The organism is Streptomyces sp. NPDC002619, assembly GCF_042889305.1.
Classification (GTDB): domain Bacteria; phylum Actinomycetota; class Actinomycetes; order Streptomycetales; family Streptomycetaceae; genus Streptomyces.
The window spans coordinates 1-57,671 of record NZ_JBIAQV010000034.1; the positions used below are offsets into that span (position 1 = coordinate 1).

General features: G+C 70.8%; 45 protein-coding genes (1 of these 45 running past the window's edge). 10 read left to right on the forward strand and 35 right to left on the reverse strand.

Annotated features, from left to right (window positions below; translation table 11 throughout):
- Positions 1 to 135: 135 nt before the first annotated feature.
- The 3 genes from ACFYXB_RS34660 to thyX all read right to left on the reverse strand — a co-directional run bounded on the left by ACFYXB_RS34660 (position 136) and on the right by thyX (position 3,810).
- A complete protein-coding gene (locus tag ACFYXB_RS34660) occupies positions 136 to 1,821 on the reverse strand; it encodes a ribonuclease J (RefSeq protein WP_351361899.1) in 1,686 nt (561 codons plus the stop codon).
- Between the two features lie 143 nt (positions 1,822 to 1,964).
- Entirely contained in the window at positions 1,965 to 2,864 is a 900-nt protein-coding gene (gene dapA, locus ACFYXB_RS34665; RefSeq protein ID WP_351361896.1) for a 4-hydroxy-tetrahydrodipicolinate synthase, read from the reverse strand.
- 211 nt (positions 2,865 to 3,075) lie between these two features.
- On the reverse strand, positions 3,076 to 3,810 hold the full coding sequence (thyX, locus tag ACFYXB_RS34670) for an FAD-dependent thymidylate synthase (RefSeq protein WP_351361893.1): 735 nt from the start codon (positions 3,808 to 3,810) through the stop codon (positions 3,076 to 3,078).
- 173 nt (positions 3,811 to 3,983) lie between these two features.
- On the opposite strand from thyX, the gene ACFYXB_RS34675 reads away from it, so the two are divergent.
- Positions 3,984 to 4,166: a hypothetical protein gene (locus tag ACFYXB_RS34675; protein ID WP_389589032.1), complete on the forward strand. Its 183-nt coding sequence runs from the start codon at positions 3,984 to 3,986 to the stop codon at positions 4,164 to 4,166.
- A gap of 90 nt (positions 4,167 to 4,256) precedes the next feature.
- On the forward strand, positions 4,257 to 4,811 hold the full coding sequence (locus ACFYXB_RS34680; RefSeq protein ID WP_389589033.1) for a hypothetical protein: 555 nt from the start codon (positions 4,257 to 4,259) through the stop codon (positions 4,809 to 4,811).
- Positions 4,812 to 4,900: 89 nt separating this feature from the next.
- On the opposite strand, the gene ACFYXB_RS34685 is transcribed toward ACFYXB_RS34680, so the two are convergent.
- The 5 genes from ACFYXB_RS34685 to rpsO form a co-directional block, all read right to left on the reverse strand.
- Positions 4,901 to 5,353 carry a hypothetical protein gene (locus ACFYXB_RS34685; protein WP_351361884.1) on the reverse strand — a complete coding sequence of 151 codons (453 nt, stop codon included), beginning with the start codon at positions 5,351 to 5,353 and terminating at the stop codon, positions 4,901 to 4,903.
- A gap of 8 nt (positions 5,354 to 5,361) precedes the next feature.
- On the reverse strand, positions 5,362 to 6,114 hold the full coding sequence (gene dapB, locus ACFYXB_RS34690) for a 4-hydroxy-tetrahydrodipicolinate reductase (RefSeq protein WP_389589034.1): 753 nt from the start codon (positions 6,112 to 6,114) through the stop codon (positions 5,362 to 5,364).
- 26 nt (positions 6,115 to 6,140) lie between these two features.
- Complete coding sequence (locus ACFYXB_RS34695) at positions 6,141 to 7,520, reverse strand: pitrilysin family protein (RefSeq protein ID WP_351361878.1); 1,380 nt, start codon at positions 7,518 to 7,520, stop codon at positions 6,141 to 6,143.
- Positions 7,517 to 9,760, reverse strand: a complete 2,244-nt coding sequence (locus tag ACFYXB_RS34700; RefSeq protein WP_351361876.1) for a polyribonucleotide nucleotidyltransferase — start codon at positions 9,758 to 9,760, stop codon at positions 7,517 to 7,519. Before ACFYXB_RS34700 ends, ACFYXB_RS34695 begins: the two co-directional genes overlap by 4 nt.
- Positions 9,761 to 10,071: 311 nt before the next feature.
- Positions 10,072 to 10,359: a 30S ribosomal protein S15 gene (gene rpsO, locus ACFYXB_RS34705; RefSeq protein WP_351361873.1), complete on the reverse strand. Its 288-nt coding sequence runs from the start codon at positions 10,357 to 10,359 to the stop codon at positions 10,072 to 10,074.
- 271 nt (positions 10,360 to 10,630) lie between these two features.
- On the opposite strand from rpsO, the gene ACFYXB_RS34710 reads away from it, so the two are divergent.
- Together ACFYXB_RS34710 and ACFYXB_RS34715 are read left to right on the forward strand one after the other, a co-directional pair.
- Complete coding sequence (locus ACFYXB_RS34710; protein ID WP_351361870.1) at positions 10,631 to 10,924, forward strand: DUF397 domain-containing protein; 294 nt, start codon at positions 10,631 to 10,633, stop codon at positions 10,922 to 10,924.
- 401 nt (positions 10,925 to 11,325) lie between these two features.
- Entirely contained in the window at positions 11,326 to 14,724 is a 3,399-nt protein-coding gene (locus tag ACFYXB_RS34715) for an SCO5717 family growth-regulating ATPase (protein ID WP_389589035.1), read from the forward strand.
- 61 nt (positions 14,725 to 14,785) lie between these two features.
- Here ACFYXB_RS34715 and ACFYXB_RS34720 read toward each other — a convergent pair whose 3' ends face one another.
- The 9 genes from ACFYXB_RS34720 to rimP all read right to left on the reverse strand — a co-directional run bounded on the left by ACFYXB_RS34720 (position 14,786) and on the right by rimP (position 27,033).
- Positions 14,786 to 15,733, reverse strand: coding sequence for a bifunctional riboflavin kinase/FAD synthetase (locus ACFYXB_RS34720; RefSeq protein WP_389589036.1), 948 nt, complete (start codon positions 15,731 to 15,733; stop codon positions 14,786 to 14,788).
- Positions 15,734 to 15,884: 151 nt separating this feature from the next.
- On the reverse strand, positions 15,885 to 19,382 hold the full coding sequence (locus tag ACFYXB_RS34725; RefSeq protein WP_389589037.1) for a trypsin-like peptidase domain-containing protein: 3,498 nt from the start codon (positions 19,380 to 19,382) through the stop codon (positions 15,885 to 15,887).
- 633 nt (positions 19,383 to 20,015) lie between these two features.
- Positions 20,016 to 20,921, reverse strand: coding sequence for a tRNA pseudouridine(55) synthase TruB (gene truB / locus ACFYXB_RS34730; RefSeq protein ID WP_389589038.1), 906 nt, complete (start codon positions 20,919 to 20,921; stop codon positions 20,016 to 20,018).
- Positions 20,918 to 21,373, reverse strand: coding sequence for a 30S ribosome-binding factor RbfA (rbfA, locus tag ACFYXB_RS34735; RefSeq protein ID WP_389589039.1), 456 nt, complete (start codon positions 21,371 to 21,373; stop codon positions 20,918 to 20,920). The genes truB and rbfA overlap by 4 nt, the downstream gene beginning before the upstream one ends.
- A gap of 37 nt (positions 21,374 to 21,410) precedes the next feature.
- Positions 21,411 to 21,707: a DUF503 domain-containing protein gene (locus tag ACFYXB_RS34740; RefSeq protein WP_351362179.1), complete on the reverse strand. Its 297-nt coding sequence runs from the start codon at positions 21,705 to 21,707 to the stop codon at positions 21,411 to 21,413.
- A 153-nt stretch (positions 21,708 to 21,860) separates the two neighbouring features.
- Positions 21,861 to 24,986 carry a translation initiation factor IF-2 gene (infB, locus tag ACFYXB_RS34745; RefSeq protein ID WP_389589040.1) on the reverse strand — a complete coding sequence of 1,042 codons (3,126 nt, stop codon included), beginning with the start codon at positions 24,984 to 24,986 and terminating at the stop codon, positions 21,861 to 21,863.
- A gap of 146 nt (positions 24,987 to 25,132) precedes the next feature.
- Entirely contained in the window at positions 25,133 to 25,429 is a 297-nt protein-coding gene (locus ACFYXB_RS34750) for a YlxR family protein (protein ID WP_389589041.1), read from the reverse strand.
- A gap of 102 nt (positions 25,430 to 25,531) precedes the next feature.
- Positions 25,532 to 26,518 (reverse strand): transcription termination factor NusA, encoded by a 987-nt coding sequence (gene nusA / locus ACFYXB_RS34755; RefSeq protein WP_389589042.1) that lies wholly within the window; start codon positions 26,516 to 26,518, stop codon positions 25,532 to 25,534.
- Between the two features lie 2 nt (positions 26,519 to 26,520).
- Positions 26,521 to 27,033: a ribosome maturation factor RimP gene (gene rimP, locus ACFYXB_RS34760; protein ID WP_389589043.1), complete on the reverse strand. Its 513-nt coding sequence runs from the start codon at positions 27,031 to 27,033 to the stop codon at positions 26,521 to 26,523.
- A 206-nt stretch (positions 27,034 to 27,239) separates the two neighbouring features.
- Between rimP and ACFYXB_RS34765 the strand changes: the two genes are divergently transcribed.
- Genes ACFYXB_RS34765 through ACFYXB_RS34775 form a run of 3 tightly spaced genes read left to right on the forward strand, consistent with a single transcriptional unit; the run spans position 27,240 to position 29,240 of the window.
- On the forward strand, positions 27,240 to 27,818 hold the full coding sequence (locus tag ACFYXB_RS34765; protein WP_389589044.1) for a hypothetical protein: 579 nt from the start codon (positions 27,240 to 27,242) through the stop codon (positions 27,816 to 27,818).
- Positions 27,815 to 28,300 carry a ferritin-like domain-containing protein gene (locus ACFYXB_RS34770; protein WP_389589045.1) on the forward strand — a complete coding sequence of 162 codons (486 nt, stop codon included), beginning with the start codon at positions 27,815 to 27,817 and terminating at the stop codon, positions 28,298 to 28,300. Before ACFYXB_RS34765 ends, ACFYXB_RS34770 begins: the two co-directional genes overlap by 4 nt.
- A gap of 31 nt (positions 28,301 to 28,331) precedes the next feature.
- Positions 28,332 to 29,240: an aminoglycoside phosphotransferase family protein gene (locus ACFYXB_RS34775; RefSeq protein WP_389589046.1), complete on the forward strand. Its 909-nt coding sequence runs from the start codon at positions 28,332 to 28,334 to the stop codon at positions 29,238 to 29,240.
- 219 nt (positions 29,241 to 29,459) lie between these two features.
- Here the strand turns inward: ACFYXB_RS34775 and ACFYXB_RS34780 are convergent, their stop codons facing one another.
- The 10 genes from ACFYXB_RS34780 to ACFYXB_RS34825 all read right to left on the reverse strand — a co-directional run bounded on the left by ACFYXB_RS34780 (position 29,460) and on the right by ACFYXB_RS34825 (position 44,821).
- Positions 29,460 to 31,166, reverse strand: a complete 1,707-nt coding sequence (locus ACFYXB_RS34780) for a proline--tRNA ligase (RefSeq protein ID WP_389589047.1) — start codon at positions 31,164 to 31,166, stop codon at positions 29,460 to 29,462.
- A gap of 108 nt (positions 31,167 to 31,274) precedes the next feature.
- A complete protein-coding gene (locus ACFYXB_RS34785) occupies positions 31,275 to 31,805 on the reverse strand; it encodes a GNAT family N-acetyltransferase (protein WP_351362152.1) in 531 nt (176 codons plus the stop codon).
- A gap of 25 nt (positions 31,806 to 31,830) precedes the next feature.
- On the reverse strand, positions 31,831 to 32,679 hold the full coding sequence (locus tag ACFYXB_RS34790; protein WP_389589048.1) for a GNAT family N-acetyltransferase: 849 nt from the start codon (positions 32,677 to 32,679) through the stop codon (positions 31,831 to 31,833).
- 243 nt (positions 32,680 to 32,922) lie between these two features.
- Entirely contained in the window at positions 32,923 to 34,080 is a 1,158-nt protein-coding gene (ispG, locus tag ACFYXB_RS34795; RefSeq protein ID WP_351362146.1) for a flavodoxin-dependent (E)-4-hydroxy-3-methylbut-2-enyl-diphosphate synthase, read from the reverse strand.
- A 168-nt stretch (positions 34,081 to 34,248) separates the two neighbouring features.
- The gene (locus ACFYXB_RS34800; protein ID WP_389589084.1) at positions 34,249 to 35,541 is read right to left on the reverse strand and encodes a M50 family metallopeptidase; all 1,293 of its coding nucleotides are present in this window, start codon (positions 35,539 to 35,541) and stop codon (positions 34,249 to 34,251) included.
- 8 nt (positions 35,542 to 35,549) lie between these two features.
- Positions 35,550 to 36,821, reverse strand: a complete 1,272-nt coding sequence (gene dxr / locus ACFYXB_RS34805; RefSeq protein ID WP_389589049.1) for a 1-deoxy-D-xylulose-5-phosphate reductoisomerase — start codon at positions 36,819 to 36,821, stop codon at positions 35,550 to 35,552.
- Between the two features lie 98 nt (positions 36,822 to 36,919).
- Positions 36,920 to 38,851: an acyl-CoA dehydrogenase family protein gene (locus ACFYXB_RS34810; RefSeq protein ID WP_389589050.1), complete on the reverse strand. Its 1,932-nt coding sequence runs from the start codon at positions 38,849 to 38,851 to the stop codon at positions 36,920 to 36,922.
- A 259-nt stretch (positions 38,852 to 39,110) separates the two neighbouring features.
- Entirely contained in the window at positions 39,111 to 40,556 is a 1,446-nt protein-coding gene (locus ACFYXB_RS34815; RefSeq protein WP_389589051.1) for an aldehyde dehydrogenase family protein, read from the reverse strand.
- A 324-nt stretch (positions 40,557 to 40,880) separates the two neighbouring features.
- Complete coding sequence (locus tag ACFYXB_RS34820) at positions 40,881 to 42,542, reverse strand: PucR family transcriptional regulator (RefSeq protein ID WP_389589052.1); 1,662 nt, start codon at positions 42,540 to 42,542, stop codon at positions 40,881 to 40,883.
- A gap of 149 nt (positions 42,543 to 42,691) precedes the next feature.
- Positions 42,692 to 44,821 (reverse strand): ATP-binding protein, encoded by a 2,130-nt coding sequence (locus ACFYXB_RS34825; protein WP_389589053.1) that lies wholly within the window; start codon positions 44,819 to 44,821, stop codon positions 42,692 to 42,694.
- A 316-nt stretch (positions 44,822 to 45,137) separates the two neighbouring features.
- On the opposite strand from ACFYXB_RS34825, the gene gabT reads away from it, so the two are divergent.
- From gabT to ACFYXB_RS34840, 3 genes are all read left to right on the forward strand, one after another.
- Entirely contained in the window at positions 45,138 to 46,472 is a 1,335-nt protein-coding gene (gabT, locus tag ACFYXB_RS34830; RefSeq protein ID WP_351355448.1) for a 4-aminobutyrate--2-oxoglutarate transaminase, read from the forward strand.
- 1,092 nt (positions 46,473 to 47,564) lie between these two features.
- A complete protein-coding gene (locus tag ACFYXB_RS34835) occupies positions 47,565 to 47,708 on the forward strand; it encodes a hypothetical protein (protein WP_389589054.1) in 144 nt (47 codons plus the stop codon).
- Between the two features lie 143 nt (positions 47,709 to 47,851).
- A complete protein-coding gene (locus ACFYXB_RS34840) occupies positions 47,852 to 48,541 on the forward strand; it encodes a phosphatase PAP2 family protein (protein WP_389589055.1) in 690 nt (229 codons plus the stop codon).
- Here the strand turns inward: ACFYXB_RS34840 and ACFYXB_RS34845 are convergent.
- The 8 genes from ACFYXB_RS34845 to ACFYXB_RS34880 all read right to left on the reverse strand — a co-directional run.
- Positions 48,480 to 50,297 (reverse strand): chitinase, encoded by a 1,818-nt coding sequence (locus ACFYXB_RS34845; RefSeq protein ID WP_389589056.1) that lies wholly within the window; start codon positions 50,295 to 50,297, stop codon positions 48,480 to 48,482. The genes ACFYXB_RS34840 and ACFYXB_RS34845 overlap by 62 nt on opposite strands.
- Before the next feature lie 105 nt (positions 50,298 to 50,402).
- Positions 50,403 to 50,855, reverse strand: coding sequence for a hypothetical protein (locus ACFYXB_RS34850; RefSeq protein WP_389589057.1), 453 nt, complete (start codon positions 50,853 to 50,855; stop codon positions 50,403 to 50,405).
- Between the two features lie 145 nt (positions 50,856 to 51,000).
- Entirely contained in the window at positions 51,001 to 52,428 is a 1,428-nt protein-coding gene (locus ACFYXB_RS34855) for an NAD(P)/FAD-dependent oxidoreductase (protein ID WP_389589058.1), read from the reverse strand.
- Positions 52,429 to 52,451: 23 nt separating this feature from the next.
- Entirely contained in the window at positions 52,452 to 53,252 is an 801-nt protein-coding gene (locus tag ACFYXB_RS34860; protein WP_351355433.1) for an ABC transporter permease, read from the reverse strand.
- Entirely contained in the window at positions 53,253 to 54,182 is a 930-nt protein-coding gene (locus tag ACFYXB_RS34865) for an ABC transporter permease (protein WP_389589059.1), read from the reverse strand.
- 2 nt (positions 54,183 to 54,184) lie between these two features.
- Positions 54,185 to 55,354, reverse strand: coding sequence for an ABC transporter ATP-binding protein (locus ACFYXB_RS34870; RefSeq protein WP_389589085.1), 1,170 nt, complete (start codon positions 55,352 to 55,354; stop codon positions 54,185 to 54,187).
- A 5-nt stretch (positions 55,355 to 55,359) separates the two neighbouring features.
- Positions 55,360 to 56,607 (reverse strand): spermidine/putrescine ABC transporter substrate-binding protein, encoded by a 1,248-nt coding sequence (locus ACFYXB_RS34875; RefSeq protein ID WP_389589060.1) that lies wholly within the window; start codon positions 56,605 to 56,607, stop codon positions 55,360 to 55,362.
- 52 nt (positions 56,608 to 56,659) lie between these two features.
- Positions 56,660 to 57,671, reverse strand: partial view of a gamma-aminobutyraldehyde dehydrogenase gene (locus ACFYXB_RS34880; RefSeq protein WP_389589061.1) — the 3' portion only. Its footprint extends 524 nt past the window's final position; 1,012 of the gene's 1,536 nt are visible here — the last part of the coding sequence; its start codon lies beyond the right edge, outside the window — the gene reads right to left on this strand; the stop codon is at positions 56,660 to 56,662.

Consider the following 57,671-nt stretch of genomic DNA (forward strand, 5'->3'; position numbering starts at 1 on the left):
CGGGCGGCCCCGCTCCCTCTGGGGGCGCCCCCACGCCGCGTTGCGGGTGCTGCTTAAAGGTTCGGGGGGGGGGGCCCGCCTTACACCGGGGCCCCCCCCCGCTCCAGGTTCACGCGGACGAGGGGTCGTACGCGGTCAGACCTCCACGACGACCGGGAGGATCATCGGCCTGCGCCGATAGGTGTCCGAGACCCACTTGCCGAGGGTGCGCCGGATGAGTTGCTGCAGCTGGTGGGGTTCCACCACGCCGTCCTGTGCGGAGCGCTCGAGCGCTTCGTTGATCTTCGGGAGGACCTCCGCGAACGCCGAGTCCTCGATGCCGGAGCCGCGGGCCTGGACGTACGGGCCACCCGTGATCTTGCCGGTGGAGGAGTCGATGACCACGAAGACCGAGATGATGCCCTCGTCGCCGAGGATCTTGCGGTCCTTCAGCGCCGGCTCGCCGACGTCGCCGACCGAGAGGCCGTCGACGTACACATAACCAGCCTGGACCTTGCCGGAGATCTTGGCCTTGCCCTCGACCAGGTCGACGACGACGCCGTCCTCGGCGATCACGATCCGGTCGTGCGGGACACCCGTCAGCGCGCCGAGTTCCGCGTTGGCCCGCAGGTGGCGCCATTCGCCGTGCACCGGCATCAGATTCTTCGGCCGGCAGATGTTGTAGAAGTACAGCAGCTCGCCCGCGGACGCGTGGCCCGAGACGTGCACCTTGGCGTTGCCCTTGTGGATGACGTTCGCGCCCCAGCGGGTCAGGCCGTTGATGACGCGGTACACCGCGTTCTCGTTGCCGGGGATCAGCGACGAGGCCAGGATCACCGTGTCGCCGTCGACGATGCGGATCTGGTGGTCGCGGTTGGCCATGCGGGACAGGGCTGCCATCGGTTCGCCCTGGGAGCCCGTGCAGACCAGGACCACCTCGTCGTCCGGGAGGTCGTCGAGGGTCTTGACGTCCACGACCAGTCCCGGCGGGACCTTGAGGTAGCCCAGGTCCCGGGCGATGCCCATGTTGCGGACCATGGAGCGGCCGACGAAGGCGACCCGGCGGCCGTACTCGTGCGCCGCGTCCAGGACCTGCTGGATGCGGTGGACGTGGCTGGCGAAGCTCGCCACGATGATCCGCTTGCGGGCGCCCGCGAAGACCTGACGCAGGACGCCGGAGATGTCACGCTCGTGCGCGGTGAAGCCGGGAACCTCGGCGTTCGTCGAGTCGGTGAGGAGGAGGTCGATCCCCTCCTCGCTCAGGCGGGCGAACGCGTGCAGATCCGTGAGGCGATTGTCCAGCGGGAGCTGATCCATCTTGAAGTCGCCGGTGTGGACCACCATGCCCGCAGGGGTACGGATGGCGACCGCGAGGGCGTCGGGGATGGAGTGGTTGACGGCGATGAACTCGCAGTCGAAGGGGCCGATGCGCTCGCGGTGTCCCTCGGCCACCTCGAGGGTGTACGGGCGGATCCGGTGCTCCTGGAGCTTCGCTTCGATGAGCGCGAGGGTCAGCTTGGAACCGATCAGGGGGATGTCCGCCTTCTCCCGCAGGAGGAAGGGGACGGCGCCGATGTGGTCCTCGTGGCCATGCGTGAGGACGATGCCCTCGATGTCGTCGAGGCGGTCCCGGATGGACGAGAAGTCCGGCAGGATCAGGTCGATTCCGGGCTGCTCCTCCTCGGGGAACAGCACTCCGCAGTCGACGATGAGCAGGCGGCCGCCGTATTCGAAGACCGTCATGTTGCGGCCGATCTCGCCGAGGCCGCCGAGCGGGGTGACCCGCAGGCCGCCTTCGGGGAGCGGCGGGGGCGAGCCGAGTTCAGGATGCGGATGACTCAAAAGACTCTCCTCACCACACGCGCCACGTACCGGTGGGGCACGTGGCGCGCATGACGTTCGTGCAGAAGCAATTGTCGTTGTGTGGTGCGGGCACCGGTGCCCGCCTATTCAGTTGTGAAGCTCGGGTTGTGCCAAGTCTGTTGTCAGAGCTGTACCCCGCCGGCAGCAAGATCGATCTTGAGCTGGGCGATCTCCTCGGCCGAACACTCGACCATGGGTGCGCGCAGCGGCCCGCCGGGCAGTCCCTGGAGGGCGAGCGCGGCCTTCGTGGTCATGACGCCCTGGGTGCGGAACATGCCCGTGTAGACGGGGAGCAGCTTCTGGTGGATCTCGGTCGCCTTCTGGACGTCGCCGGAGGTGAAGGCCTCGACGAGGGCCCGCAGGTCGGGGGTGACCACATGGCCGACCACCGACACGAAGCCGACCGCGCCCACGGAGAGCAAGGGAAGGTTGAGCATGTCGTCGCCGGAGTACCAGGCCAGGCCGGACTGGGCGATGGCCCAGCTCGCGCGGCCGAGGTCGCCCTTGGCGTCCTTGTTGGCGACGATCCTCGGGTGCTCCGCGAGGCGGACCAGGGTCTCCGTGTTGATGGGGACGCCGCTGCGACCAGGGATGTCGTAGAGCATGATCGGCAGCTCGGCGGCGTCGGCGACGGCCGTGAAGTGCCGGTACAGGCCCTCCTGCGGGGGCTTGTTGTAGTACGGGGTGACGACCAGGAGGCCGTGTGCGCCGGCCTTCTCGGCTGCGCGGGCCAGTTCGATGCTGTGGTGCGTGTTGTTGGTGCCGACGCCGGCCACGATGTGGGCCCGGTCGCCGACCGCCTCCAGAACCGCTCGTACGAGGTCCGATTTCTCCGCGTCGCTGGTGGTGGGCGACTCACCGGTGGTGCCGTTGACGATCAGGCCGTCGTTGCCTGCGTCCACCAGGTGGGTGGCGAGCCGCTGCGCGCCGTCGAGGTCGAGCGCGCCGTCCGCCGTGAAGGGCGTGACCATGGCGGTGAGGACCCGCCCGAAGGGGATCTGCGGAGTGGTGGTCGGTGCCATGGGTAACACGCTACTCGCTGCTCAATGCGGGGGCTGCCCTCGGGGTGCGGGGAAAATCCTGACAAATGCGGAGCCCGGCACTGCCTGCTCGGGGGTTCAAGCAGTGCCGGGTCCGTTTGTTCAGGCTAGACGAACTTCTCCAAATGCCGCAATACGGACACTTCACCAGGCTGTTGCGCACATCTGTGCCGGGCCGGAGAGCAAGCCTTCGTCACGGTGCGACACGGCCGTTGGCGTTGAAGGCGGCGTGGGTGAGCGGCATGAGCCTGGCCCACTCGGCCTCCATCTTCTCGCCGACCATCTCGATCTCCCGCTGCGGGAAGGACGGCACCTTGGCGAGCTCGTGCTGGGTGCGCAGCCCGAGGAAGTGCATCAGGGAGCGGGCGTTGCAGGTGGCGTACATCGAGGAGTACAGGCCGACGGGGAGGGCGGCGCGGGCCACCTCGCGGGCGACACCCTCGGCGAGCAGCTTCTGGTACGCCGCGTAGGCCTGTTGGTAGGACTCGTCCAGGACGTCGCGCACCGTGGCGTGCTGCGTCGGCGTTCCCTCCACGAAGACGTACTTGCCGGGGCGGCCCTCCTGCACGAGCTTGCGGGACTCGTCGGGGACGTAGAAGACCGGCTGCAGTTCCCTGTACCGGCCCGACTCCTCGTTGTACGACCAGCCCACGCGGTGCCGCATGAACTCGCGGAAGACGAAGATCGGGGCGCTGATGAAGAACGTCATGGAGTTGTGCTCGAAGGGGCTGCCGTGACGGTCCCGCATCAGGTAGTTGATGAGGCCCTTGGAGCGTTCGGGGTCCTTCTGAAGCTCCTCCAGGGACTGCTCCCCGACGGTCGAGACACGGGCAGCGAACAGGACGTCTGAGTCCGAGGCGCTGGATTTCACCAGCTCAACGGTGACATCGCTACGCAGGAGCGGCTTGGAGTCGTCGCCGGAGGTCACGAAGGGTCCTTCCCATCACATCTGTGTTTCGCGCCCACTCTACGGGGCTCCGGGCAGGGCCGACCCAGCAGCTGCACGGCGTCGTTTTCCGGATATGGGCACCTTTTGCGACACTCGTACGTCTGTGTGGGTGAACCTCACCCATTCGATCCCCGAAGGGAGACTCGCCCCCGATGTACGGCAATATCACTCCCCCGCCCCATGAGCGGGCGTCCGCCGGTCAGATAGCCGGGCGCTGGCTGCTGGGGCTGACCATCGTGGCCGGGCTCGTCGGCTCGCTGGTCCTCGGTATGCCGGCGCTGAAGACTCCCGCCACCGCGCCGGCCCCGCAGTCGCAGGCCTCCCAGGGGCACTGACCCTTCCGGACCCCCGAGGGTGGTGAGCGGGGACACAGGCGGATAGCCTCACCAGGCACAGCCCATGCATGGAATGAGTGAGGACCAGCCGTGCCCCTGCCCTTCCTGATGGCCGACCGCTCCCTCGAGGCAGCCGACGACATCGCTCTGCCGTACGACGACCGCGCCCGCTGGCGGCGCCCCTACCGCCCCGGACCGTGTCGGGTGGGCATGGCCGCCCTTTGGTTGCTGCTCGCGTCGTTCGTGCTGTTCGCCGGCATCATCATCGGTCTGGCCGGCTCGTCGACCTCCGCCGGCGTGATCTTCGCCCTCGCGCTCGCCGTCATCGCCTGTGCGCTGCGTCTGCTGCGCATGGGGGTGTGGGTGAGCGAGCGCGGTGTGCGACACGTTCGCTTCTTCATCACGCAGACGGTGACCTGGCAGCGGGTCGTCGCGGTGCGCACGGTGCAGCAGCCGGTGCGCTGGCTGGGCCTGCCGCGCACGGTGCAGGGGCAGGCGCTGACGCTCGTACAGAAGAACCGTGGCGGCAGCGACGCCCCTCCGCTGCTGACGACGCACAACGCCGACTTCCTGGCGCGCGTCTCGGCGTTCGACCGGGCGGCGGACACCGTGGAGGCGTGGGCGGCGGAGTACCGGCGCGGCTGAGCACCCGGAGCAACGCGAAGGGGGCCGGTCCGCGCAGTGCGGGCCGGCCCCTTCGGCGTATCGGTACGGCTCCGTCGTACGCGTACGGCTCAGGCCTGGACGGGCTTGCCGTCGTGCAGGGCGATCGCGCGCTGCATGGCCTTACGGGCGCGTGGGGTGTCACGGGCGTCGTGGTAGGCGACGGCGAGGCGGAACCAGCTGCGCCAGTCGTCCGGGGTCGCCTCGGTCTCGGCCTTGCGCTTGGCGAACACCTCGTCGGCCGAATCGCGGTCGATGCGGCCACCGGGGGTGCGCTTCAGCTCATCGACGGGCAGGCCGCCCTCGGCGTCGAGTTCGGCGGCGAGCCGGTTGGCCCTGTGGACGAACTGGGTGTTCTTCCACAGGAACCACAGGCCGATCACCGGCAGGATCAGCACCGCCACGCCGAACGTGACGGTCAGGAGCGTGCCGGACTGGATGAGCATGACGCCGCGGCTGCCGACCAGGACGAAGTAGAAGACCAGGACGGCGGCCGTGACGGCGTAGGAGAGCTTGGCTCGCATGTCGTGTGTCAGCCCAGGTCCAGGAAGTGTTCCAGGCCGAAGGTCAGGCCCGGGGTCGACACCACGCGGCGCGCGCCGAGCAGGATGCCCGGCATGAAGCTGCTGTGGTGCAGGGAGTCGTGGCGGATGGTGAGGGTCTCGCCCTCGGCGCCAAGCAGCACCTCCTGGTGGGCGAGCAGGCCGCGCAGCCGGACGGCGTGGACGGGGACGCCGTCGACGCTGGCGCCGCGCGCGCCGTCCAGGGCCGTGACCGTGGCATCCGGTGCCGGGGCGGTGCCGGCGGCGCGGCGGGCCTCGGCAATGAGCTGGGCGGTGCGCGTGGCGGTGCCGGAGGGGGCGTCGACCTTGTTCGGGTGGTGCAGCTCGACGACCTCGACGGACTCGAAGTAGGGCGCGGCGATCTGCGCGAACTTCATCGTGAGGACGGCCCCGATGGAGAAGTTCGGCGCGATGAGCACGCCGGTCTCCGGGGACTGGGCGAGCCAGCCCGTCAGCTGCGCGAGGCGCTCGTCGGTCCAGCCCGTCGTACCGACGACCGCGTGGATGCCGTGGCGCACGCAGAAGTCGAGGTTGCCCATCACCGAGGCGGGCGTGGTCAGTTCGACGGCGACCTGGGCGCCGGCCTCCGCGAGCGTCTCGAGCTTGTCGCCCCGGCCCAGGGCGGCCACCAGCTCCATGTCCTCGGCGGCCTCGACCGCCCGTACCGCCTCGGACCCGATCCGGCCCTTGGCACCGAGGACCGCCACGCGCAGCTTGCTCATCTTCTTGCTTCCTAACCGGTGGGGGTTCAGGCGACGGCGTCGTGCAGCCGCGAGGCCTGCTTGTCCTTGAGCGGGCCGATGACCGACAGCGACGGGCGCTGCCCCAGGATGTCGTGGGCGACGGAGCGGACCTCTTCCGGGGTCACCACCGCTATCCGAGCCAGCATGTCGTCGACGGACATCTGGTCGCCCCAGCACAGCTCGCTCTTGCCGATACGGTTCATCAGCGCACCCGTGTCCTCGAGGCCGAGGACGGTGGAGCCCTGGAGCTGGCCTATCGCGCGGCCGATCTCGTCGTCGGACAGGCCGTGTTCGGCCACGTGGTCGAGTTCGTCGCGGCAGATCTTCAGCACGTCGTGCACCTGGCTGGGCCGGCAGCCCGCGTACACGCCGAACAGGCCGCAGTCGGCGAAGCCGGAGGTGTACGAGTACACGCTGTAGGCGAGGCCGCGCTTCTCCCTGACCTCCTGGAACAGGCGGGAGGACATGCCGCCGCCGAGGGCCGTGTTGAGCACGCCGAGGGCCCAGCGGCGGTCGTCCGTGCGGGCCAGGCCGGGCATGCCGAGGACGACATGGGCCTGCTCGGTCTTGCGCCCGAGGAGTTCGACGCGGCCCGCGGTGCGGATCGTACGACGGCCGTCGCGCGGGGCGATGGGGGTCGCCGCACCGTTCTTGAACGCGTCCGCCTTCTCGAAGGCGGCACGGACCTGGCGTACGACCTTGTTGTGGTCGATGTTGCCGGCGGCCGCGACGACCAGATGCGTGGGGTCGTAGTGCTTCTTGTAGAAGCGGCGGATGCGGTCGGCGGTGAGGGCGTTGACCGTGTCGACCGTGCCGAGGACAGGGCGGCCGAGCGCGTTATCGCCGAACATGGTGTGCGCGAACAGGTCGTGCACACAGTCGCCCGGGTCGTCCTCGGTCATCGCGATCTCTTCGAGGATGGCGCCGCGCTCGACGTTGACGTCGTCCTCGAGGATCAGCGAGCCGGTGAGCATGTCGCAGACGACGTCGATGGCGAGCGGCAGGTCGGTGTCGAGCACGCGCGCGTAGTAGCACGTGTACTCCTTCGCCGTGAACGCGTTCATCTCGCCGCCGACCGCGTCTATGGCGGCGGAGATGTCCAGGGCGCTGCGCCTCGACGTGCCCTTGAAGAGCAGGTGTTCCAGGTAGTGCGTGGCACCGTTGAGGGCCGGGGTCTCGTCGCGGGAGCCGACGTGGGCCCAGATCCCGAAGGTCGCCGAGCGGACCGAGGGCAGGGTCTCGGTGACGATGCGCAGGCCGCCCGGAAGGGTGGTCTTGCGGACCGTGCCGATGCCGCCGGTGCCCTTGATGAGGGTTTGGGTACGGGCGACGGCCCGCGCCTCCGAAGAGGTGCGGGCCGTCGTCGTGGAGCTACTCGACGTCACTTGTCGGTGTCGTCCTTCTGGTCTTCGGAGCCCGCGGCGGAGTCGCTGTCGGACTCAGCTTCGCCCTCGATCACGGGGACGAGGGAGAGCTTGCCGCGGGAGTCGATCTCGGCGATCTCGACCTGGACCTTCTGGCCCACACCGAGGACGTCCTCGACGTTCTCCACGCGCTTGCCGCCGGCCAGCTTGCGGATCTGCGAGATGTGCAGCAGACCGTCCTTGCCGGGCAGCAGGGAGACGAACGCACCGAAGGTGGTCGTCTTCACGACCGTACCGAGGTAGCGCTCGCCGACCTCGGGCATCGTCGGGTTGGCGATGCCGTTGATCGTGGCACGGGCGGCCTCGGCGGCCGGGCCGTCGGAGGCACCGATGTAGATCGTGCCGTCGTCCTCGATGGTGATCTCGGCGCCGGTGTCCTCCTGGATCTGGTTGATCATCTTGCCCTTGGGGCCGATGACCTCACCGATCTTGTCCACGGGGATCTTGACGGTGATGATCCGCGGGGCGTTCGGGGACATCTCGTCCGGCTTGTCGATCGCTTCCATCATCACGTCGAGGATGTGGAGGCGGGCGTCGCGGGCCTGCTTGAGGGCCGCGGCCAGGACGGAGGCCGGGATGCCGTCCAGCTTGGTGTCGAGCTGGAGGGCGGTCACGAACTCCTTGGTGCCGGCGACCTTGAAGTCCATGTCACCGAACGCGTCCTCCGCACCGAGGATGTCGGTGAGGGTGACGTAGTGCGTCTCGCCGTCGATCTCCTGGGAGATCAGACCCATGGCGATACCGGCGACCGGGGCCTTCAGCGGCACACCGGCGTTCAGCAGCGACATGGTGGAGGCACAGACCGAGCCCATGGACGTCGAACCGTTGGAGCCGAGGGCCTCGGACACCTGGCGGATCGCGTACGGGAACTCCTCGCGCGTCGGCAGCACCGGCACGAGGGCGCGCTCGGCGAGCGCGCCGTGGCCGATCTCGCGGCGCTTCGGGGAGCCGACGCGGCCGGTCTCACCGGTGGAGTACGGCGGGAAGTTGTAGTTGTGCATGTAGCGCTTGCGGGTCACCGGCGAGAGGGTGTCCAGCTGCTGCTCCATGCGGAGCATGTTGAGGGTGGTGACGCCCAGGATCTGGGTCTCGCCACGCTCGAACAGGGCCGAACCGTGAACGCGCGGGATGGCCTCGACCTCGGCGGCCAGCGTGCGGATGTCGGTGACACCGCGGCCGTCGATGCGCTTCTTCTCCTTGATCACGCGCTCACGGACCAGCTGCTTGGTGAGCGAGCGGTACGCGGCGGAGATCTCCTTCTCGCGGCCCTCGAACTCCGGCAGGAGCTTCTCGGCGGCGAGGCCCTTGACGCGGTCCAGCTCGGCCTCGCGCTCCTGCTTGCCGGCGATGGTCAGCGCGGAGGCGAGCTCCGGGCGGACCGCGGCGGTCAGCGCCTCCAGGACGTCGTCCTGGTAGTCGAGGAAGATCGCGAACTCGGCGGTCGGCTTCGCGGCCTTCGCGGCGAGATCGGCCTGGGCCTTGCACAGGACCTTGATGAACGGCTTCGCGGCATCCAGACCGGCGGCGACGACCTCCTCGGTCGGCGCCTCGGAGCCGCCGGCGACCAGCTGGATGGTCTTGTCGGTGGCCTCGGCCTCGACCATCATGATCGCGACGTCGCCGTCCTCCAGGGCGCGGCCGGCGACCACCATGTCGAAGACGGCGTCCTCGAGCTCGGTGTGCGTCGGGAACGCGACCCACTGGCCGTGGATCAGCGCGACGCGGACGCCGCCGATCGGGCCGGAGAAGGGCAGACCGGCCAGCTGTGTGGACGCGGACGCGGCGTTGATCGCCACGACGTCGTACAGGTGGTCGGGGTTGAGCGCCATGATCGTGGCGACGACCTGGATCTCGTTGCGCAGGCCCTTCTTGAAGGACGGGCGCAGGGGGCGGTCGATGAGGCGGCAGGTGAGGATGGCGTCCTCGGAGGGACGGCCCTCACGGCGGAAGAAGCTGCCGGGGATCTTTCCGGCGGCGTACATCCGCTCCTCGACGTCCACCGTGAGCGGGAAGAAGTCGAGCTGGTCCTTGGGCTGCTTGGAGGCGGTCGTGGCCGACAGCACCATGGTGTCGTCGTCCAGGTACGCCACGGCGGAACCGGCGGCCTGCTTGGCCAGGCGGCCCGTCTCGAAGCGGATCGTACGGGTGCCGAAGGCGCCGTTGTCGATGACGGCCTCGGCGTAGTGGGTCTCGTTCTCCACTAGCGTTTTCTCCTCGTCTTCGTCCCTGGGCTGCCCGTGTGGCAGGGGGACGGTTGCGGAGAGGCGCTCCGTGCGGTGCGGGCCGGTCTTCGATCGAAGCACCCGGGGCTCGCTTCCCCCCGGGGGCCACTACCGAGGACCGGCGGCGGCGAGGCGCGCTTCTCCTCGTTCTGTGTCGTACGTGTTCCGTGTCGTGCGTAATGCGTTGTGCTACCACACTACAAAGCGTGAGTGACACTCCGCACGTTTCCGCACGTACGGCAAAGGGAGCGGCCCCCGATCGTTTCGGGACCCGCTCCCTTCATGGCGTGTTACTTGGCGCCCGCCGCACCGCGACGGATGCCGAGGCGGTCGACCAGCACACGGAAGCGCTGGATGTCCTTCTTGGCCAGGTACTGCAGCAGGCGGCGACGCTGACCGACCAGGATCAGCAGACCACGGCGGGAGTGGTGGTCGTGCTTGTGGGTCTTGAGGTGCTCGGTCAGGTCGGAGATCCGACGGGACAGCAGAGCGACCTGGACCTCGGGGGAGCCGGTGTCACCATCCTTGGTACCGAACTCGCCGATGATCTGCTTCTTCGTAGCGGCGTCGAGCGACACGCGTACTCCTCATGGTCTGTAGATGCCACCGAGTGCCCCCGGTCTACATCGCGGGGGAGCTTCCGTTACTCGGGAGGCGGGGATCCGCTGGGCGCGGCCTCCAGGGCCCGTGGGGGGCTCCAGGGGTGCGTACACAAACGGCCGTCACTCAGGGTACCAGGCAGAGGTGGGCACCCTTGCCACGGTGGCCGAAGCGCTACACCGACGCCCGCCGGGTCAATAGGGTGATTGCTCGGATCAATGGTGTAGGCCGGGAAGGGGTCGCTGCGGCATGGCGGAGACGGCGGAGGAGATCAAGGCGCGCAAGGAGCGCGAACGGGACGAGCTGTACGCGCTCGACATCTCGGACGTCGAGTGGCACTGCGCGCCCGGCGCCGAGGAGCACGAGGAGCGGGTCGAGATCGCGTATCTGCCGGACGGGGCGGTGGCCATGCGGTCGTCCCTGGACCCCGGCACGGTGCTGCGGTACACGGAGGCGGAGTGGCGGGCGTTCGTGCTCGGGGCGCGGGACGGGGAGTTCGACCTGGAGACGGCGCCGCACAACAGGGGGCTCCCGGCCGAGTGAGCGGGGCCGGGGACAGTGCGGGTGACGGTTTGACGAAGTAGGGCGGCACGCGTACGTGCCGCCCCTACTTGTGTGTTTGTGCGGGTGAATGTCGGGTGATTGTCCTTCTCGTTCACGCTTGTTGCCCGGATTGTTCATCAATACGCCGACTGCGTACGGCACTTCCGGGCAGGTTGTGACGCAGTGGGCAGGCCCTCGGGTGTGGACGGGCCTGCCGAGGCGGGGTGTGCGGTGATTAGGCTGGGAGGGGGCGCGATGCCGGTACTCGTGGACGGGGCGTCGGCGTTCCAGGGGGAGAGCCGGTGGATCGGACTACCTCGAACGACCACGGACGACTGAGAACGACACGACAGGGTCGCCCCGGCACGGCATGAGGGTGCTCGACCACATCAGGAGGAACTGTGAGCAGCGAGCGGGACGGGATCCGCGGGGGCTGGGCCACACCCGGCGATGACCAGCCCGACGCGGAGTCCTCCATCGAGACGACGGGCGAGTTCACGATCGACTACGCGCCGCCTGCTTGGTACACGCAGAACGCGGCCGGTTCACCGGGAGCGGGCGGGAGTTCGGAGCAGGGCGCGGACGGCGGTGGCGCGGCGGGCTATGCGTCGGATACGTCCCCGTCCGGTACGTCTCCTGCTGGTACGACTCCTGCTGGTACGTCACCCTCGTCGTTCCCGAGGCCGGGGGGTTCGCCGTTCCCGCCGGGGGCTCCGATTCCGGGGCTGACGCCTCCTCCGCACGCTCAGCAGGCCGGGAGCGCGGCTCCTGGGGCGCCGTTCACTCCGCCGGCTCCGGCTCCCGCGCCGGGTGCGCCGTTCACTCCGCCCGCGCCGCCGACGGGTGGCGGTCCGGCCGGGGTGCCGAGGTTGCCCGTGGGGAGCGGGTTCGAGCCCCAGCGTTCGGAACCCGAGCCGCAGGCCGAACCTGAGAGCAGGGCTCAGGCCGAGGCGCCCGTGGGGGATCCCGCTTCGCCCACGGCCGTGCCGAACATTCCGGTCGGCGGGTTCCAGCAGCAGTGGGCGCCGTCCGCGCCCGCGGTTCCTCCGGTTCCGGTTGCTCCCGCGGCTCCGGCCTCCGTGGTGGAGGAGGAGTCCGGGAACGGTGATGTGGAGAGCGGCGCCACGATGCGGTTCTCCGCAGTCACGCTGAAGCGGGAGATGGCGGAGATCGCGGAGCGTGAAGCCGCGGTGGACAAGGGTGTTGAGGACGAGTCGGGTACCGGCGCGGATGCGTCCGACGCCCAAGGTGACGAAGCGGAGGCGGCCGAGGCAGGTGAACTCCGCGAGGACGACGGGGATTCCGGGGACGGTCCGGAGTTGTCGTCGGTGCCGGCCGAGGAGGACACCGAGGAGGATGCGCCCGAGGGTGCCGCTCCGGTGGAGCCGGAAGAGGTCGATGCCGACGCGGAGTCCGCGGATGCGGAGAGCGTGACCGCGGAGGCCGAGGCCCAGGAAGAGGAAGCGGGCGAAGAAGCGGATTCGCCGCAGGACTCCGTGGTGGCGGACGACGACGCCGAGCCTGACGAGGCCGTGACGGCCCCGTTGCCGCAGGACGCCGTACCGGCCGACGCCGAACCCGAGGACGAGGCACCCTCGGTCGCCGTACCCGAGGACAGCGTGCCGGAAGACAGCGTCCCGCAGGACGCGGTGCCGTCCGCGCCTGCGGCGCCCGAGGACGCCGTACCGGCCGCCCCGCCCGCGCCCCGGGAGGCCCCGCCCGCCTGGGCTCCCCCGCCGGCGGCGCAGGCCGGGATGCCGCCGTTGCCGCCGTCGTACCAGCCCGCGGCACCCGCGGCAGCGGCCCAGTGGCCCGCGCAGCCCGCGCCGCGGCAGCCCGACCAGATGCCGGGCCAGGCCCAGCCGGCGACGCCGCAGGGTCCGACGGCCGTGCCCGCACAACAGCCGACGCAGCAGTCGCCCTTCCAGCCCCAGGCTCCGCAGCCCGCGCCCGCGGCATGGAACCAGCCCGCCCCGGCACCGCAGCAGCCTGCGGCCCAGGGTGGCTACGGCTTCCCGAACCCCGGCGGAGCACCGGCCCCGACCGCACCCCAGCCGCCCGCCCCCGCGCCCACGCCGCAAGGCAGCTACGGCTTCCCCAACCCCACCGCCACACCCACACCCACACCCCAGCCTCCGGCCCCCGCGCCCAACGCCCACGCGGGATACGGCTTCCCGAACCCAGGCACCGCGCCGGCCACGGCCGCACCGGCACCGCAACCTCCGGCCCCCGCGCCCAACGCCGAGGCGGGTTATGGGTTCCCGCAGCCGAGCCCCCAGCCGCCCGCCTCCAACTCCCCCACCGGCTACGGCTTCCCGAACCCGGCCGCCGCGCCGACCCCGGCCGCACCAGCACCGCAACCTCCGGCCCCCGCGCCCAACGCCCAGGCGGGATACGGCTTCCCGCAGCAGAACCTCAATCCCCCTCAGCCCGCGCCTCAGTCTCCTCCCGCTCCCCCGGCACCGGGGCAGCCCGCCGGCTACGGCTTCCCCCAGCCCCACGCTCAGGCCCCACAGCCGCAGGCGCCGGGGCCACAGGCGCCCCAGGCACCCCAGCCCCCTGTGGACCCCCGTGCCGGTGCCGCCTGGCCGCAGCCCATTCAGCATGATCAGCGGCAGCCGACGAACCCGGGGGCCGCGCCGCTCGGGTACACCGCTGCCGTTGAGCTGTCCTCCGACCGGCTGCTGAACAACAAGAGGCAGAGGGCGAAGAGCGGGCGCCCCGCAGCCGCGCCCTCACGGTTCAAGATCGGGGGGAAGAAGGAGGAGGCCGAGCGGCAGCGGAAGCTGGAGCTGATCCGGACGCCCGTGCTGTCGTGCTACCGCATCGCCGTCATCAGCCTCAAGGGCGGCGTCGGCAAGACCACCACGACCACCGCCCTGGGCTCGACGCTCGCCACCGAGCGGCAGGACAAGATCCTCGCCATCGACGCGAACCCGGACGCCGGTACGCTCGGCCGCCGGGTGCGCCGCGAGACGGGGGCCACCATCCGTGACCTCGTCCAGGCGATCCCGTACCTCAACTCGTACATGGACATCCGCCGGTTCACGTCCCAGGCGTCGTCCGGCCTCGAGATCATCGCCAACGACGTCGACCCTGCCGTGTCCACGGCCTTCAATGACGAGGACTACCGGCGCGCGATCGACGTGCTCGGCAGGCAGTACCCGATCATCCTCACCGACTCGGGCACCGGGCTGCTCTACAGCGCCATGCGTGGAGTGCTCGATCTCGCCGACCAGTTGATCATCATCTCGACGCCCTCCGTGGACGGTGCGAGCAGCGCCAGTACGACGCTGGACTGGCTGTCCGCCCACGGGTACGCCGACCTCGTGTCGCGGTCCATCACCGTCATCTCCGGGGTGCGCGAGACCGGCAAGATGATCAAGGTGGACGACATCGTCAGCCACTTCGAGACGCGCTGCCGCGGTGTCGTGGTCGTGCCGTTCGACGAGCACCTGGCCGCCGGTGCCGAGGTCGACCTCGACATGATGCGGCCGAAGGTGCGCGAGTCGTACTTCAACCTCGCGGCCATGGTCGCCGAGGACTTCGTGCGGCACCAGCAGTCGCACGGGCTGTGGACCAGCGACGGCAACCCGCCGCCGGTGGCCGCCCCGCCGCTGCCCGGCCAGCCGTATCCGCCGCAGGCGCCGGGACAGTCGTACCCGCCGCAGCAGCAGGTCCCGCAGCCGCCCTACCCGCAGGCCCCGGCCCAGCCGTACCCGCAGCAGCCCGGTCAGCCGGGACAGCCGTATCCGCAGCCGGGGCAGCCCTACCCGCCGCAGGGCCCGCCTCAGCAGTAGGACGGGACGACGAAGGGGGCCGGTGCCTGACAGGCACCGGCCCCCTTCGTCACACGGTCGGTCAGTCCTCCGCCGCGATCAGCTCACGGCACCGCTTCACATCCAGGGCCATCTGCTCCAGCAGGGCCTCCAGCGACTCGAACTTCGCCTGGCCGCGCACGTACGCCAGGAAGTCGACGGCGACGTGCAGGCCGTACAGGTCGAGGCCGACGCGGTCGATGGCGTACGCCTCCACCGTGCGCTCGGTGCCGTCGAACTGCGGGTTCGTGCCGACGGAGATCGCGGCCGGCATCACCTCGCCCTGCGCGTTCAGATAGCCGGCGTACACGCCGTCGGCCGGGATCGCGGTGTGCGGGAGCGTCTCGACGTTGGCCGTCGGGAAGCCCAGGTCGCGGCCGCGCTGGGCGCCACGCACGACGACGCCCTCCACGCGGTGCGGGCGGCCGAGGACCTCGCGGGCGCCCTCGACGTCGCCCTGGGCGACCAGGCGGCGGGTCAGGGTCGAGGAGAAGGGCTCGCCGCCGCCCGCCTCGCCGCACACGTACAGGTCGACCACCTCGACCTCGAAGTCGTAAGTCTCGCCCTGCTCGGCGAGGAACGCCACGTTGCCCGCCGCCTTGTGGCCGAAGCGGAAGTTGGGGCCCTCGACGACCGCCCTGGCGTGCAGCTTGTCGACCAGGACCTTGGCGACGAAGTCGGCCGGGGACAGCTTCGAGAACTCGGTGGTGAAGGGGAGGATCAGGACCGCGTCCACCCCCAGGCCGGCCATGAGTTCGGCGCGGCGGTGGTGCGGGGCGAGCAGGGGTGGGTGGCTGCCGGGGCGGACTACCTCGCTGGGGTGCGGGTCGAACGTGACGACGACGGTGGGCACGCCCAGCTCACGGGCGCGCTCGACGGCGTGGCTGATGATCAGCTGGTGGCCGCGGTGCACTCCGTCGTAGGAGCCGATGGTGACGACGCTGCGCCCCCAATCCTGGGGGATGTCCTCCAAGCCACGCCAGCGCTGCACTGTGACCGCTCCTCGAACCATTGTCCGTATTTCCCTTGACCGCTTACGCAGCTCTAAGGGTGCCATGCCGGGTGCCGCGCGCAGGCATCGGCATGGGGGCTGTGACGGGGCGCACGTACCCCCGCCGTGCACCGAGCGTACGGCCCGGCGTTCACGCGGGGACGCGCACGCCTGCCAGGTTGCCCAGCATCCGGCGGGTGCTGGGGCCCACGACGGCCGCCCATGCGTCCGGGGTGTCGGTCAGCCAGCGGGCCATCAGCGCGGCGAAGCCGGGGACGTGCCGGCCCAGGTCGACCAGGCCGCGGTCGAAGCGGGTCGCGCCGTCGGGGGTTCGGACGAGGAGGAGGCCGGTGCGGCGGACCAGCTCGCGGACCTCCCTGTCCCCGTATCCGTCCTCGTCCCGGCCGAGCGCGGCGGCGTGCAGCAGGGCGTCCAGGACGGCCAGGTCGTGCTCATGGGTGAGCAGGAACTCCAGGAGTTCGCGGCGCAGCGGGCGGGAGGCCGGGGTGCCGGGGGCGGCGAGGACGGTCGCGAGGGCCGCCCGCACCGGTTCGGGGCCGCGGACCAGGAGGCGGGTGACCAGCGGCAGGAGGGCGGCGCGGGCGGCGGGGCCCTGGTCGAGGCGGCGGTCGACGTACTCCGCGACGTGCCCGGCCGTACCGGGCTGCAGCTCCGCGGCCTCCAGAACCAGCTCGGCGACGCGGCGGGCGAGCGTGGACGTGGTCACATCGGCCAGGGTGCGCAGCGCCTCGCCCGCCTCCGGTCCGCCCAGCCGGGCGCGGAAGGCCTCCAGGACCGGGTCCGGGTCCGTGGCCAGCGCGGGGACCAGGGCGCTCGGCGGGACGTACGGGTCGCCGGACGCGAAGTGCCGCAGTGCCTGCGGGAGGTGCCGGGCGCGGGTGAGCGGGTCCCGGACGAGGAGGGCGAGCGCGCCGCCGTGCAGGCCGGCGTCCGCGGGGCGGGCGAGCAGGGCGAGGGCGGCGTAGCGCAGAAGTTCGCGGTCGGCCTCGGTGCGGACGTGGGGTGCGGCCCGCAGTCCGTACGCCACCGCCGCCACCCGGCGTGCCGGGCGCTCGTCGTGGGCCCACCGGTCGACGGCGCGGCAGAGGGCGGACGGCTCGTCCTCGGCCAGCACGGCGAGCAGCTCGTCCGACCGCCGGTGCGCACTGCCCACGAGCACCTCGGTGAGCTCGTCCAGGGCGCCGCACCGGTGCGTGTGCAGCAGCGCCTGCGCGGCGGTGGCCACGGTGGCGTACGGCGTCGCGGGCAGCGGGCGCTCGTCGTCGAACCAGCGGGTGAGGTGCGGTTGTACGGCGGCGGGGTCGGCGGCGAGCAGATTGGCGACGGCGTCCAGGTAACGGGGGACGGCGGCGGGCGGGGTGTCCTGCGGGTGCGGTGCGCTGGGGCTTTCGGGGCCTCCGGGACTCCCGGTCGCCCCCGTTCCCAGTGGCGCCTCGTCCGCGAGGACCAAGTGGCGCAGCAGGTCGAGGCGTTCGGCAGTCGGGAGGGGCAGGCCCGTCCAGAAGGCGGGGCCGAACTCGGCCGGTACGGCGCGCTGTTGGCGCCGCCACGTCACGATCCGGTCGGCCAGGAGTCGCAGGACGCCGGTGTACGGCGTCGCTTCGGGCACGTGGAGCAGGGTCCGGGAGAGCAGTCGGGCGGCCCACCACGAGCCCGGGTTCAGGTCCAGGGCGTGGGTCAACTCCTCCAGGCACTGGGCGAGTTGGCCAGGGCCTCGGTGGCGGGCGAGGAAGAGCAGGGCCTGGACGACGGGGCCGACGCGGTGGTGCGGGACGGGCAGCGGGTGGGTGCTGTGCGGGGTGCAGGGGCGGTGGACCAGGGCCTGCAGGGCCTCATCCAGGTCGAGGTGCATGCCCTGGATCCAGTCGGCCAGTTCCTCGTGGGCGAAGCGGTAACCGGAGCCGGCCGGGACCAGGAGGCCCTCGGTGAGCACGGCGGAGGCCCAGCCGCTGCCGCCGCCGAGCCGGTCCGCCACGGGCCCCCACGGGAACACCGCCTCGAAGGACTCCCGGTCCAGTTCGCCCTGCCCGGGGCCGAGGCTGCGCCGCGCGGCCTCGTGGACCTGTCCGGAGACCCGGGCCGCGAGGCGTCGTACGGCTGCGCCCCGCAGACCGTTCTCGGCGGCGAGCCGGACCGCGATGCGCAGGCACATCAGGTCGAGGTGTGCGGAGAACACGTCGTGCCGGTCGGTGCCGGCGAGGAGCGGGGCGTCCGGGAGGGCGGCGCGGACCTCGGAGAGGAGACGAAGGGTGAGCGGGTGGCGGGCGTCGCGCTCGGTGAGGGCGCCGTCGGGGACGTCGTACCGGGAGCGGGCGCGGCGGGCTTCGTCGGGGGTGAGGTCGCCCAGGTGCACGCAGGGCGGCAGCGGACCCGGGACGTCGGCCGTCGTGCGGGCGTGGAGCAGCGCGCGTGGGAGCCGGGCCCCGGCCTTCTCCCAGTACTCCTCCGTGCACGCGACCACGAGCCGCGCCCCGGTCTCGCGCAGCCACTCCGCCGTGCCCTCGGTCCACTCCGGGAGCCGGTGGGCGAGGACGGGAGGCATTTCCTCGGGGCTGTCGAGCAGAAGGAGCAGGGGGCGGCCGGCGCGTTCGGCGAGGCGGGCCAGACGCTCCAGGGTGAGTTCGCCGAGCTGGGCGGGAAGCAGTGAACGGGAGGCGGCGACGATCCGGGCGGCCCGCTCCAGCGCCCGGCGTGCCGCGCCGGCCACCGAGGCGTCGGCGTCCCTGAGGTCGGCGCCGCGCAGCCACAGGGTAGGGGCCGGCTCCGCGCCCCGGTCACGTCGGACGGCGAGGGCCGCGAGTTCCGTCGTACGGCCGCTGCCCGGGTCGCCGACGAGGCCGAGGACTGTGGCACCGCTTGTCGTGAAGTCGGTCAACTCCCGTACGACGTCGGTGCGTTCGACGGGCTCCACGGGACCGGGGGCTTCGGCCTGTCCGGTGAGCACGCCCGGCGGGCCGTCCTGCCCCACCGACGTGGCCGTGAGCTCCAGGACGCCCGCGAGGTTGAGGTCGGCGCCGTAGGCGGGAACCGTGGCCGCGTTCCGGGCGAGCAGCTCGGCGAGCGCGCCCGGTGCGGGGTGCCGCAGCGGTACCGCGAAGCCGACGTCCCGCCGGCCGGACTGCAACGCGGTGCCGAGCACGGCGAGGACGGCGCCGGTCTCCGCGTCGCGCACCGGTCCCCCGGCCGCCCCGCCACCGAGGCGCAGCGCGTCCCGCCCTTCCGTGCCGATCGCCAACTCCACCGCGTCGTCCAGGAGATGGAAGCGGTCGGTGGCCGTGTACGTCACCTGCCCGGCACCGAGCACCCGGGCCTCGCGCCAGCGCCCGGCGGCGATCCGCACATAGGTGCCGGTCTCGATCCGGTCCCGCACGGTGACCGGGAGCGGGTCCGCGTCCAGTCCCTCGGTGCGTACGAGGGCCAGGTCCAGCTCGGGCAGCAGGGTGACGGCGTCGGCGGTCACGAGGCAGGTACGGTCGCCGGACCGCAGCACGAGCCGTGGCAGACCGTCGACGGCCTCGTGGCTGGTGATGACGGTGCCGTGATGGTCGGCCGCGAAGCCGGTGCCGCGTGGACGTCCGGCGAGATCACAGATCTGGACGAGACATTCGTCGAGGTCACGCGGCGTCACATGCGCAGGGCTGCCGAGGCCGGCACGGGGCGCCGTATACGCACCGCTGCCGATGTCGGCGCATGCCTGCTTGTCCGATTCCCCACCCCGACCCGCACGACCCCGATGCGCACCCCTGCCGCCGGCCTCGCCGCCCCGCCCGTCCCGTGCCGCCCGCGCCCGAAGCCCTCGCCTCCCGGCCTCCGAGCGCACACGCGCGTCCTGGACCTCGTCCCCGGCCGCATCGTCCCACTCACCGCGGCTCCCGCCCCCGACCGAGCCGGAGCCGACCCACCCCTCCGCTCCCCGGACGCCGTCCGCCGACAGGCGGCCGCCCCCGGCCCCTGGGCCCCGTACCCCCATGGCCGAACCTCCCCGCCGTACATCTGTGCCACGACTGAGCGCCGTGTCGCCCACGTCTGTGCCCTTTGTCCGACGGTAGGGGCGGGAAGATCGGTGGGACAGGTGCCGCGGGGAAAGCGCCCCCTTCCGCTCCCCCCGTTCACTCCGAGCGCCTGCCCGGTCGGGTGAATAGGCGGGGGCGGGTGGATAACCCTAGGGGTGGGGGAACCGAGGGGGGACCGTGGAGCGGCGGCAGAGGCACGACCCCGTGTCGCCGCTCCACGGGCAGGGCCGGGGGGGCCCTGCCCCGGGTCAGCCGAAGACGGCCAGGCTCTTGGCCTTGCCCTTCTGGTCCTCGACCAGTGCGAGGAAGCGGCCCTCGGGATCGAACACGGCCACGGGTCCGGCGCCCGCGTACTCCTCGGGCATCTCGAGCCGTACGCCGTTGGTCAGCAGCCGGGCCCGCCGGGTGTCCACGTTCCAGCGCGGGAACGCGGCCGTGGCCGCTTCGGCGATGGGCATCACGCTCAGCTCCTGCTGGAGCTGGTCCAGGGTGCGGGCCGCGTCCAGCTTGTACGGTCCGACGCGCGTCCGGCGCAGCGCCGTGAGGTGACCGCCCACGCCCAGGTCGGCGCCCAGGTCACGGGCGAGGGCGCGGATATAGGTGCCGGAGGAGCAGACCACCGAGACCACCAGGTCGACCACCGGGGTGCCGTCCTCGGCGACGGCGTCGCGCATGTCGTACACGGTGAAGGACGAGATGGTGACGGGCCGGGCGGGGATCTCGAAGTCCTCGCCCTCGCGCGCCCGCTTGTACGAGCGCACGCCGTCGATCTTGATGGCGCTGACCTTGGACGGCACCTGCATGATGTCGCCGGTCAGCTTGGTGATGCCGGCGTCGACGGCGTCGCGGGTGACCTTGGAGGCGTCGATGGAGGAGGTGATCTCCCCCTCGGCGTCGTCCGTGAGGGTGTTCTGCCCCAGCCGGATCGTGCCGAGGTACTCCTTCTCCGTCAGGGCGAGGTGCCCGAGGAGCTTTGTCGCCTTCTCGACACCGAGGACGAGAACGCCCGTCGCCATGGGGTCGAGCGTGCCGGCGTGCCCGACGCGGCGAGTCCGGGCGATGCCGCGCATCTTGGCGACCACGTCGTGCGAAGTGAAGCCCGACGGCTTGTCGACGATGACAAGGCCGTCGGGCGGGGTGGGCTTGCTGGTCATTCGGCGGCGTCGTCCGTCTCGTCGTCGGCCTCGTCCGGCTTGCGGTAGGGGTCTGCCTCACCGGCGTACGCGGCGCCCGCGGACGCCTCGCGCACCTTCGCGTCGGACTGCCGCGCCTTGTCGAGGAGGTCCTCGATGGTCTTGGCGGTGTCCGGGAGGGCGTCCGCGACGAACGCGAGGGTCGGCGTGAACTTCACACCGGCCGCGCGGCCGACCTCGGAGCGCAGGATGCCCTTGGCGCTCTCCAGGCCCGCGGCCGCGGCCTTCCGCTCCTCGTCGTCGCCGTACACCGTGTAGAAGACGGTCGCCTCCCGCAGGTCCCCGGTGACCCGGGTGTCCGTGATGGTGACGTGCGAGCCGAGCCGCGGGTCCTTGATCCCGCGCTGCAGCTTCTGGGCCACCACCTCTCGGATGAGGTCCGCCAGCCTTTTCGCCCGCGCGTTGTCGGCCACTGGTCCGTCTCCCGTTCTTCCTGTTCGTTGTTCAACATCAGTCGTCGTGGTCGCCGTGGAAGCGCCGTCGCACGGACAGCAGCTCCACTTCGGGGCGCCCCGCGACGAGCCGCTCGCAGCGGTCCAGGACATCGGTCAGATGCCCCGCGTCGCCGGAGACCATCGCCAGGCCGATCACGGCCCGGCGATGGAGGTCCATGTGGTCGACCTCCGCCGCGCTCACCGCGTACTTCCGCTGGAGCTCGGCCACGATCGGGCGGACGACGGAGCGCTTCTCCTTCAGCGACCGTACGTCGCCGAGCAGGAGGTCGAAGGACAGAGTCCCCACGTACATGTGTGTCCGGATGACCCGCCGGTACGGGATTGACGGGCCTGCCGAGCGACCGGCAGGAACATCAGCACCGTACAACGAACGGCCGGGGCCGATCGACGGAAATTACTCTCCGTCGACCGGCCCCGGACCGGACCGTCTCGGAAGCCCGCGCGCTCAGACGCGCGGCTTCTCCCGCATCTCGTACGTCGCGATGACGTCGTCGATCTTGATGTCGTTGAAGTTTCCGAGGTTGATACCGCCCTCGTAGCCTTCGCGGATCTCGGTGACGTCGTCCTTGAAGCGACGCAGGCCCTCGATGTTGAGGTTCTCCGCGACCACCTTGCCGTCGCGGACGAGGCGCGCCTTGGTGTTGCGCCGGACCTCGCCGGAGCGGATGAGCACACCCGCGATGTTGCCCAGCTTGGACGACTTGAAGACCTCGCGGATCTCCGCCGTACCGAGCTCGACCTCTTCGTACTCCGGCTTGAGCATGCCCTTGAGGGCCGCCTCGATCTCCTCGATCGCCTGGTAGATGACCGAGTAGTAGCGGACGTCCACGCCCTCGCGCTCGGCCATCTGCGCCGCACGGCCTGCCGCACGGACGTTGAAGCCGATCACGATGGCGTCCGAGCCCATCGCCAGGTCGATGTCCGACTCCGTGACCGCACCGACGCCGCGGTGCAGAACGCGGATGTCGACCTCTTCGCCGACGTCCAGCTGGAGCAGGGAGGACTCGAGCGCCTCGACGGAACCAGAAGCGTCACCCTTGATGATGAGGTTGAGCTGCTGGACCTCGCCGGCCTTGAGCACCTTGTCCAGGTCCTCGAGGGAGACACGACGCGTGCGCTTGGCGAACGCGGCGTTGCGCTCACGGGCGGCGCGCTTCTCGGCGATCTGACGGGCCGTACGGTCCTCGTCGACCACCAGGAAGTTGTCGCCCGCACCCGGGACGTTGGTCAGGCCCAGGACCTGGACCGGCGTCGACGGGCCCGCCTCGGCGACGGTGTTGCCGTTGTCGTCGAGCATGGCGCGCACGCGGCCGTAGGCGTCGCCCACGACCATCGTGTCGCCGACCCGCAGCGTGCCTCGCTGGACGAGGACCGTCGACACGGCACCGCGGCCGCGGTCGAGACGGGACTCGATCGAGATGCCCTGCGCGTCCTGGTTCGGGTTGGCCCGCAGGTCGAGCGAGGCGTCGGCGGTGAGGATCACGGCCTCCAGCAGGGAGTCGATGTGCAGACCCTGCTTGGCGGAGATGTCGACGAACATCGTGTCGCCGCCGTACTCCTCGGCCACCAGCCCGTACTCGGTGAGCTGACCGCGCACCTTGGTCGGGTCGGCGCCCTCGACGTCGATCTTGTTGACCGCGACGACGATCGGGACGTCGGCCGCCTTGGCGTGGTTGAGCGCCTCGACTGTCTGCGGCATGACGCCGTCGTTGGCCGCGACGACCAGGATCGCGATGTCGGTCGACTTCGCACCACGGGCACGCATGGCGGTGAACGCCTCGTGACCCGGGGTGTCGATGAAGGTGATCTTGCGCTCTTCGTCGTTGACCTCGGTCGCGACCTGGTAGGCACCGATGTGCTGGGTGATGCCGCCGGCCTCGCCCGCGATGACGTTCGTCTTGCGGATGGCGTCGAGCAGTCGGGTCTTGCCGTGGTCGACGTGACCCATGACGGTGACGACCGGCGGACGGACCACGAGGTCCTCCTCGCCGCCCTCGTCCTCGCCGAACTCGATGTCGAAGGACTCGAGCAGCTCGCGGTCCTCCTCCTCGGGGCTGACGATCTGAACCTCGTAGTTCATCTCGCCCGCGAGGAGCTGCAGCGTCTCGTCGGAGACGGACTGCGTGGCCGTGACCATCTCGCCGAGGTTCATCATGACCGCGACGAGCGACGCCGGGTTGGCGTTGATCTTCTCCGCGAAGTCGGTGAGGGACGCACCGCGCGACAGGCGAATGGTCTCGCCGTTGCCGCGAGGCAGCATCACGCCGCCGACCGACGGGGCCTGCATGGCCTCGTACTCCTGGCGCCTCTGCCGCTTCGACTTACGGCCACGACGCGCGGGACCACCGGGACGACCGAAGGCACCCTGCGTGCCACCACGGCCACCGGGACCGCCGGGACGACCGCCGAAGCCGGGACGGCCACCGCCGCCGCCACCCGCGGGGGCACCGGGACGACCGGCGAAACCGCCGCCACCGCCACCGGGACCGGCGGGACGACCAGCGAAACCGCCGCCACCGCCACCGGGGCGACCAGCGAAGCCGCCACCGCCACCGGGACGACCGCCGCCACCGCCACCGGGACGACCGCCGCCGCCGCCAGGACCGCGACCACCGGGGCCACCGCCACCGGGACGGGGGCTGGCAGCGGGACGCTGCGGCATCATGCCGGGGTTCGGACGGGGACCGCCGGGGCCGCCGCCACCGGGACGCGGACCGGCCTGCGGACGGGGCATGCCACCCGGGGTCGGACGCGCGCCGCCCGGAGCCTGCGGACGGGGACCGCCCGCCGCGCCCTGGGGACGAGGACCGCCGCCCGCACCCTGCGGACGCGGAGCGCCGCCGGGGGCACCGGGGCCGCCGGGACGCGGGGCGCCGCCCGGACGGGGCGTCTGCGGGCGCGCCATGCCGGTGGAGCCACCGGACGTGAACGGGTTGTTGCCCGGACGGGGACCCGACGGACGGGCACCGGGACGCGGAGCGCCGCCACCCTGACGCGGAGCGCCGGGACGGTCACCACGATCGCCACGGTCACCGCGGCCCTGGCCGCCCTGGCCGGGACCGCCCGGACGGGCACCCGGACGCGGAGCCTGGCCGGCCGGACGCGGAGCGCCCGGACGGGGGCCGGAGCCGGAGGAGGCAGCCGCCGGTGCGGCGGGAGCCGACGGGGGTGCCGTGAACTCGGGCGCGGCCGGCGCGGGAGACGCCGGGGCGGGCCGCGGCGCGGGCTTCGGGCCCGGGGTGGGACGGGGGCCGGGAGCGGCCGGGGCGGCCGGAGCCGCGGGCCTCTCGGCGGCAGCCGGCTTGGGGGCCGGCGGGCGCGGGGCGGCCGGACGGGCAGCCTGCGCCGGAGAGGGGGCTGCCGGCTTCGCCGGGGCAGCCTTGCGGGCGGAGGCGGGCTTGCCGCCTCCGTTGCCCTGCTCGAGGGCGTCCGTCAGTTTGCGGACAACGGGCGCTTCGATGGTCGAAGACGCCGAACGGACGAATTCACCGAGTTCCTGGAGCTTGGCCATGACGACCTTGCTCTCCACACCGAACTCCTTGGCGAGTTCGTATACCCGGACCTTAGCCACTTCGCTCCTTTTAGGTCCGGGTTGCGGCCGGACCGTCGCTACTTCATGGGCGTACTCATCGCGTACTCATCGAGTGCTCATCGCAATCTCGACCTACTTCCGACTCGCGAGGTACCAGGGCCGCACGGGGTTCCGCGCGACGCTTCTTACGGTGTTGCCTGCTCGGCAACTGTCGTCTGCTCGACGTACTGGCGCAACGCCTTTGTGTCGAGCGCTCCTGGGGCGCGCAACGCCCTCGTGAACGCCCGGCGGCGTACCGCCTTGTCCAGACAGACGGAGGCGGGGTGTACATAGGCACCCCGACCGGGCAGCGTACCGCGAGGATCCTGGACGCATTCGTCCTTGATCGCCACGATGCGCAGCAGATCGCTCTTGGCCGCTCGCTCCCGGCACCCCACACAGGTGCGTTCAGGGCGTGATCGGGTGTGCGTCCGGCCAGACACAGCTAAGTCTACCTCCCCGTACCGACCCCACCCCTTTTGGGGCAGGAATCGAACAGTTGTCGTGCGAAAGATGTCGAAATCCAAGCGACCTGCGGCTTGGATCTATTCCCCCGCCTGTTCGGTGTCCGGACGGATGTCGATCCGCCAGCCCGTGAGGCGGGCGGCCAGCCGGGCGTTCTGCCCTTCCTTGCCGATCGCCAGTGACAGCTGGTAGTCGGGGACCGTCACCCGGGCGGACCGGGAGGCCAGGTCCACGACCTCGACCTTGGACACCCGGGCGGGTGACAGCGCGTTCGCCACCATCTCGGCCGGGTCGTCCGACCAGTCGACGATGTCGATCTTCTCGCCGTTCAGCTCACCCATCACATTGCGCACCCGACCGCCCATGGGGCCGATGCAGGCGCCCTTGGCGTTCAGGCCCGAACGGGTGGACCGGACGGCGATCTTGGTGCGGTGACCGGCCTCACGGGCGATCGCGGCGATCTCGACCGAACCGTCGGCGATCTCCGGCACCTCCAGGGCGAAGAGCTTCTTCACAAGATTGGGGTGGGTGCGCGACAGGGTGACGGACGGACCGCGCACTCCCTTCGCGACCCGGACGACGTACGACCTCAGGCGCATGCCGTGCTGGTACGTCTCACCCGGGACCTGCTCCTGCACCGGCAGGATGGCCTCCAGCTTGCCGATGTCGACGAGCACGTTCTTGGGGTCGCGCCCCTGCTGGACCACTCCGGTGACGATGTCGCCCTCGCGGCCGGCGTACTCGCCGAGCGTCGCGTCGTCCTCGGCGTCGCGCAGCCGCTGCAGGATCACCTGCTTGGCGGTGGTGGCGGCGATACGGCCGAACCCGGACGGGGTGTCGTCGAACTCGCGGGCCTCCTGGCCCTCTTCGAGGTCCTCGGGGTCCTCTTTCGCCCACACGGTCACATGCCCGGTCTCCCGGTTGAGCTCCACGCGCGCGTGACGGCGGCTTCCCCCGGTGCGGTGGTAGGCGATGAGGAGGGCCGACTCGATCGCCTCGACCAGCAGGTCGAAGGAGATCTCCTTCTCCCGAACCAAGCCCCGCAGGGCACTCATGTCGATGTCCATGGCTACGCCTCCTCTTCCTTCTCGTTGTCCTTGCCGCTGTCCTTGCGGCTGAACTCGACCTGCACGCGCGCCTTGACGATGTCCGGGAACTCGAGTCTGCGCGCCGTGGCCTTGCGGCCCTTCACACCGGGCACTTCGAGGTCGATGCCGTCCTCGTCCACGCCGAGGATGCGAGCCACCAGCTCGCCCCCCTCGTGGAGCTGGAACTTCACCAGGCGGTCCGTGGCACGCACGTAGTGGCGGTACTGGGTGAGGGCGCGCTCCGCGCCCGGCGTGCCGACCTCCAGGTCGTACGCGCCCGCTCCCATCGCGTCCGTCTCGTCGAGCTTCGCCGAGAGCGCGCGGCTCACATCGGCGATCAGGTCCAGATCCGCTCCGGTGTCGGAGTCGACGACGACGCGCAGCACCCTCTTGCGCCCCACGGAGTCCACGGCGATCTCTTCGAGGTCCAGGCCCTGTGAGGTGACGAGCGGTTCCAGAAGTTCTCGCAGCCTCTCGCTCTGGGTGGTGCTCATCCGGGTGACTCCTCGGCCGCGTGTGCTGTTGTGGGTTGGGTCGCGTGTCTGGTCAAAGGGTATCGGGTCGCGGGGTGTGTTGCCGTCCACCTGCGGACGGGCGGTGCCGGTGACTGGTGCCGGGGCGGTGCGCGGGTACCGTGATCACGGGCGAGTCGCCCGCTGCCGGTTCTTCCCACCGTACGAGTGCCTCGAGGACGTCTGCCGTGCCCCTCCCCTCGCCGTCGCGCGCCCTCAGCGGGCCGCGCAGAAGATCCCTGCTCGCCTCGGCCGCCGGGGCCGCCCTCCTCGTGGGCTGCTCGTCCGGCGGCAAGGACGGTGAGGACTCCGACGGCGGCACGGGCGGCAGTCCGTCGCCGGCCGAACGGGCACGCGCGCGTGCGGGCCGGGACAGCCGGGGTCTTGTGGAGCGGTACGACGCGGTCGTGGCCGCGCATCCGGCGCTGGCGGAGCGGCTGCGGCCGCTGCGGGCGGAGGCGGTCCGGCACGCGGAGGCGTTCGGTGTCACCGCGAAGGCGTCCGCGCCGGCATCCCCGTCGGCGTCTTTGCCGGCATCCCCGTCGGCGTCTCCGTCGGGGGCTGTGCAGGTGACGGCTGCGCCGGGGACCACTGTGCCGGGGACCGAGAAGGACGCCCTCGCCGAACTCGCCGCCGCCGAGCGGGCTCTCGCCGACCGGCGTGCCAAGGCGCTGCTGGACGTGCCGGGCGAACTGGCGCGGTTGCTGGCGTCGGTGGCGGCGGCCGGGGCGGCGCACGCATATCTGCTGACGGAGGGTGGCAAGTGAGCGACGACGACAGGGCCGCGGAACTGACGGCGGTGCAGGCGGCGCTGGCCGCCGAGCACGCGGCCGTGTACGGGTACGGCGTCGTCGGCGGCCGGATCGGCGCGGAGCGGCGCACGGAGGCACGGTCGGCGTACGACGCGCACCGGGCCCGGCGGGACGCGCTGGCGCGCGAAGTGCGCGACCTGGGTGGGCAGCCGGTCGCGTCGAGCGCCGCGTACGCGCTGCCGTTCGCGGTGCCGGATGCGGCCGCGGCGGTCCGGCTCGCGGCCGAACTGGAGGAGCGCGTGGCCGGGGTGTACTCCGACCTGGTGCGGGCCGCCGTGGGCGAGCGGCGGGGTTCGGCCGCCGAGGCGCTGAGGGAGGCCGCGGTGCGGGCGGTGCGCTGGCGCGGGGACAGCGTAGCCTTCCCTGGTCTCGCCGAACGGGCCGGCGAGGCGGCCGGTACGGCGTCGGGGTCGGCCACGGCGGCTCCGCCGGCGTAACCCCGTTCAGCAGGAAGGGAACAACTCGCGCATGGCTTTCGAACCGCCGCGGCGCCTGGTACGAGCGCTCGGTGAGACGGCACCGGCTGGTGACGACTGGTTGGAGAAGCTGCCCGGGACGGCACAACAGGCCGTCGCGCTGCGTGAGTTGACCGTGGAGCGGGTCCAGGTGCCGGGCGGCCGCAGCAGCCTGGTCGTGCTGGTGCGGCAGGCGGACGGCACCCCGGCGGTACTGAAGCTGGCCCCGCGCCGGGCCCGGCCGGAGAGCGAACGGGCGGCGCTCGCACACTGGGGCGGCCTGGGCGCCGTACAGCTCCTCGAACCGTTCACCACCGAGGGCGTGCTGCTGCTCGAGCGGCTGCACCCGGACGTCTCGGTGCGGTCGTTGCCGGAGTCCAAGGCGCTGCTCGAGGCGGCCGGGACGCTGCGCCGACTGTGGGTGCAACCCCCCACCGGCGCTTCCGCCCACCCCTTCGAGACGGTCCCGGAACGGACCGGACGGCAGGCGGAGGCGATGCGCGCCGGCGCCGCGGCCGACCCCGAGACGGCGCCGCTGGTCGACGCGGCGCTCACGGCACGCGAGGCGCTGCTCGCTGCGCCGCCCGAGCACCGGCTGCTGCACGGCACGTTCCGGCAGAGCAAGGTGCTCGCCGGGGAGCGGATGCAGTGGCTGGCGGTGGGCCCGGACCCGGTGGTCGGCGAGTGCGCCTTCGACCTGGCGCGACTGGTACGCGACCGGGTGGAGGACCTGATCGCCTCACCGTCGGGCTCGGCGACCACACGCCGCCGGGTGAAACGCCTGGCCGAGTCCCTGGAGGTGGACCAGGAGCGGCTGCGGGGCTGGACCCTGTTCCGCGCGGTGGAGTCCGGCGTACGGGCCCGCCGAGTCGGCCGCGAGAAGGACGCGGAACTGCTACTGGAGTTCGCGAGCTGGCTGTAGGGGCCAGGCATCGCGGTGCGGTGCGGTGCCTGTCAATGCGGCGAGGCGCGGTGTCCGACGACGCGGCGCGGTGGCGGGCGTCGCGGGCCCGACGGGCGCACTCGGCCAGTGCCGGGCGGCCGAATTCTCCAGACAGGCCCCGGCCCCGGCCCCACACGGACACGGGCCGTCCCCCGGCGCATGGCTGGGGAACGGCCCGGGAGAAACCGGTGTGCGTGGTTACGCCTGTGCGGTCAGGCGAGTGATCGCCTCTTCCACCGTCAGTTCCTCGCGCTCGCCCGTCTTGCGGTCCTTGAGTTCCAGGACGCCCTCGGCGGAGCGGCGGCCCGCTACCAGGATCTGCGGTACGCCGATGAGTTCGGCGTCCGTGAACTTCACGCCCGGGGAGACCCCGGCCCGGTCGTCGACCAGGACGCGCAGGCCGGCCGCGCGCAGCTTCTCGGAGACCTCCAGGGCCAGCTCGGTCTGCAGTGCCTTGCCCGCGGCGACGACGTGCACGTCGGCCGGGGCGACCTCGCGCGACCACACCAGGCCGTGCTCGTCGGCGGTCTGCTCGGCGAGGGCGGCGACCGCGCGGGAGACGCCGATGCCGTAGGAGCCCATGGTCACGCGGACCGGCTTGCCGTTCTGGCCGAGGACGTCGAGCTTGAGGGCGTCGGCGTACTTGCGGCCCAGCTGGAAGATGTGGCCGATCTCGATGGCACGGTCGAGCTTGAGACCCGTACCGCACTTCGGGCACGGGTCGCCCTCCTGCACGACCACGACGTCGACGTACTCGTCGACCTCGAAGTCACGGCCCGCGACCACGTTCTTCGCGTGCAGGTCCGGCTTGTTGGCGCCGGTGATCCACGCCGTGCCGGGCGCCACCCGCGGGTCGGCGAGGTATTTGACCTTCTCCAGGCCCTGCGGGCCGACGTAACCGCGCACCAGGTCGGAGCGGGACGCGAAGTCCTCCTCGGTGACCATCTCGACAACCGCCGGGGCGAAGTGCGCCTCGACCTTGTCCATGTCGACCTCGCGGTCACCGGGCACACCGACGGCGACGATCTCGCCGTCGACCTTGACGAGCAGGTTCTTCAGGGTGGCGGAGGCCGCGACGCCGAGGGAGGCGGCGAGGGTCTCGATGGTGGGGGCGTCCGGGGTCGGGATCTCCTCGAGCGCGGGCACGGCCGAGCCGTCGACCGGCTTGAGCTCGTAGGTGACCGCCTCGGTGTTCGCCGCGAAGTCACAGTTCGGGCAGTCCGCGAAGGTGTCCTCGCCGGCCTCGGCCGGGGCCAGGAACTCCTCCGACTTGGAGCCGCCCATCGCGCCGGCCATCGCGGCGCAGATGCGGTAGTCGAGGCCGAGGCGCTCGAAGATCCGCTGGTAGGCCTGGCGGTGCAGGGCGTACGACCGGGCGAGACCCTCGTCGTCCAGGTCGAAGGAGTACGAGTCCTTCATCAGGAACTCACGGCCGCGCAGGATGCCCGCACGGGGCCGGGCCTCGTCACGGTACTTGTTCTGGATCTGGTAGAGCGTGATGGGCAGATCCTTGTAGGAGGTCGCCTGGTCCTTCACGATCAGCGTGAAGATCTCCTCGTGGGTCGGGCCGAGGAGGTAGTCGCCGCCCTTGCGGTCCTTGAGGCGGAACAGCTCGGCGCCGTACTCGTCCCAGCGGCCCGTCGCCTCGTACGGCTCCCGGGGCAGCAGGGAGGGCAGCGCCACCTCCTGGGCGCCGATCGCGTCCATCTCCTCACGGACGACCCGCTCGACGTTGGCGAGGACCTTCATGCCGAGCGGCAGCCAGCTCCACAGACCGGCCGCGGTGCGGCGCACATAGCCGGCGCGGACGAGCAGCTTGTGGCTGAGGACCTCGGCGTCCGCCGGGTCGTCGCGCAGCGTCTTCGCCATCAACTGGGACATGCGCTGGACCGGTGCGTTCGCCATGGTTCTCGTACTCCTGCCGATGGGGGTCCCCCCGCTCGAGCGCAGCCGAGAGTGGGGGAGGGTGATGGCAAGGAGGTTAGCCGGGCGTGCCGGACTGGTGGAAATCGGTTATCGGCGGCGCAGTGGGAGGGGGGCGCCCATCACGGCGTACGGCCTCGGGGCACTGGGGAAGTGGACCTGGCGGGCGAGGTCCTGGTAGCCGAGGGAGTGGTACAGGCCGCGGGCGGGGCTGTCCGTGTCGATCGCGGAGAGGATCGAGCGGGGCTCGGTGGCGGCGTCGGTGATGGTGGTGATCAGGGCGCGGCCGATGCCGCGGTTCTGGTGGTGCGGGTGGACGTGCAGCTCGGTGATCACGAAGGCGTCGTCGAGCCAGGCGTCGGTGCCCTGGGCGCGCAGGTAGGGCTCCACGACGGTGGACCACCAGTGGGCGCGGTCGTTGGGCATGCCGTACACGAAACCCACGAGGGCGCCGCCGGCGGTCGCGCCGAGGGCTCGCGCGCCCGGGTAGGCCATGTGACGCAGGACGATGTGGCGGCGTACGGCGACTTCGTCCGGGCCCAGTCCGAAGGCGATCGCTTGGACGGCGAGGGCCTCGTCCACGTGGGCTGATAGGTCCAAGGGGCCGATGACGAGGTCCATGCGGGGAGCTTACAGCGGGGTTTCGCTAGAAGAGGACGCTCATGAACGCGCCCACCTCCTGGAAGCCCACCCTCAAGTACGTCCTTCTCGCTGCGGTGTTGAAGTCGTTCACGTACAGGCTCACCACCGGGGCCACGTCCGCGAGGGCATAGCGCAGTATCGCCGCCATACCCGGGGCCGCGAGGCCCTGACCCCGGTACTCGGGGGCCACCCAGACTCCCTGGACCTGGCAGGCGTGAGTGGTCGCCGCACCGATCTCCGCCTTGAAGACGACCTTGCCGTGCTCGTCGAGGCGGGCGAAGGAGCGGCCGGAGCCGACGAGTTCGGCGACCCGGGCCTGGTAGAGCAGGCCTCCGTCGCCGGCCAGCGGGGAGACGCCGACCTCCTCGGTGAACATCGCCACGCACGCCGGCATGATCGTCTCCATCTCGTCCTTGCGGATACGGCGGACGTAGGGATCCGGGGCGATGTCGAAGGGCATACGGTCGGTGAGCATGAGCGGCTGGTGGGAACGGACCTCGCGGGCCGGGCCCCAGTGGGGCTCCAGCAGCCGCCACAGGTCGGCGGTCGGTTCGGCGGGGCCGACGATGGAGGAGCAGCGGCGGCCGGCCCGACGGGCCCGGTCCGCGAAGGCGCGTACGGCCCTGGGGGTGGCGCAGATCGGGACCAGGTTGGCGCCCGCGTAGCACAGGGACGTGAGCATGCCGTCCTCGTACCAGCCCCACATCTCGCCGCCGAGCCGCCACGGGTCGAGGCCCGCGATCTGTACCCGGGACGTCACGAAGGCGTTCGCGACGGGCTCGCGGTAGAGGACCGCGAGCGCGGCGTCCAGGTCGCTCGGTTCGAGCACCCGTGAGGTGGTCTGGGTCAACACGTACGGGGCCTCACGCTGGGGGTTCTGCTGATCCCCGCAACTATAGCTGCGCCGCTTCTGCCGGGCGCCTTGAGCTGCGCCGCTTCTGCCCGGGCGCCTTGAGCTGCGCCGCTTCTGCCCGGGCGCCTTTGAGCTCGGGGGTGCCGGCTTGCTGGCGGGTACCGGTTCGTTGTGGTTGCTCGCGCCCACGCGGCGGAGCCGCAAATCGACAGAGCCCCGCGCCCCCTTCGGGGGGCGCGATGCTCAGCCCGTGACCGAAACGCTCGGCTCGCCGGACTCCGTGCCCTCCGTCTCCATCTGCTCGGCCAGCTTCATGGCCTCCTCGATGAGGGTTTCCACGATCTTGGACTCGGGGACGGTCTTGATGACCTCGCCCTTGACGAAGATCTGGCCCTTGCCGTTACCGGAGGCGACGCCGAGGTCGGCCTCGCGGGCCTCGCCGGGGCCGTTCACCACGCAGCCCATGACGGCGACGCGGAGCGGGACCTCCATGCCGGTCAGACCCGCGGTGACCTCCTCGGCCAGCTTGTAGACGTCGACCTGGGCACGGCCGCAGGACGGGCAGGAGACGATCTCCAGGCCGCGCTGCTTGAGGTTCAGCGACTCCAGGATCTGGTTGCCGACCTTGACCTCCTCCACGGGGGGCGCGGAGAGGGACACGCGGATGGTGTCACCGATGCCCTGGCTGAGCAGCGCGCCGAAGGCGACCGCCGACTTGATCGTGCCCTGGAACGCCGGGCCGGCCTCGGTCACACCGAGGTGGAGCGGGTAGTCGCACTGTGCGGCCAGCTGCCGGTACGCCTCGATCATCACGACCGGGTCGTTGTGCTTCACGGAGATCTTGATGTCCCGGAAGTCGTGCTCCTCGAAGAGGGACGCCTCCCAGAGGGCGGACTCGACGAGGGCCTCGGGGGTGGCCTTGCCGTACTTCTGGAGCAGACGCCTGTCGAGGGAGCCCGCGTTCACGCCGATGCGGATCGGGGTGCCGTGGTCCTTCGCCGCCTGGGCGATCTCCTTGACCTTGTCGTCGAACTGCTTGATGTTGCCCGGGTTGACACGGACAGCCGCGCAGCCGGCCTCGATGGCCGCGAAGACGTACTTGGGCTGGAAGTGGATGTCCGCGATCACCGGGATCTGCGACTTTCTGGCGATGGTCGCGAGGGCGTCGGCGTCGTCCTGTGTGGGGCAGGCCACGCGCACGATCTGGCAGCCGGACGCGGTGAGTTCGGCGATCTGCTGGAGGGTGGCCCCGACGTCGGACGTCCGGGTCGTGGTCATCGACTGCACCGACACCGGCGCGTCCCCGCCGACCGCCACGGACCCGACCTGGATCTGCCGGCTCTTGCGGCGCTCGGCGAGCTTGGTCGGAACGGACGGCATGCCGAGAGAAATCGCAGTCATCTGCAGTGCAACCCCAAGTCGTGGATCAAGGTCCGGTCCCGGAAACGGCGGGCTCCAGGCTTCGAGATTACGGCACGGGCCGGGGCCCGATCACATCCCACCCTCAAACCCACTCGATGGAAGGCGGCCCGGGACACAGCGTCCCGGGCCGCCGTGAACAGCACGTGGCTAGGAGATTTTCACCGGGTTGACCACGTCCGCGATCAGCACGAGGACGGTGAAGCAGATGAAGACCCCCGCCACCACGTAGGCGACCGGCATCAGCTTCGCGACGTCGAACGGACCGGGATCGGGGCGGCGCAGCACCTTCGCCAGATGACGCCGCAACGACTCCCACAGCGCGCCCGCGATATGCCCGCCGTCCAGCGGGAGCAGCGGGAGCATGTTGAAGAGGAACAGGGAGAGGTTGAAGCCGGCGACCAGCATCAGGGCCATGGCCAGTTGCTGGGTCGGCGGGATGTCGAGGGTGAAGATCTCGCCGCCCACGCGGGCCGCGCCGACGACACCCATGGGGGAGTCGGGCTGGCGGGGGGCGCCGTCGAAGGCCGCGTTCCACAGAGCCGGGATCTTTGCGGGCAGGCTCGCGATGGAGTCGACGGCCTCGCCGAGGCGGTCGCCCATCCAGGTCACGGACTCGCCGAAGTCCTGCCGTACGACTCCGGTGGCGGCACTGAAGCCGAGGAAGCCCGCGGTGACGTACTGGCCCTGGACGATCTGGCCGCTGGAGTCCTTCTTGGCGACCTTGTTGGTGGCGATCGTCGCGTGCAGGGTCACCTCCTGGCCCTTGCGGTCGACGACGATCGGCACATCCTTGCCGGGGGTGGCGCGGATCAGGTCGGAGAGCTGGTTCCAGCTGGTCGTCCTCGTGCCGTTGAAGGAGACGATCTTGTCGCCGGCCTTGAGGCCGGCCGCCGCGGCCGGGGCGGCGGGATCGGTCTTCTTGCAGGTGTCACGGTTCTCGCTCTGGGAGATGACGCACTCCGAGACCGAGCTGACCGTGGTCGTCTGCTGGGCGATGCCGAACCCCATCAGCACCGTGAGGAAGAGGGCGACCGCGAGGATCAGGTTCATGAAGGGGCCCGCGAACATCACGATGACCCGCTTCCAGGGCTTGCGCGTGTAGAAGAGGCGGGCCTCGTCGCCGGTCTCGAGCTCCTCGAAGGCGGCCGAGCGGGCGTCCTCGATCATGCTGCGCCAGGGCGAGGTGGAGCGTGCGGTGATCCGGCCGTCCTGGCCCGGCGGGAACATGCCGATCATGCGGATGTAGCCACCGGCCGGGATCGCCTTGATCCCGTACTCCGTGTCGCCCTTCTTGCGTGACCAGATGGTCGGGCCGAAGCCGACCATGTACTGGGGCACGCGGATGCCGAAGAGCTTGGCGGTGGACAGATGCCCCAGCTCGTGCCACGCGATCGAGAACAGCAGGCCGACCACGAAGACGACTATGCCGAGGATCATCAACAGGGCTGTCATGCACGCGCCTCCGCGGTCGCCGTCTGTGCTGTCAGTTCCTGGGCCCGGGCCCGTGCCCAGGTCTCCGCTTCGAGGACGTCCGGCACGGTCAGTGAAGTTCCCGTGCGCGGGTTTCCGTGCTCCTCGACCACCCGTGTGACGGTCTCCATGATCCCGTTGAAGGGCAGGGCACCGCGCCGGAACGCCTCGACGCACTCCTCGTTTGCGGCATTGAACACCGCCGGGGCCGTGCCCGCGAGCCCTCCGACGTGCCGGGCCAGCCCGACCGACGGGAACGCCTCGTTGTCGAGCGGGAAGAACTCCCAGGTGGACGCGGTGCTCCAGTCGAAGGCGGGGGCGGCGTCCGGGACCCGTTCGGGCCAGCCGAGACCGATGGCGATCGGCCCGCGCATGTCGGGGGGCGTCGCCTGGGCGAGGGTGGATCCGTCCGTGAACTCAACCATCGAGTGGACATACGACTGCGGGTGTACGACCACCTCAATGCGGTCGAAGGGAATGTCGTAGAGGAGGTGCGCCTCGATGACCTCCAGGCCCTTGTTGACCAGGGTCGCGGAGTTGATCGTGATCACCGGGCCCATGGCCCAGGTGGGGTGGGCGAGGGCGTCCTCGACAGTGACGTCCGCCAGCTCGGCCTTCGTACGGCCGCGGAAGGGGCCGCCGGACGCGGTCACCACCAGCTTGCGCACGTCCGCGCGCGTGCCGGCCGCGAGCGCCTGGAACAGTGCCGCGTGCTCGGAGTCGACGGGGATGATCTGGCCCGGCTTGGCGAGCGCCTTGACCAGCGGGCCGCCGACGATGAGCGACTCCTTGTTGGCGAGCGCGAGGGTGCGGCCCGCCTCCAGGGCGGCGAGGGTGGGCGCGAGGCCGATGGAGCCGGTGATGCCGTTGAGCACGGTGTGGCAGTCGGAGGCGGCGACCTGGGTGGCCGCCTCGGGTCCGGCGAGGATCTCGGGCAGCGGCTCCCCCGTGCCGTACTCGCCGGCGAGCGCCTCGCGCAGCGCCGGTACGACGTCCTCGCGGGCGACCGCGACGGTCCGCACCCGGAGCCGGTGGGCCTGCTCGGCGAGGAGGGCGACCCGTCCGCCGTTGGCGGAGAGGGCGGTGACCCGGAAGCGGTCGGGGTTGCGCAGGACGAGGTCGATGGCCTGGGTTCCGATGGACCCGGTGGAGCCGAGGATCACCACGTCCTTCGGGCCGTCGCCGGCAACGGGGTCGTAGACGAGGTGCGGGTCGGCGAGGGGGGCCGGACTGGCGGGACTGTCGGTCATCCCTCCATTGTTGCCGCAAGCGGTGTCCGTGAGGACAGCGCGTCCCCCCGGAAGGGCGCCATGTCGGTGCCCGGGCCCGGGGGACGCGTGCCGGTCGGCTATCTGATCGGGCGGTGGACGTTGGGCCGCTCGCTCGGGCCCGGGGTCGCGTCCGCGATCCACGGGCCTTCGCCGGACGGGTCGACGATGCCCTGCTCCAGCCACTCGTAGGCGCCGCCGAGGACGCCCTTGACGACCTTGCGGTCCAGATCGTCGGTGTTGGTCCACAAGCGGTCGAAGAGCTCGTCGACGCGGATGCGGGCCTGGCGGCAGAAGGCGTCGGCGAGTTGGTAGGCCTCGCGGCCGTTCTCGCCCTGGCGGCGCAGGAGTTCGGCCCTGACGCAGGCCGCGCTCATCGCGAACAGTTCGGCGCCGATGTCGACGATCCGGCCGAGGAAGCCCTGCTTGGTCTCCATCCGGCCCTGCCAGCGGGACATGGCGTAGAAGGTGGAGCGTGCGAGCTTGCGGGCGTGCCGTTCGACGTAGCGGAGGTGCGGGGAGAGGTCCACGTGGTGCTTGAACTCTCCGTACGAGGACGGGAGTTGCCCAGGGCCCGCGACGAGCTTCGGCAGCCACTTGGCGTAGAAGACGCCGGCGTTGGCGCCCGCCTTCGCCTTGTCCTGCAGGGACTTGTCGGGGTCGATGAGGTCGCCGGCGACCGAGAGGTGGGCGTCGACGGCCTCGCGGGCGATGAGGAGGTGCATGATCTCCGTGGAGCCCTCGAAGATGCGGTTGATGCGCAGGTCGCGCAGGATCTGCTCGGCGGGTACGGCACGTTCGCCGCGCGCCGCGAGGGAGGCCGCGGTCTCGAAGCCGCGTCCGCCGCGGATCTGGACCAGTTCGTCGGCCATCAGCCAGGCCATCTCGGAGCCGTACAGCTTGGCGAGGGCGGCCTCGATGCGGATGTCGTTGCGGTTCTCGTCGGCCATCTGGGAGGAGAGGTCGACAACGGCCTCCAGGGCGAAGGTGGTCGCCGCGATGAAGCTGATCTTCGAGCCGACGGCCTCGTGCAGCGCGACCGGCTTGCCCCACTGCTCGCGGGCGGCCGACCATTCGCGGGCGATCTTCAGACACCACTTGCCGGCGCCGACGCACATCGCGGGCAGCGACAGCCGGCCGGTGTTGAGGGTGGTCAGCGCGATCTTCAGGCCGGCGCCCTCGGGGCCGATGCGCTGAGCGGCGGGGACGCGGACCTGGTGGAAGCGGGTGACGCCGTTCTCGATGCCGCGCAGGCCCATGAAAGCGTTGCGGTACTCGACGGTGATGCCCTCGGAGCCGGCCTCCACGACGAACGCGGTGATGCCGCCCTTGCGTCCTTCGGACTTGGGGACGCGCGCCATGACGACGAGCAGGTCGGCGACCACGCCGTTGGTGGTCCAAAGTTTCACCCCGTCGAGGACGTAGTCGTCCCCGTCCGGGACGGCGGTGGTGGCAAGGCGCGCGGGGTCGGAACCGACGTCGGGCTCGGTGAGCAGGAAGGCGGAGATGTCGGTGCGGGCGCAGCGCGGCAGGAAGGTGTCCTTCTGTTCCTGGGTGCCGAAGATCTTCAGCGGCTGCGGTACGCCGATCGACTGGTGGGCGGAGAGCAGGGCGCCGAGCGCGGGGCTCGCGGAGCCGACCAGGGCGAGGGCCTTGTTGTAGTACACCTGGGTGAGACCGAGACCGCCGTACTTGGTGTCGATCTTCATGCCAAGGGCGCCGAGTTCCTTGAGTCCGTCGATGACGGCGTCGGGGATCTGCGCCTCGCGCTCGATGCGGGCCGAGTCGATCTTCGTCTCGCAGAAGTCGCGCAGTTTGGCGAGGAATTCCTCGCCGCGCTGCACGTCCTCGTCGGCGGGCAGCGGATGGGGGTGGATCAGGTCGAGCCGGAAGCGGCCGAGGAACAGTTCCTTGGCGAAGCTGGGCTTGCGCCAGTCCTGTTCCCGGGCGGCTTCCGCGACCTGGCGGGCCTCGCGCTCGGTGACCGTGCGTTTGGTGGTGGGGGCGGACATGAGGTTCACCTCGCCGCGAAGAGGGATGATGGCGGCCGTTCGTTACCGACCGGTGCTACTGGATCGTTGGTACCCGAAACGGGCCGACCCCACCAGTCCTCGCGCGGCCGTTCGGCCGATTGTGACGGGGCGGCCGCACGCAAGTTCTGACGCGGCCGCACGCACGTTCTGGTCCGCCGACGCCCACCTCCGGGCCGGGCCGGCACAGAGAAGGGGCCCGGCACCGGAAGGCATCGGTGCCGGGCCCCTTCGGGATCGACTAGAGGGCGAGGCCGGTGAGGACCAGCACGCGCTCGTAGGTGTAGTCGTCCATGGCGTACCGGACGCCCTCGCGGCCGACGCCGGACTGCTTGACGCCGCCGTACGGCATCTGGTCCGCGCGGTAGGAGGGCACGTCGCCGATGACGACGCCGCCGACCTCGAGCGCGCGGTGGGCGCGGAAGGCGACCTGGAGGTCGTGCGTGAACACGCCTGCCTGGAGGCCGTACTTGGAGGAGTTGACGGCGGCGAAGGCCTCGGCCTCGCCGTCCACCTTCTGCACGGTCAGGACAGGTCCGAAGACCTCCTCGCGGGCGAGGGTCGTGTCGGCCGGTACGTCGACGAGCACGGTCGGCGCGTAGGAGGCGCCGTCGCGCTTGCCGCCGGCGAGGAGCCGGGCGCCGGCGGCCACAGCCTCGTCGACCCATGCTTCGACGCGCCGCGCTGCGTCCTCGCTGACCAGCGGGCCGACGTCGGTCTTGTCGTCGGAGGGATCACCGGTGACCTGGGCCTCGACGGCGGCGACGATGCGCGGCAGCAGCCGGTCGTACACGGCGGCGTCGGCTATCACGCGCTGCACGGAGATGCAGGACTGGCCGCCCTGGTAGTTGGAGAAGGTCGCGATGCGGGTCGCGGCCCAGTCGAGGTCGGCGTCGGAGGCGTAGTCGCCGAGGACGACCGCGGCGCCGTTGCCCCCGAGCTCCAGGGTGAGGTGCTTGCGCGGCACCGAGTCCATGATCGCGTAGCCGACCTTGTCGGAACCCGTGAAGGAGATCACCGGCAGGCGCTCGTCCTGGACCAGGGCGGGCATACGGTCGTTGGCGACCGGGAGGATGCTCCAGGAACCGGCCGGCAGCTCCGTCTCGGCGAGCAGGTCACCGATGATCAGGCCGGACAGCGGGGTGGCCGGCGCGGGCTTGAGGATGATCGGCGCGCCGGCGGCGATGGCCGGGGCGATCTTGTGGGCGCACAGGTTCAGCGGGAAGTTGAACGGCGCGATGCCGAGCACGACGCCCTTCGGGAAGCGCCGGGTGAGGGCGAGGCGCCCCTGGCCACCCGCGTCGGTGTCGAGCCGCTGGGCCTCGCCGCCGTTGAACCGGCGGGCCTCCTCGGCGGCGAACCGGAACACGGAGACGGCCCGGCCGACCTCGCCGCGCGCCCACTTGATCGGCTTGCCGTTCTCGGCGGAGATCAGCTGGGCGATCTCCTCGGTGCGCTCGGCCAGACGCTTGCTGACGTGGTCGAGGGCGGCGGCGCGGACGTGGGCCGCAGTGGCGGCGAACTCGTCGCGCACCGCGTAGGCGGCGGCGACGGCCTCCTCGACCTGGGCGTCCGTCGGCACACTCACCTTGCCGACGAGCCGGCCGTCCCACGGGGAGGTGACGTCGAAGGTGTCCTCGCCGGTGACCTGGCGGCCGGCGAGCCAGAAGGCGTAGGTGGAAGTCATTGTGCGAGTCCCGGCCCTTCCCGTTGGGGGTGTGTTGGGGGTGTTCTGTCGGTGGCCTGATCCACGGTAGGGCGGGGGCGGGCGACGGGGGCTTGTCCGAGTCGTCCTAGTGGGCGTCCGGGGTGCGCCGGTTTGGCGTAGCGGCGGGGCTTCTCTCGGCACCGGTCGGCGAAAGTCAGCCTGTCTGGGGGTAACCCCTCTGGGGGAGTTCGAGGACGAGGCCGTTCAGGCCGAAGCGGAGGTCCGGGGGCGGCAGCCCCCGGTCGACGGCGACGAAAACGCCGGGCACCCCGCAGCACCGGCACACCTCAGCACCGGTGCCCCTCATTCCGCCGACGTCGCCTTCAGGGCCAGCCACAGTTCCATCCGTACGTCCGGGTCGTCCAGGGAGCGGCCGAGGATCTCCTCGACCCGCCGCATCCGGTAGCGGAGCGTATGGCGGTGGACGCCCAGGTCGGCGGCGGCCGCGTCCCACTGGCCGTGCCGTGAGAGCCAGGCGCGCAGCGAGGCGACGAGGTCACCGCGGCCCGTGGCGTCGTGCTCGTACAACGGGCGGAGCAGCCCGTCCGCGAACGCCTTCACCGCGTCGTCCGCCAGCAGCGGCAGCACGGAGCCCGCCGCCAGCTGATCGTGCTGGACGAGCACCCGCCCGCGCCGCCGGGCCACCGACAGCGCCTGCTCGGCCTGCTTGTAGGCGGCGGCCGCGGCGATCGGGCCCGCGGGGGCCGAGACGCCCACGACCAGCTCGTCCTCGTCCACCCCGGCCTGCTCGGGCACGGACCGCGCCGCCTCCAGCGCGCCCGCGTACTCCACGGCGGCGGCCACCGCGGCGCTCCCGTCGCCGGCCAGCGCCACCAGCCGCTCCCCGTCGGGTACGACGAGAACGGCCTCGCCGGACCGCGCGGCGGCGGACTCCACGCTCTCCGCGAGCCCGCCCAGCCGGTCGCCGTCCGAGTCGGTGGCGGTCGGCGCGGCTGCCGTGCCCGGCCTGCCCGCCGCCACGCGCGCGTGCGCCTCCGCGTGCGCCCGCGCGGACACCGGCTCGGCGACGATCATCCGGAACGGCGCATCCAGCAGCCCGCCGTACAGGTCCCCGGCGACGGCCCGGGCGTGGTCAGGTTCCCCGGCGAGCAGCATGCGCAGCACGGCGGTGCCGACCCGCTGCTCGGCCTCGTGCAGAGAACGGGAGCGTTCCGTCGTGAGCGTGAGCAGGGCGATGGCGGAGTGGACGGCGTAGCGCTCGGCGGTACCCAGAGCGGCGGCGGTGCCCACGGCGAGCGCCGCCCGCGGGCGCCGGCCGGTGCCCAGGGAGTGCAGTTCGACGCGGTCATCGTTCTCGGGGGTCCCCGGTCCGCCGACCACCGAGGACGCGGGCGCCGGCCGGTCCCGCAGCCGCTCCACGTCCGCGGTCAGCCGCGCCGCACGCCGTCCCGCCCACTCCGGCGCGGTAGCGACGACGGCGCCCGAGGCGTCGTACAGCGCCGCCCAGCCGTCGACCTGGGTGGCGAGCGCGGCGAGCACCCCCTCGGGACCGGCGTTCAGCGCCTGCCTGGTCAGTTCGCGCTGGGCGGCGAACCCGGCCGTCACCGCACGGTACTGGTCGGCGGCGATCGCGGCGGACACGGCCTTGCTGATCGCGAGGAAGGGCGTACGGCGCGGCACCTCGATGAGCGGCAGCCCCTCCTGCTCCGCCGCGTCGACGAGGGCCTTGGGGATCTCGTCGTAGTTGACGCCGACGGCGAAGCCGAGCCCGACGACCCCCGCGCCGACCAGCCGCTTCACATACCGCGACATCGCCTCGGGATCCTCCGCGTCCAGCTTGAGCGCGGTGATCAGCAGCAGTTCCCCGCCCTCCATGTACGGCACGGGGTCGGCGAGCTCGCTGACGTGCGCCCAGCGGACAGGCACGTCGAGACGGTCCTCGCCCGCGCGCACGGTGAGCTTGAGCGCGGAGTGATGGACGAGCGAGGCGAGCGTCGGGGGCATGGGGCCTTCAGGTTTGGGGAGATCGGGTGATCATTGTGATCCTTCGGCCGCCGGATATGACTTTTGGCCGCCGCGTATGAACACCCTATGCCGAATCTGCCGCGGCGTACCGGTCGCCGGTGACCCGATGTTCAGACCCGGTCGCTCTCTCAGTCCCCGAGGTTCTCGGGGTTCCCGAGGTCCACCAGCAGGGGCGGAGCGTGCTCGCCCTTCACGTTCGTCAGGGACAGCACCGCGTGCCCGGGCGGCACCCCGTGCGCCAGCTCGGACGCCGACCAGCGTTCCCGCTCGACCTGCCGGACGGTCACGGCCCGCGCGGTGGGCGCCTTGCCGGTGATCACCCGGCGCAGCGCGTGTACCGCCTTGCCCGCCGGTGTCTCGGCGATGATCTGCCGGTCGGTGACGTCCCGCGCCTCGATCCACTCCTTGCCCCACACCTCGGCGAAGTCCTGCCCGTCCCACGGCGTGAGCCCGGACAGCGCCATCCGGCATCCGGCGGCCCCGAGCAGCGGACCGCGCAGCGGCCTGGGTACGTCGTCGAGGGTGCGCAGCGTGAGCACGACACCCGCGCCCGCCGACCGCAGCCGCTGGATCCCGCGGACCGACTCCGGGGTCACCAGGCCGGTCGCGTCGTCGAGCAGCAGACAGGCGAACAGCGACCGGTCCTCGCGCACAGCGACGCTTGCCGTGAACTGCGCGAGTACCAGCCGCGCCAGGATCCGCGAGGCGTCCGCGTGCCCGCGCGCGGGCAGGTCGATGCGCACCCGCACGGGGTGATCGAGCGCCTTGAGCGAAAACGGCCGCGACTGCCCGGAGGTGTCGAAGAACCCCGCGAAGGCGGGCCGGTCGAGGAGCGCGATCCGGTCGGCGAGAACCGCCCCGACGTCCCCGGGGTACGCCATCTGCCGCTCCCGCGCGTCGAGTTCGCGCAGCAGCGACTCCTGTCCGGTGTCGGTCAGCGCCTTGCGCAGCGCGGCCAGCGGACCGGGCGTGCCGTCGAGGAGCCCGCGCAGTTCCGGTACGGAGGGGAAGCGGCCGTGGACCGCGCGGTACGGTCCGAGCAGCTGGGCGAGGACGGTGGTGGAGCGGCGGCTGTCGCCGCCGGGCGTCGGATCGGCGAGGTCACCGACGAGGGCTTCGGCGAGGACGGCCGCGGCCTCGTCGGGGTCGGTGGTGCCGCCGTACAGGTCGAGGTCGTAGACCGATTCGGGGTGGGCGATCCGTACGACCACGTCATAGGCGTCGGCCGGGCCGAGTCCGGCGCCGGCCGCGCCGACCACGACGACCGCGGCCCGCCCGGCGAGCGCGTGCAGGCACAGCGACTCGGCGAGCGGCCGTACGACGCGGTCGGTCTTGCCGGAGCCCGCCGGGCCGACGGCGAGCAGCGAGGTGCCGAGCAGGTCGGGGCCCAGGGCGAGTCCGGTGCCGCGGTAGGCGTACGGGTTGCGCGGGTCGTCGGCGGTGGTGCCGAGCCGTACCTGCCCGGTGACGAGGTCGTGCCGGGCGAGGCGGCCGGGCAGATCGCGAAAGCCGGAGGGGTGCGCGCAGGCGGCGGCGCCGTCCTTGACCACGGCGCTGCGGAACGAGGCGAGGCTGTGCCGGCCGCTGCGCACGCCCTGCCAGGCGCGGGCGATCCGGGCGTGGTCGACGTCCCGCATCAGCCCGGCGCGGGCCTCCGCGGCGAGCCGGTCGGCGGCGTCATCGGCCCCGACGGCACGGAGGTGGGGCCAGGCGGCGGGATCCTGCTCGGGGGTGGGCGGGCGCTCGGGGACAGGCACGGCCTGGCGCCAGGCGGGGGGGCCGTAGCGACGCCAGACCTCGGCCCAGCGGCCCAGACGGCCGACGACGACCATGATCGCGAGGGCGATGAGGGTGTAGTAGCCGTACCAGACGATCGCGTTGCCGACGCGGTCGCTGCTGTGGCCCCAGGAGTCCGGGGTGAACAGTGCGAGGGGCAGCACCCACCAGCCGCCGAGGTAGCCGTTCCACAGCAGCGACCAGATCAGCCAGCCGACGAGGAACGCGATCACCGCGCCGCTCAACAGCTGCCGGGCCGGAATCAGCTCGGGCTCCTCCTGCGGGCGCGGACGATGCCCGAAGCGCCACACGCCGGGGGCCGCGTCGGGCCGGGGGGCGCGCAGCCAGGTCAGGAAAGCGGAGCCGTCCGGCAACGGAGGCATCCCCGGTGGCACAGAGGGTTTCGGCGGAACAGCGGAACGCGCTCGCGGCACCGGGTTCGCGTGCGTACCCCGAGTGTCCTGGGTCCCATCGCTGTCCATCGCCCTTGCCCCCTGACCAGCCGTTCCGTCCCGCCTTCAGCGAGTCAATCTAACGCCCCCGCAAAGGGAGTTCACCGCATACGCGGCCGGGCGCGCACGCCGATCACGAAGCGTACGCGTATGACCGGGGCACCCGGCCGTCGACGTACACGGACGCCCCGGGGTACCCGACCGTCGGGGCACACCGGCGCCGCCATGTCCACCACGGACAACCGTGCCCCCGGACAACACCCACATGGAGCATGCCCACCCCCCGTTCCCCGGCCTAGCCTGCGAGAAAAGAAGAGACGTGCCCGTAAGCCCCCAGGAGCCCCTCATGACCGCACTTCCGCAGTCGCGCAGCGTCGTCACCGCCATTCCCGGCCCGAAGTCGCAAGAGCTGCAGGCCCGCCGTACCGCCGCGGTCGCGCAGGGTGTGGGCTCCGTGCTGCCCGTCTTCACCACACGCGCCGGTGGCGGCATCATCGAGGACGTCGACGGCAACCGGCTGATCGACTTCGGTTCCGGCATCGCCGTGACGAGCGTCGGCGCCTCCGCCGAGGCCGTCGTACGCCGTGCGTCCGCGCAGCTCGCCGACTTCACCCACACCTGTTTCATGGTCACCCCGTACGAGGGCTACGTCGAGGTCGCCGAGGCCCTCGCCGAGCTCACCCCGGGTGACCACGCCAAGAAGTCCGCCCTGTTCAACAGTGGCGCCGAGGCCGTCGAGAACGCCGTCAAGATCGCGCGTGCGTACACCAAGCGCCAGGCCGTCGTCGTGTTCGACCACGGCTACCACGGCCGTACGAACCTGACGATGGCGCTGACCGCCAAGAACATGCCGTACAAGCACGGCTTCGGACCCTTCGCGCCCGAGGTCTACCGCGTTCCGGTCGCCTACGCCTACCGCTGGCTGACCGGCCCCGAGAACGCGGGCCCGGAGGCCGCCGCGCAGGCCATCGACCAGATGTCCAAGCAGGTCGGCGCTGACAACATCGCCGCGATCATCATCGAGCCGGTGCTCGGCGAGGGCGGCTTCATCGAGCCGGCCAAGGGTTTCCTCCCGGCGATCCGCCAGTACGCCGCGGACAACGGCATCGTGTTCGTCGCGGACGAGATCCAGTCCGGGTTCTGCCGTACCGGCCAGTGGTTCGCGTGCGAGGACGAGGGGATCGTCCCGGACCTGATCACGACGGCGAAGGGCATCGCGGGCGGTCTGCCGCTGGCCGCCGTCACGGGTCGCGCCGAAATCATGGACGCCGCGCACGCGGGCGGCCTGGGCGGCACCTACGGTGGCAACCCGGTGGCGTGCGCCGGTGCGCTCGGCGCCATCGAGACGATGAAGGAGCTCGATCTCAACGCCAAGGCGAAGAACATCGAGGCGATCATGAAGGCGCGCCTCACCGCCATGGCGGAGAAGTTCGACATCATCGGCGACGTCCGCGGCCGCGGTGCCATGATCGCCATCGAGCTGGTCAAGGACCGTACGACGAAGGAGCCGAACCCGGAGGCGACCGCCGCGCTGGCCAAGGCCTGCCACCAGGAGGGCCTGCTGGTCCTGACCTGCGGTACCTACGGCAACGTGCTGCGCTTCCTGCCGCCGCTGGTCATCGGCGACGACCTGCTGAACGAGGGCCTCGACATCATCGAGCAGGCCTTCGCGCGGATCTGACGTCACGCCTGCGGCAGGCCGTGTGAAGAAGGTGTGCGAGGTGGATGGCGGGACGCGATTCCGTCTGCCCAAGCGCCGCGGCCTGTCGTAGGTTCTACCCAGATGAGAGATACACCCGTCCACAGGGGACTGTGGGCGATTTCAGGCCGGGGCCTCCCCAGCTTCGACCTGGTCGTGCCCTCGCGCACACAACCGGGGCTTCCGGCTCCGGATCTCCTCACCGATCGGACAGTCGCTCGCCCCAAACCCCCCGGGGCGCGCGGCATTCCGATCCGGACGGCCGCCTCGGAACTACCCCCCCTGTTCCGGGGCGGCCGACCTCCTTTTCGAGCAGACGATCCACGGTCTCGCGCATCGTCTCGATGTCCAGGGCACCGGTGTCGCGGACAGCTCCACCGCTCCCCGGAGCAGGTCGGCCCGTGCGCCCACTGCCAGGGGCTTACGTGTCGATACGGGCGCGACGCTCAACTGGTGTGCATGCCTGCCGGGCCATCGAGCGGAACACCAAGCACTCGTCAATGTGACGAGCCCGCTCGCTTCCCCCGTGGCGGGCGGCTCGTGCCAGAACGTCCAGAGATCAAGGTCGGCGACGGCGACGTTGGTGTCCTCGGCCACTGGACGACACCGGCGCGAGCCGGCGGCGGGATTCGAACCCGCGTCTCCCTCTTGGCAGGAGAAGTAGCCGCAGCCTGCGCACCTGGACACGTCCACCGTAGGCAGTCCGCCTCTGACGAGCATCTGAATTACGTGTGGGGCAACCAACGGTCGTCACCAGTGACACCCTGGTCCCATGATGCGCTGGACGTAGTGACCCCTGACGGGGCCAGGGCGCCTGCACTCCGGGGGGAGGCTGGCGGGCGCCATCGTGCAGGGGCAGGCTCGCTCACCCCGTGGCGGGTCTGCCCCTGCTCTTCATCCTTGGCGTAAGTCGCGAAAGGGACAGGGTGGTTGCGTCACTCTGTTCAGTGATCCCGGAGGCTCACCGTGCCCGATGCGCCGCAAGGACCACAGCCCTCCGCACGGCATGCCCGCAAGCCTGCGTCGACACGCAAGCGCTTGGTGTGGTTGGCGGTCGGGCTCGCGGCGGGAGCGGTGGCAGTCACCACAGGATTCCAGCTGACCGACAGCGAGGACTCTTCCGGTGATGGAGTGAGCGTCCACAAGGCGAGGAAGACGGTGCCGGACTTGGACAAGTACTGGACGCCGGAGCGCATGCGTAGCGCCATCCCGGAGTGAAGGCGCCTGGGAGCGCGCCCGACCACTTCTGGGAAACGGACAGCTCGGTTGCCTGGGCCGAGACCCCGAAGCACTCGCGGCCTGTCATCCCTGCCAAGCTGTGCATCGTGTCACCCTCCCCAGACCTCGAGCATGCACCTGCCGTGCAAGGCAGAAAGCGCCCTGTTCCGGGGCGGCCGGCCTCCTTCCTTCTTCTCCTTCTCCTGGGCCTCCCGGCCCTTCTCTTCGCGCTGATCACTTGGCAGGTCATGGCCGACGGCCCGCTGGTGCGCGTCGACGAGCGCGTGAGCCGGGACCTGATCCAGCCGGACCGGTTCTCCGAACTCCTTGCCGACCTCGGCAATGTCCAGGTCGCGGTTCCCGTTCTCGTTCTCGCACTGGTGTATGTCGCCGTGCAGGGCCGCGGCGCTGGTGTGGACCGGTGGTGGCTGCCTCCGGTCGCCTCGGCCGTACTTATGGCCCTGGTCCCGGCGTTCGTCGTGCCCCTCAAGGACTGGACCGCCCGCCCCGGAACCCCGGCCGTACCCCCGGCGGTCGGCTACTACCCCTCGGGGCACACGGCCACCGCGGTCGTCGCGTACGGCGCCGCGACACTGCTCCTCCTTCCCTGGCTGCGCACCGCCCTGGCCCGTTGTGTCCTGGTCCTCGGGTGCGCCGCGATCGTCCTCGCAGTCGGCTACGGCCTCGTACGGCGCGGCTACCACTGGCCACTGGACGTCGTGGCCAGTTGGTGCCTCTGTACGGTGCTGCTGACCGGGCTGACGCTGCTGATCAGCCGAAGTACGCGTCGAAGTTCCGCTGGAACTCCCAGTTCCCGAACCGGTCCCAGTTGACCGACCACGTCATCAGGCCGCGCAGGGCGGGCCAGGTGCCGTGGGTGGTGTACGCGCCGCAGTTCGTCTTCTTCGTCAGGCAGTCCAGGGTCTTGGTGACCTCGGACGGGGACACATAGCCGTTGCCCGCGTTCGTCGTGGCCGGCATGCCTATGGCGATCTGGTCCGGGCGCAGTGGCGGGAAGACGTTGTTGGCGTTGCCCGCGACCGGGAAGCCCGTAAGCAGCATGTCGGTCATGGCGATGTGGAAGTCGGCGCCGCCCATGGAGTGGTACTGGTTGTCGAGGCCCATGATCGGGCCCGAGTTGTAGTCCTGGACGTGGAGCAGGGTGAGGTCGTCGCGGAGGGCATAGATCACCGGGAGGTACGCGCCGCAGCGCGGGTCCTGGCCGCCCCACTGGCCGGTGCCGTAGTACTGGTAGCCCATCTGCACGAAGAAGGTCTCCGGCGCCATGGAGAGCACGAACTTCGCACCGTACTTGGCCTTCAGGGTCTTCAGGGCCGAGATCAGGTTGACGACGACCGGGGTGGTGGGGTTCTTGAAGTCGGTGTCGTTCGCGTTCAGCGAGAGGGAGTGGCCCTCGAAGTCGATGTCGAGGCCGTCGAGGCCGTAGGTGTCGATGATGTTCGAGACGGAGGAGACGAAGGTGTCCCGGGCCGCCGTCGTCGTCAGCTGGACCTGGCCGTTGGCGCCGCCGATGGAGATCAGCACCTTCTTGCCGGCCGCCTGCTTGGCCTTGATCGCCGCCTTGAAGTCGGCGTCGGACTCGACGGTCGGGCACTCCGACACCGGGCAGCGGTTGAAGCGGATGTCGCCGGAGGTCGCCGAGGTCGGCTCACCGAAGGCCAGGTCGATGACGTCCCAGCTGTCGGGGACGTCGGCCAGGCGCGTGTAGCCGGAGCCGTTGGCGAAGGTGGAGTGGAGATAGCCGACGAGGGCGTGGGTGGGCAGGTCACCGCCTCCGCCCCCGCCCCCTGTGGCGGAGGTCGTCGCGGTCACCGTCGCCGACTTGGCGGACTCGCCCGCGTCGTTGCTCGCGGTGACCTGGAAGGCGTACGCCGTCGATGGCGAGAGTCCGCTGACGGTCGCCGAAGTCCCGCTCACCGTCTGGACCTTGGCCCCGTCCCGGTAGACGGCGTAGCTCGTCGCGCCGGTGACGGCCGTCCAGGACAGGGCGACGCTTGAGGAGGTGACGGTGCCGGTCTTCAGGCCGGTCGGCGCGGCGGGTGGCTGGCCGACCTCGCCGCCGGGGCCCATGAGGGAGATGTCGTCGGCGTTGTAGGCACCGGTGCCGTACCAGCCGTGCGTGTAGATCGTGACCCTGGTGGTGGACGGGCCGGTGCGGAAGGTCGTGGTGAGCTGCTGATACGCCGGGGCGGACTGGGTCCAGGTGTTGACGTCGGTGGTGCCGGTGCCGCTCGCGCCGAGGTAGACGTACGAGCCGCGGACATAGCCGGACAGGGTGTACTGGGAGTCGGGTTTCACCGTCACGGTCTGGGTGCACTGCGCGTTGTCGTTGCCGGCCGGGGTCGCCTGCAGCGCCGAACTGCCGCTGTGCACGGGTGAGGTGACGGTCGTACCGCTGCCCGCCGTGCAGCTCCAGCCGTCGAGGCCGGACTCGAAGCCGCCGTTGTGGGCGAGGTCGGCGTCGGCCGCACGGGCGGCCGACGACAGCGCGGTGATTCCTGGCACGGCCAGCAGCGTGGCCGTGAGCGCGGCGAGGACGGTTCTGGCGCGTGGTCTCGTGCGTTCCACAAGTGCCTCCGGGCATGGGGGAATTGGAGGGTGGAGCGCGCTCAACTTGGTCCAGACCAATCCTGTTGTCAAGACCTCCGACCACCGTCGGGGCCGCCGCGTCCGCTACCCGTCGTCATCCGCAGCAAGGCCCGCCGCCGCCTCGTGCATCGCCAGTTCCAGCAGCGCCGGATCGGTGAGTGTGCCGGAACCGTCCGGTGACACCAGCCAGCGCACCCCCCGCGTCGACCGGCCGGGATACGGCACGACGATCCAGGTGCCGTGTCCGGCCGTGCGAATGCCGGTGCCGAGCCAGCGCGACGCGGTGCCCGGCGGCACGAAGAAGCCCACCCGGCTGTCCCCGAAGTCGGCCAGCACGGGCCCGGCCTGGTCGAGGACGCGGGTGAGCACGTCGCGGGTGGGATAGCCGAGTTGACCCGGCAGGACGAGTACGTCCCAGGCCTTGCCGGCGGGCAGCAGCGCGACCCCGTGCGGGTTGCGCTCCCAGTCCCAGCGGCAGGCCTCGGGGTCCGGTGCGACGGATGCCAACCATTCGACCGCCGTCTTCGCCCCAGCCATGTGAAGACCTCCCTGTTGCCCATGGACGCGGTCGCGTCACAGGGGAGAGAAGGCCTCCGGCCAGGCATTACGCGGGTTTCAGTGACTCATTGAAGTGACCTGGGTCACATTTGCCAGTGGAAGTCCGCTCAGAGGGCAGCGCCACTCAGCTGTCGAAGCCCAGCCCCAGCCGGTCCATCGTCTTCAGCCACAGGTTGCGCCGGCCGCCGTGTGCGTCCGCGCGGGCCAGGGACCACTTCGTGAGCGCGATGCCCGTCCAGGCGAAAGGTTCCGGCGGGAACGGCAGCGGCTTCTTGCGGACCATCTCCAGCTCCGTGCGCTCGGTCCGCTCCCCCGCCAGCAGGTCCAGCATCACGTCCGCGCCGAAGCGCGTCGCACCCACACCCAGCCCCGTGTACCCCGCCGCATACGCCACCCTGCCCTGATGCGCCGTGCCGTAGAACGCCGAGAAGCGTGAGCAGGTGTCGATCGCGCCGCCCCACGCGTGCGTGAAGCGCGCGCCCTCCAACTGCGTGAAGCAGGTGAAGAAGTGACCGGCGAGCTTGGCGTACGTCTCCGGGCGGTCGTCGTACTCACGGCGCACCCGGCCGCCGTACGGGTAGATCGCGTCGTAACCACCCCACAGGATCCGGTTGTCGGCGGACAGCCGGAAGTAGTGGAACTGGTTCGCCGAATCGCCGAGGCCCTGGCGGTTGTGCCAGCCGATCGACGCCAGCTGCTCGTCGGTCAGCGGCTCTGTCATCAGGGCGTAGTCGTAGACCGGGACGGTGTACGCGCGCACGCGCTTGAGCAGGCTGGGGAAGATGTTGGTGCCGAGCGCGACCCGGCGGGCGCGGACCGCGCCGTACGGCGTGCGTACGGCCATGCCGGCGCCGTACGGCTTCAGGGTCAGGGCCGGCGTGTGCTCGTACACGCGGACGCCGAGCCTGACGCAGGCGCGCTTGAGGCCCCAGGCGAGCTTGGCCGGGTGGACCATGGCGACGCCCCGGCGGTCCCACAGACCCGCCTCGAATGTCGGTGAGTCGACTTGTTCCCGAACCGCTTCGGCGTCCAGGAAGTCGACACCGTCCGCGAGACCCTTGTTCTCCAACTCTCGGTGCCAGTCACGCAGTTCCCACGCCTGGTAGGTCTCGGTCGCGACATCGATCTCGCCGGTGCGCTCGAAGTCGCAGTCCAGGGAGTGCCGGGCGACCGCCTTCTCGATCTCGTCGAGGTTGCGGGCGCCCAGCTCCTCCAACTTTTGAATCTCGTCCGGCCAGCGGGCCAGGCCGTTGGCCAGTCCGTGCGTGAGGGAGGCGGCGCAGAAGCCACCGTTGCGGCCCGAGGCGGCCCAGCCCACCTCACGGCCTTCCAGCAGTACCACGTCCCGCTGCGGGTCGCGCTCCTTGGCATTGAGCGCGGTCCACAGTCCGCTGTATCCGCCGCCGACGACCAGCAGGTCGCACGTCTCGGTGCCGGTGAGCGCGGGCTCGGGATGGGGCTTGCCGGGGTCTTCCAGCCAGTACGGGACCGGCTGTGCTTCGGAAAGAGACTTGATCCAATCGTTCTTACGGCTCATGGCGCTCGGGGCCATGATTTCAACTCCCTACAGAGCGGTCATGCCTTTTGCTTGGTACGGCGATTGCCGACGACCATGGAGAACAGGACGAACAGTACGGCGACGAGGAACATGGTCGTGCCGATGACATTGATCTGAACGGGCGTTCCGCGCTGCGCCGAGCCCCAGACGAACATCGGGAACGTGACGGTCGAGCCCGCGTTGAAATTGGTGATGATGAAATCGTCGAAGGAGAGCGCGAAGGACAGCAGCGCGCCCGCGGCGATTCCGGGTGCCGCGATGGGCAGGGTGACCCGGACGAAGGTCTGCACGGGCCCGGCGTACAGATCGCGGGCCGCCTCCTCCAGTCGCGGGTCCATCGACATCACGCGCGCCTTGACCGCGGTGACGACGAAGCTGAGGCAGAACATGATGTGCGCGATCAGGATCGTCCAGAATCCCAACTGAGCGCCCAGGTTGAGGAACAGAGTGAGCAGCGAGGCCGCCATGACGACCTCGGGCATCGCCATCGGCAGGAAGATCAGCGAGTTGACGGCGCCCCGCGCGCGGAAGCGGTAGCGGACCAGCGCGAAGGCGATCATCGTGCCGAGCACGGTGGCGCCGACCGTCGCCCACACGGCGATCTGGAGGCTGACCGACAGCGAGCCGCACATGTCGGCGACGCCGCACGGGTCCTTCCAGGCGTCCGTGGAGAACTGCTGCCATTCGTAATTGAAGCGGCCCTTCGGTTTGTTGAAGGAGAAGACCGTCACGATGACGTTCGGCAGCAGGAGATATCCGAGGGTTATCAGTCCCGCGATGACTACGAGATGGCGCTTGAGCCAGTTGACGAAGGGCATTTAGACCAGATCCTCCGTCCCGGACCTGCGGATGTAGAGGGTGACCATGAACAGAATCGCGGCCATGAGGATGAAGGAGAGAGCCGCCGCCGTCGGATAGTCCAGGATGCGCAGGAACTGCGTCTGGATCACGTTTCCGATCATGCGGGTGTCGGTGGAACCGAGGAGTTCGGCGTTCACGTAGTCACCGGCCGCCGGAATGAAGGTCAGCAGCGTGCCGGAGACCACGCCCGGCATCGACAGCGGGAAGGTCACCTTGCGGAAGGTGGTGAACGGCTTGGCGTACAGATCGCCCGCCGCCTCGTGCAGCCGTCCGTCGATGCGCTCCAGCGACGTGTACAGCGGCAGGACCATGAACGGCAGGAAGTTGTACGTCAGTCCGCACACCACCGCGAGTGGTGTGGCGAGCACCCGGTCGCCCGCGGTCCAGCCGAGCCAGCTGGTGACGTCGAGGACGTGCAGCGTGTTGAGGGTGCTGACGACGGGGCCGCTGTCCGCGAGGATCGTCTTCCAGGCCAGGGTGCGGATCAGGAAGCTGGTGAAGAACGGCGCGATCACCAGGATCATGATCAGGTTCCGCCAGCGGCCGGCGCGGAAGGCGATCAGATAGGCCAGCGGATACCCGAGCAGCAGGCACAGCACGGTCGCGGCGGCCGCGTAGAGGACCGAGCGCAGGAACTGCGGCCAGTACTCGCTCAGCGCGTCCCAGTAGGTCGCGAAGTGCCAGGTGACCTTGTAGCCCTGTTCCAGGGACCCCGTCTGCACGGAGGTGGAGGCCTGGTAGAGCATCGGCAGCGCGAAGAAGATGATCAGCCAGAGGATGCCGGGCAGCAGCAGCCAGTACGGCGCGAAGCGGCCGCGTTTGCGTGCTGCCTTCTTCTCCGGCGCCGTGGGCGCGAGAGGCGGGGGCGCCTCGGTGAGGGTCGACATGTCTACGCGGCCTCTTCCTCGACGGTCTCCACGCCGGCGGAGCCCGTTGTCCCAGCAAGCAGGGACTGGGCCGCGTCCAGCCCGAAGGTGTGCGCCGGGCTCCAGTGCAGGACGACCTCGGCGCCGGGGACGAGACGCGGGTCGCGCTCGATGTTCTGGGCGTAGACCTCGAACTCGGGGCAGACGGCGCTGTCGATGACGTACTGCGTGGAGACGCCGATGAAACTGGAGTCGGCGATCTTGCCGGTGATGCGGTTGCGGGCCTCGGGGATCTCGCCCGCGTCGTCGGCGTGGGTGAGGGAGATCTTCTCCGGGCGGACGCCGACCAGCACCTTGCCGCCGGTCGTGGTCGCCGCGGAACATCGCGCCTCGGGCAGCAGGAGCTTGCCGCTGCCCGCCCGGACGACGATCTCGCCGCCGGTCTTGTTGTCCACCTCGGCCTCGATGAGGTTGGAGGTGCCCAGGAAGTTGGCGACGAACGTGGTCTGCGGGTTCTCGTACAGGTCGGTGGGCGCGCCGAGTTGCTCGACGCGGCCCGCGTTCATCACGGCGACCGTGTCGGCCATGGTCATGGCCTCCTCCTGGTCGTGCGTGACATGGATGAAGGTGATGCCGACCTCGGTCTGGATGCGCTTGAGTTCCAGCTGCATCTGGCGGCGCAGTTTGAGGTCGAGGGCGCCGAGGGGCTCGTCGAGGAGGAGCACCTTGGGGTGGTTGATCAGCGCGCGGGCCACGGCGACGCGCTGCTGCTGGCCGCCGGAGAGCTGGTGCGGCTTCTTGCGCGCCTGCTCGCCGAGCTGGACCAGCTCCAGCATGTCCTCGACCTGCTTCTTCACCGACTTGATGCCGCGTCGGCGCAGACCGAAGGCGACGTTCTCGAAGATGTCGAGGTGCGGGAAGAGGGCGTACGACTGGAAGACCGTGTTCACCGGCCGTTTGTACGGCGGCAGATGGGTCACGTCCTGGTCGCCCAGGTGCACGCTGCCGGAGGTGGGTTCCTCCAGGCCGGCGATCATGCGCAGGGTGGTGGTCTTGCCGCAGCCCGAGGCGCCGAGCAGGGCGAAGAAGGAGCCCTGCGGCACCGTCAGGTCGAGCGGGTGTACGGCGGTGAAGGAGCCGTAGGTCTTGCCGATCCCGGAGAGGCGGACGTCGCCGCTGTTGTCTGTCGTCATCATCGTCACGCCCCTGTGAGCTTCGCGAACTTCTCTTCGTAGGCCGTCTCTTCCTTCTGGCTCAGCGAGCGGAAGGCGTGGGACTTCGCGGCCATGGCCTTGTCGGGAATGATCAGCGGGTTGTTCGCCGCGTCTTTGTCGATCTTCGCGAGGTAGGGCTTCACGCCGTCCACGGGAGACACGTAGTTGATGTAGGCGGCGAGGGCGGCGGCCTGCTCGGGCTCGTAGTAGAAGTCGATGAGCCGCTCGGCGTTCGTCTTGTGGCGCGCCTTGTTGGGGACCAGCATGTTGTCGGTCGACGTCATGTAGCCGCTGTCCGGGATGACGAAGTCGACGTCCGGGCTGTCCGCCTTGAGCTGGACGACGTCACCGGCCCAGGCGACACAGGCCGCGAAGTCGCCCTTGGTGAGGTCGGACGTGTAGTCGTTGCCGGTGAAGCGGCGTATCTGGCCGTTGTCGACGGCCTTCTGCAGACGGGCGATCACCGCGTCGAAGTCGTCGTCGGTGAACTTCGCCGGGTCCTTGCCCATGTCGAGCAGCGTCATGCCGATACTGTCGCGCATCTCGGACAGGAAGCCGACGCGGCCCTTGAGCTTGGGGTTGTCGAGCAGGTCGGAGATCGATTTCACCTCGATGCCGTCGAGCGCCTTCTTGTTGTAGGCGATGACGGTCGAAATGCCCTGCCACGGGTACGAGTAGGCGCGTCCCGGGTCCCAGTCGGGGTTGCGGAACTGGGCCGACAGGTTGGTGTAGGCGTGCGGCAGGTTGGACGGGTCCAGTTTCTGGACCCACCCGAGGCGGATCAGCCGGGCGGCCAGCCAGTCGGTGAGGACGATGATGTCGCGGCCGGTGTCCTGGCCCGCGGCGAGCTGCGGCTTGATCTTGCCGAAGAACTCGTTGTTGTCGTTGATGTCCTCGGTGTACTTGACCGTGATGCCGGTCCGCTTGCGGAACGCGTCGAGCGTCGGGTGGTGTTTTTCGCTGTCGTCGACGTCGATGTACTCGGTCCAGTTGGAGAAGTTGACGACCTTCTCCTTGGCCGAGTGGTCCTGTGTGGTCGTGCCGCCCTGGCTCTTTCCGGCCGCGGGGATCCCGCATCCGCTCAGTGCCCCGAGTCCGCCGACCGCGAGCGCGCCGCCCGCGGAGGCGCGTAGCAGCGATCGGCGGGTGAGGGAGGCCCGCCCGTTGCGGAAGCTGCGCCGCACGGCGGCCACTTGGGCCGGGGTCAGGCGGTCGGGCTCGTACTGCTCCATGCGCGTGGTGCCCTTTCGGGAGGGTTCGGCCGTTGTTCGGACGGCCTGCCTGCTATCGGTCCCCGAAGATCGTGCGGTGCCAGTCCTTCCGGGCCACCGCGGTGTTGTCGAACATGACGTGCTTGACCTGCGTGTACTCCTCGAAGGAGTACGCGGACATGTCCTTGCCGAAGCCGGACTGCTTGTATCCGCCGTGCGGCATTTCGCTGATGATCGGGATGTGGTCATTGATCCACACGCATCCCGCCTTGATCTCTCGAGTCGCACGGTTCGCCCGGTAGACGTCCCGGCTCCACGCGGAGGCGGCAAGGCCGTACGGGGTGTCGTTGGCCAGCCAAATGCCCTCATCATCACTGTCGAACGGCAGGACGACCAGCACCGGACCGAAGATCTCGGACTGGACGGCCTCGCTGTCCTGGGGCGCGTCGGCGATGAGGGTGGGCCGGTAGTACGCGCCTTTCTTGAGCTCCCCCTGAGGGGCCTCGCCGCCGGTGACCACGCGCGCGTAGGCACGCGCGCGGTCGACAAAGGCGGCGACGCGGTCGCGCTGGGCGTGCGAGATCAGCGGACCGAGGTCGGTGCCGGGGGCGAACGGGTCGCCGAGCCGGACGCTCTCCATGAGGGCGGCGGTCTTCTCGACGAACGCCTCGTAGAGCGGTCGCTGCACGTACGCGCGCGTGGCGGCCGTGCAGTCCTGCCCTGTGTTGATGAGCGCGCCGGCGACCGCGCCGTTGACGGCGGCGTCGAGATCGGCGTCGTCGAAGACCACGAAGGGGGCCTTGCCGCCGAGCTCCAGGTGGAGGCGCTTGACGGTGGCGGTGGCGATCTCGGCGACGCGCTTGCCGACGGCGGTGGAGCCGGTGAAGGAGGTCATGGCCACGTCGGGGTGCCCGACGAGGTGCTCGCCGGCCTCCTTGCCGGTGCCGGTGACGATGTTGATCACACCGTCAGGGATGCCCGCTTCCGTGGCCGCCTCGGCGAACAGGAGCGAGGTGAGCGGGGTGAGTTCGGCCGGCTTGAGCACGATGGTGTTGCCTGCCGCGATCGCCGGGAGGATCTTCCAC

What these genes read in the sequence shown, in the direction of transcription:
- dapA (WP_351361896.1), bottom strand. Translation starts at nt 2,864, where the DNA reads ATGGCACCGACCACCACTCCGCAGATCCCCTTCGGGCGGGTCCTCACC.
- ACFYXB_RS34675 (WP_389589032.1), top strand. Translation starts at nt 3,984, where the DNA reads ATGTACGGCAATATCACTCCCCCGCCCCATGAGCGGGCGTCCGCCGGT.
- ACFYXB_RS34685 (WP_351361884.1), bottom strand. Translation starts at nt 5,353, where the DNA reads ATGCGAGCCAAGCTCTCCTACGCCGTCACGGCCGCCGTCCTGGTCTTC.
- dapB (WP_389589034.1), bottom strand. Translation starts at nt 6,114, where the DNA reads ATGAGCAAGCTGCGCGTGGCGGTCCTCGGTGCCAAGGGCCGGATCGGG.
- ACFYXB_RS34710 (WP_351361870.1), top strand. Translation starts at nt 10,631, where the DNA reads ATGGCGGAGACGGCGGAGGAGATCAAGGCGCGCAAGGAGCGCGAACGG.
- truB (WP_389589038.1), bottom strand. Translation starts at nt 20,921, where the DNA reads ATGACCAGCAAGCCCACCCCGCCCGACGGCCTTGTCATCGTCGACAAG.
- ACFYXB_RS34740 (WP_351362179.1), bottom strand. Translation starts at nt 21,707, where the DNA reads ATGTACGTGGGGACTCTGTCCTTCGACCTCCTGCTCGGCGACGTACGG.
- nusA (WP_389589042.1), bottom strand. Translation starts at nt 26,518, where the DNA reads ATGGACATCGACATGAGTGCCCTGCGGGGCTTGGTTCGGGAGAAGGAG.
- rimP (WP_389589043.1), bottom strand. Translation starts at nt 27,033, where the DNA reads ATGAGCACCACCCAGAGCGAGAGGCTGCGAGAACTTCTGGAACCGCTC.
- ACFYXB_RS34775 (WP_389589046.1), top strand. Translation starts at nt 28,332, where the DNA reads ATGGCTTTCGAACCGCCGCGGCGCCTGGTACGAGCGCTCGGTGAGACG.
- ACFYXB_RS34780 (WP_389589047.1), bottom strand. Translation starts at nt 31,166, where the DNA reads ATGGCGAACGCACCGGTCCAGCGCATGTCCCAGTTGATGGCGAAGACG.
- ACFYXB_RS34785 (WP_351362152.1), bottom strand. Translation starts at nt 31,805, where the DNA reads ATGGACCTCGTCATCGGCCCCTTGGACCTATCAGCCCACGTGGACGAG.
- ispG (WP_351362146.1), bottom strand. Translation starts at nt 34,080, where the DNA reads ATGACTGCGATTTCTCTCGGCATGCCGTCCGTTCCGACCAAGCTCGCC.
- dxr (WP_389589049.1), bottom strand. Translation starts at nt 36,821, where the DNA reads ATGACCGACAGTCCCGCCAGTCCGGCCCCCCTCGCCGACCCGCACCTC.
- ACFYXB_RS34810 (WP_389589050.1), bottom strand. Translation starts at nt 38,851, where the DNA reads ATGTCCGCCCCCACCACCAAACGCACGGTCACCGAGCGCGAGGCCCGC.
- ACFYXB_RS34815 (WP_389589051.1), bottom strand. Translation starts at nt 40,556, where the DNA reads ATGACTTCCACCTACGCCTTCTGGCTCGCCGGCCGCCAGGTCACCGGC.
- ACFYXB_RS34820 (WP_389589052.1), bottom strand. Translation starts at nt 42,542, where the DNA reads ATGCCCCCGACGCTCGCCTCGCTCGTCCATCACTCCGCGCTCAAGCTC.
- ACFYXB_RS34825 (WP_389589053.1), bottom strand. Translation starts at nt 44,821, where the DNA reads ATGGACAGCGATGGGACCCAGGACACTCGGGGTACGCACGCGAACCCG.
- gabT (WP_351355448.1), top strand. Translation starts at nt 45,138, where the DNA reads ATGACCGCACTTCCGCAGTCGCGCAGCGTCGTCACCGCCATTCCCGGC.
- ACFYXB_RS34850 (WP_389589057.1), bottom strand. Translation starts at nt 50,855, where the DNA reads ATGGCTGGGGCGAAGACGGCGGTCGAATGGTTGGCATCCGTCGCACCG.
- ACFYXB_RS34855 (WP_389589058.1), bottom strand. Translation starts at nt 52,428, where the DNA reads ATGGCCCCGAGCGCCATGAGCCGTAAGAACGATTGGATCAAGTCTCTT.
- ACFYXB_RS34860 (WP_351355433.1), bottom strand. Translation starts at nt 53,252, where the DNA reads ATGCCCTTCGTCAACTGGCTCAAGCGCCATCTCGTAGTCATCGCGGGA.
- ACFYXB_RS34865 (WP_389589059.1), bottom strand. Translation starts at nt 54,182, where the DNA reads ATGTCGACCCTCACCGAGGCGCCCCCGCCTCTCGCGCCCACGGCGCCG.
- ACFYXB_RS34870 (WP_389589085.1), bottom strand. Translation starts at nt 55,354, where the DNA reads ATGACGACAGACAACAGCGGCGACGTCCGCCTCTCCGGGATCGGCAAG.
- ACFYXB_RS34875 (WP_389589060.1), bottom strand. Translation starts at nt 56,607, where the DNA reads ATGGAGCAGTACGAGCCCGACCGCCTGACCCCGGCCCAAGTGGCCGCC.